The following is a 55578-nucleotide window of genomic DNA, read 5'->3' on the forward strand; positions in this document are numbered from 1 at the left end:
CTTTGGAAAGGGGGTCCAGGGGGAAGAACCTTTCTTCAGAAAGGTTTTCCCCCTGGTCGCCGAAGGCCATAGGCAAAATTGTTCAAACATCTTTTCTGTGGTCCCTGTCGGGGACCGTGGAAACCGGGAGCTTGATGCGCGGGGCGATTCAAGCTACATAGCTTCCTTTACGGACGGGTACGCGGGGTCTGGCGGTCTGAGGGGAGTCGCTTTGGGCTGCATGGTTTTGCGTATCCGCTAGTGCGTAGTCTCTGACTGCGAATTGTATCTTTTCCGGGAGAAGTATGACAACCGAATACGGCAAAAACAAACCTTCGGGCCAGGACATCCGCAAAGAACGCTTTGACGAGCTGCTGGACTTGGACGCCCGAATCCTCAGACTGCTGGTGCAACGCAGCCGTCTGCTCGGCAAGGAAGCCTCCTGGCGCAAGGCCAAGGGCAAGGCCCGCATTGACGCGGCTTTGGAAAAGGCTCTTTGGGCCGAGTGGGAGCAGGCCGGTCGCCAGGGCGATCTTCCCCCCCGCCTGCTTCGCCAACTCTTCAATCATGTGAATTTGTTCGGCCAGGACGACGTCAAGGGACGCCGCCGTGCGGACGCCTATATGCTGGCTCCCCGGCGCGAGCCTGTGGACGTGAACATGGTCGCTCCCCGCTGCCTGCGGCGGACGCGGCTGTGGCTGACCCTGGCCGCGGCTACGGGCAAGCCGCTCACCCTGTATCCCATTATTCTGAACGACCCCTTTATCGAATTGGTCAAGACCCTGAACCAGGCCGGTGGCAACGCCTCCTGGACCGGCGATGATCAGGCCGACGTGCAAAAGGGACCGGGGTTGGAGTTTGAGGGACGGCTGCTTTTCGCGGGCGACGATCCCTTGAATTTTTATCTGCTTCTGGGCCTGGCTCTGGGCGAAGCAGGCCGCATGAAGTTTTCCGGCGGCCCGGGACTCAAGCTTCTGGATCTCTCCACGGTCAATGCCGTGTTACCTCGTCTTGGGGCGCGGCTGGTGCCGCTCAACCCGCATGGCGACGGTCTGCCCGCGCGCTTGGAGTGTGGCGGGGAAATGGCCGCGAAAATTCGTCTGCCGGAGTCGGCCTCGCCGGAGCTGGCCATAGGACTGGCTTTTGCGGGATGGACCTACGAGCGGGGGTTGGTGCTGGACGTCTCCCAATGTCCGGAGGCACTGCCCGGGTTGACCGAGGTCGTGGAGGTGCTCACGGACGCGGGACTGGATGCTGCGTTGGACGGTGACGTTTTCAGCGTGAAGCATGGAACGCCTGTGATCCCGGAACAACCGGATCTGCCGCCGGACGAGGTGCTTTCCGCCTACCTTCTCGCCCTGCCGCTGTTTGCGGACGGCAAGGTCTCCCTGGACCGTTTTCCTGCGCAGCACTCCGTGACTGAAACCGTAAACGCGCTGGCCCGGTATGGTGCGGATTTGCAGCATGAGGACGGCCGGCTTGTTTCTTCGGCGTTAAAGCTGCCGGACACGAATGTTGATCTGGGAGATAACTCCGGGCTTGTGCCGCTGGCCCTGGTTTTGGCGTTACGCTCCCGTAGGGAACTGTTCGTGCCGATTCGCAACGATGCGGACATGGATACCGCGGTACAGTTCCTGAACCATCTCAACGCCAGTTATTCCATGCAGGAAGACGGGCTGCTCGTGGCTCCTTCGCAATTGCGTTGGGATGGCTCCTGGGCCAGTCCCTCACCGTATTTTTGTCTTGCCTCGGCATTGGTCTCGTTTCTGCGTCCGGGCATTGCCATTGAAAATCCCGGTATGCTCACCGCGCTTTGGCCGCAATTTTGGAACCTCTTCAATACTCTGCCCACGGGCCGCATGAAGCCCAAGGCACCGGAGCCTGAACATGACGCACCTAAGCGACGTAGAATCAAAATCGGCAAATGATCGTATCGCGGAATTGCGGGTCGAACTGAAAGCCCTGGAAACGGAAAAGGCGCAGCGCGCCGCGGAAGAAGCCAAGTATCGCGCCAAGGAAGATTCTGTGCAGCGGATATCCTTTGCCAAGGAAATCTTTGACCTGCACCAGGATCAATTGCGGCTGGAGGTGGAAGCGGAATTCGTACGCAAAAAGATCCGGCGGCTGGAACTTGGGTATGCCGAGGACGCTGTTCCCGAGACCGACACGCCGGACGGGTTTGTTTTTTAGGCCGGGCAGGCGATTGTGGATACGCCCCTTGAATGGATCAATGTCCGGGCTGTTCCCGATGCGGCGCCGGGTACACGCGTGGCGTTGTTTGGAGCCGGCAACGGCTCCAGGGAATTGTTGCGCCATTGGGCCGGAAAGGGCGGTTCTCCCGAGGTGGTGGCCGTGCTCGACAACAACCCCACCCTGCAAGGGCATAGGTTTCAGTCTCTGCCGATTATGGATCCCGCCCGCCTGCCGGAACTGGACGTTCAACTCGTGATTGTGACCACTGTTTCGGGCGCTGGTCCCGTTTCTGAGCAGCTTCAGACCATGGGGTTGCGCCAGGAGCGGGATTTCGTCCTGGTGGGCCGCTATCCAACGGCTGGCTGCATTGCGAATTTGCGGAGCGTGGTACGACTGCTCGACCAATATGGGAAATGGCCCGAACAATCGTTTTTGCATGTGGGACCAGGGGGATTTTTCGGACTGGAATGCGCTCTTCTGGCTCTCTCCCCGGAAAATGCCGAGCTTCGGGGTGTGGCCGTGGACGCCTATGCGTTCGACATGCACTGGCCGGACGTCACGCTTCTTGAAGATCGGTATGCGCAGGTGCGGGATCTGCTGCCGGAATTGGCCCGGGAACTGCACGTTTCTCCGAAGGCGGCCCTTGAGCGTTGGGACGCGTTGTTCACGCGGCAGGCCGGGCGCCTGCTGCTGGAATCGAACCAGCTGAAGTTTGCGTTTCCCCATCGGTTTTCCTGCCTGCCCGAGCCGGATGGTTCGCAGGATGTGGTTTGCTCGTTTGCGGTGCTCGAGCATGTGCGCGCCCCGGAACGGGCCGTGGCGGAAACACGGCGCATCCTCCGTCCTGGAGGCGTGGCCGTCATGCAAGTGACCACGCAGGACCACCGCTCTTTCGGTGTTGCCGGAGACCATACCCCCATCTCGTATCGGCGGCATTCCGAAGAAGAGTGGGAGACCATCACCGCGAACACGTTTTATCAAAACCGGCTGGCCCCGTTTCAATGGCGTGAATTGTTTGAGGCGCAGGGGTTCCGGATGCTGGAATACCGCGTCTTGAAGCAGTACGTTGCCCCGAAGCAGGAGTTGGATGAGCTGCATCCCGATTTTCGGGGCTGGTCCCGTGAGCAGCAACAGGAAATGGATTGCCTTATTGTGGCGGCCAGGGATTGAGCCGCTGTAACCTGTCAGACTATTGCAAGGACTGTCATGGGCGAGAACATCACCAGAAAAATCATCGGCGCGCACCGGCTTTCCGGGGAGATGACGCCGGGAAGCGAGATCGGGCTTCGCATTGATCAAACGCTGACCCAGGATGCCACCGGAACCATGGCCTGCCTGCAATTCGAGGCCGTGGGCCTGGATCGGGTGCAGACCGAGCTTTCCGTCAGCTATGTGGACCACAACACGCTGCAAATGGGTTTTCGCAACCCGGACGACCACCGCTATCTGCGGACCATGGCCGCGCGCTACGGCATTGTGTTTTCCCCGCCCGGCACCGGGATTTGCCACCAGCTGCACCTGGAGAATTTTGCCCGCCCCGGCAAGACCTTGATCGGATCGGATTCCCATACGCCCACGGCGGGCGGCGTGGGCAGTCTGGCCATGGGGGCTGGCGGGCTTTCCGTGGCGCTGGCCATGGCCGGAGAACCGTATACCATTTCCATGCCCAAGGTGGTGCGCGTGCAGCTCACCGGCCGTCTTTCGGGCTGGGCCGCGGGCAAGGACGTAATCCTTGAACTTCTGCGTCGGCTCACGGTCAAGGGCGGCGTGGGCAAGGTTTTTGAGTTCGCCGGACCCGGCGTGGCCTCGCTCACCGTGCCTGAACGCGCCACCATCACCAACATGGGCGCGGAACTGGGAGCCACCACCTCCATCTTCCCCTCGGACGAGCGAACCCGCGAATTCTTCCGCATCATGGGCCGCGAGGACGAATGGACGGAATTGGTGGCGGATGCGGACGCGGAATATGACGAGACCATTGAGATCAACCTTTCTGACCTGGAACCGTTGGTGGCGCAGCCCCACATGCCCGACAGGGTGGTACCCGTGCGCGAACTGGCCGGGCTGCCCGTGAGCCAGGTGGCCATCGGCTCCTGTACCAACTCGTCCTATGCGGACCTGAAGACCACGGTCCAGGTGCTCCAGGGCCGACGTCTGCCGCCGGAAACCGATTTGCTGGTTTCCCCGGGGTCCAAGCAGGTGCTCAAGATGCTGGCCGCGGAAGGGCTGGTGGAACCGCTGCTGGACGCGGGGGCGCGGCTTTTGGAATGTTCCTGCGGACCCTGCATCGGCATGGGCGGCTCTCCGGTGAGCCAGGGCGTGAGCGTGCGCACCTTTAACCGCAACTTTGAGGGCCGGTCCGGCACCAAGGACGCCCAGGTCTATCTGGCCAGCCCCCAGACCGCCGTGAATCTGGCCCTGGCCGGAAAGTTCACGGACCCGGCCGAGTGGGGCGCGGCTCCCGAGCGGGTGGAATTGCCGCAAACCGCGCCCAGCATCCGGCATCTGTTCATTTTCCCGCCGGAGAACGGTTCTGACGTGGAAATCCTGCGCGGACCGAACATCGTCCCCCTGGAAAAGTTCGATGCCCTGCCCGAGGTGATCGAGGCAGGCGTCAAGCTCAAGGTCGGCGACGACATCACCACGGACCACATCCTCCCGGCCGGAGCGCAGATCACGGCCCTGCGGTCCAATATCCCGGCCATCAGCCAGTACATCTTCAGCCGGGTGGATGAGCAGTTCGTTCCCCGCATCCTTGAGGCCGGAGGCGGCATAATCCTGGGCGGGGAGAACTACGGCCAGGGTTCCAGCCGCGAACATGCGGCCCTCGGTCCCCGTCATCTGGGCGTGCGCGCCGTGATCGTCAAATCCCTGGCCCGGATTCACCGCGCCAACCTCGTGAACTTCGGCATCCTGCCCTTGCTGCTGGTGCGGCCTGAGGATTACGACCGTCTGGAACAGGACAGCGAGTTGCGCATCCGAACCGCGGCGATTGCGCCCGGCGCAACGTTTGAGATCGAGGTTTCCGGCGCGGAAAGCGTGGACGTGACAAATGATTTGACGGAAAAGGAACTGAATATTATCAAGGCAGGCGGTCTTTTGAACTTTGTGCGCGAGGCCTCGCGCGCCTAGCTTTCCCAAGCTCAACCACAGGCATCAAGGACGCTTCCAATGCTCGACAAAATGCGGGAAAACGCCCAAAGCTGGGGCATTAAGATACTCTTCGGCATCATCATCCTTGCCTTTATCTTCGCCTTCGGCTCCCCTCAGGATTCCGGCGAAACCGTGGTGGCCTATGTGAACGGCGACCCCATCGGCGTGGACGATTTCCAGAAGAGTCTGCCGCGCACCGCGAACCAGAATCCGGACATCAAACGGTCCGTGCTGTTTCAAATGGTCAATGAACTGCTCTTCCAGCAGGTGGCCCGGGAAAACGGCATCACGGTTTCCGATGCGGAACTGGTCCGGCAGATCAACGCCAATCCCCAGTTTCAGACCAATGGCGCGTTCGACCTGGAACGCTATAAGACCATCATGGGGGGACACCCCGAAGACTTTGAACACCGTCAGCGGCTGAACCTGCTCATGGGCAAGGTCAACCGGTTCGCCGCGTTGCCCGCCATGCCCAGCCAGGAACAGGTGCGCGGTCTGTTCCTCTGGCAGAACGAACAGGCCGTGGTGGAGTACGGCGCGGTCAACCCCCTGAATTTTCTGAATCAGGTCGAGGCGCACGCCGACGAAATCAAGGCATATTACGAAAAGAACCAGGCGGCCTTTACGCAGCCCGCCAAGGCCGACTTCCAATACGTGACCTTTACTCCGGCGGCTCTGGCCCCGAATCAGACCGTCACGGAAGAGGAAATCCAGACGTATTACGATGAAGTGGGGCAGACCTTGATCAGCGAAAAACGCTATCAGTTCCGCCACTTGCTTCTGCCCATGGGACCGCAGCCCACGCAGGAGGACTTCAACGCCCTCCAGAAAAAAATGGAAGGCATCCAAAAGCGTTTGGAGCAGGGCGACGCGTTTCAGGATCTGGCCAAGGAATTCGCGCTTGCCGAAGATCCCGCACCCGGCCAAGCCATCTGGATGAAGCCCGCAGAAATGCCGCAGCCCGTAGCCAACGCCCTGACCGGGTTGGAAAACGGCGAAGTGAGTCAGCCCTTGGTCACCAAGGCCGGACTTCAGCTTGTGCAGCTGGTGGACAAAGAATTGCCCCGCCCCCTGACCCTGGAAGAGGCTCGTCCCATCATCCAAAAGCAGCTCGCCCAGGAAAAGGCCTCCAAGGTGCTTGGCGACAAGCTGGAGGAGACCATTTCCCAGATGAATCAGGGCGTGGAACTGGACCAGATTGCGGAAAATCTCAACCTTTCCATTGGTGAATCCGGCCCTCTGACCCGCGAGGAACTGGTGGCGGAATTCGGACTCAGCGATGAAGCCGCGGACACCCTCGTGACCCTCATGGACGGCACCACCACCAAGACGCCGCTGCGCCTCGGCAACGGCGGATATCTGGTGGCCCGCAAGACCGCGGAGCTGCCCGAGGTGGTCATGCCCATGGAACAGGTCAGTGAGCAGATTGCTGCGGACATCCGCCGTAAAAAGGCTGCGGAACTCGCCAAGGAAAAGGCCGAGGAAATTCTCGTGCAGGCCTCCAAGGGCCAGGAGCCGGACCTCGGGGTACTTTCCGTGTCCATGCATCGGAGTGAACCGTTCGTGCGCTCCGGTCAGCTTCAGGGCATTCAGGTGGATCCTGCGCTGACGAATGAGGCGTTTACAGTGCAGCCCGGAAACTGGTTGCCTTCCGTCTATACCTCGTCCGCGGGGTTCGTTGTGGCTCGTCTTGTGGAAAAGCTGCCTGCCTCTGAGGAGCTTTGGGAACAGCAGCGCGAAGGCTGGAAGGACGCGGCCCGTGAGATCTACCGGCGTGAAGTTTATCAGGCCATGGGCAATTCCCTGTTCGAACGGGCCAACAACCAAGGCGGCATCGAACTGATCCGTCCTGACCTGTTGAACTAAACGTCATCCAATCAGCAGAAAAAACAACAAGGGGAAGGGCCGCGGCTCTTCCTCTTTTTTTTTGAGCATGGTTCAGGGGGGGCGCCACCAGGCAACGCGTGACCCGGGAATGAACAATGGAGCGGCCAAGCTGTGACGTTCGGCTTTGACCATTGGCTTGTGCAACGTGAGGTCGCACCGCACCGGTTTGCCGCCAAAAAAAGCGCCCATGACGCAAAATCATGGGCGCTTTGGTGTATATGTCCGGACGGATCAGGAGCGCAGACGGCGATAGCCCAGCAGGCCGAACAGGCCGGTGCCGAACAGCCAGACCGCGCCGGGAATGGGGGTGGTCATGGTGGAGATGTTGTCCATGCCCACGAGGTCCGTGGAATTGACCCAGAAGGAGCCAACAAAGGACGTATCGGTTTCAAAGCCAAAGTAGATGGAATCACCGAGCGCCACGGATTCCGAAACCATGGAGCCGAGGTCCACGGTGTAGGTGCCGTTGGTCAGGCCAAGCGTCAGGGTGTAGCTCTCGCTGGAATCGAACCCCGTGAGGTAGAAGCCGACGGCCTTGTGTTCCCGGGCTGGGTCAAAGAAAATTTGGTAGCCACCAGGCCCGCCTGCGAGTTCATTCCAGTTGCTGTAGAAACGATCCCCGGTGGCCGCGAAGCCATTGACGTGCGCAGCCGTGCCGGTGTCAACATACCCAACGCCGACCATGTCGCCGACATTCAGGTCAAGCCAGGGCGATGCGCCGGCCGCGACCTGTCCGTGATCCACGTCAAAGGTCTCGGTCACGTTGTCGATATATTTGTTGAACAGGAATTGTTCCAAGGCAGGCGCGTCCACGCTGCCGATCCCGTAGGATGCGGTCACGTTGGCGGCCATGGCCGGTCCGGCACCGACGATCATAACCAGAAAAAGAATAACGCCCCATATGTTTTTCATGTCTTCCCCCTCTGTGCCTCTTGCCCTTGCTGTCACGGGGTGCGACAATGCACAGGCTTTTTTGACATGGTGACACTATACGTCGCCGCGTGGGAGTGCTCAATAGCTCCCGGGCAATTTGGGGGGGAATCCCGGGAGTCGGGAACCTCTCTGGAGTACAGGGCTTTTTGTATGGCTTGAGCGCTTTTTTTCGGACGGGGTGTTTTTTTTTCGGCGTACCCCAAGGAATGCACGGCAAATGCCGTGGGCGAGGGGGAGGAATTGGATGAGTGGACCAAAGGCCTCATATCGGTTTTTCCGCAACACGGAGTGCAAATATTTTCCGTGTCACAAAACCAGTTTCCCGGAACGATTCAATTGCTTGTTCTGCTTCTGCCCCTTGTATTTTATGGATGACTGCGGGGGGCGGTTCACCCGTCTGGAAAGCGGACACAAGGACTGCTCGCATTGCATGCTGCCGCATACCCCGGAAGGGTATGACTATGTGCTGAAAAAATTGCGGACCTGCTTTCAGCGTCCCTGCCGTCTGCGTTTTGACGATCAGGAGGAAACCGGCAAAAAGCAGGGCTGATTCCGGTTTTCTCCGGACTTTTCCAAAATGGTCACGTCCTGATAGTGGCCGGATCGGATACCGCGCCAGCTTCCCCGACGCACATCCGCCAGGCGCAAGCCTGCATGCCGCACCACATGGTGCACGAACGAAATATCGTAGCCGATCGCCTCTTCGGGGTCTTGCCTGTTTTGCAGTCGGCAGGGACCAACCCCATGCCGCAGATAGACGCCCACACTGGTTTCCCGATCAAGCCGGCGGGATTCGTCGTCGATGAGAAACCACGTGACATAGGCTCTGCCGCAATGGTCCAGCACCCGGGCGATTTGCTTCATATAGGCGATCATGTCCTCGGGCAGCATGTGGGTGAACACGGAGTTGAGCAAGACCAGATCGGCAGACCGGTCCTCGCAGGGAAAAACAAAGTCCCGGGCTGGTATGGACCCGGCCGGATTGTAGAGGGCGTTGTTCACGTGGACGGTTTGGAAGAGAAAATTGGGAAAGGCAGGGGTCAGGTTTTGTCGGCACCAATCCACGCCAAAGGGGTAGACATCGAATCCGAAATAGCGTGCATGGGGACTGAGGTACCCCGTGAGGGGAACCGCGGCCCGACCAGCGCCGCAGCCCACGTCCAAAATGCGCTCGCTGGGCAATAATCCGCACCAGTCAACAAGGCGGTGCAACAGATTGCGGCCGATACGAACAAAATCCCCGCCGCCGAATTGGATCGCAAGTTCCTGTGGCGGAATCAGGCCCAGGGAAACAGCGTCCAACGAACGTTCAAGATGTTCCTGCATGGCGATCATAGCTTCTCCGGCAAAAAAATCCTTTGCCGGAGGAAAAGCAAAAGCCATGCCCAACGAATCCGGGTCAGCCTGGAATCGTTTCGCTGTTTAAAAATACTTCCAGATAATAGTCCAGCTTGGATTCCAGGGGTTCGTCAAATTCAATGCCCACCTGAACGGAACCCTGATCAGTCCGCACCCAGATGACCCGCCCCGTCAAATCGTCCATGGGGCATGTTGCGCCGGTTCCGCCGGCCATGATGCGTACGGGCATGTCTTCACGAAATGCCTCAGCGGTTCGCGGATCCTTGCTGTTGATCCGCATGCCGCCACCGGAAATATCCTCCACGGCAAAATCATGCGGTCCGGTTCGTAAAGCCAGTTCACAAACAGCGCCCCGTCGGCATTCATACCGGACGTGCATTCGACGTTCCTCAAAACGTCGGGTTGCTTCCTGGGTCATGGTTTCCCTCCTGTGTGCAAGCGGCGGAAGCCTTTTCCGGCATCATCCATTCCAAAAACGAAGAAACGATCCGGAAATGGCTCCCCGTCCGGCCGGGTTGACGGCCTGCGGCGCCGTAGGGCGCACCACGCACTGACGCTCGGTCCATTGCTCTTGTCTCCGTTGCCCGGACCCCGCGTCATTGCGGTCCGGGACTCCATACGAAATCGGTCCGGCATGCCCCGTTTCCCATGCCGGACTGGATGCGAATCATTAAAAGATTTCTGCTTCGAACCAATACAGGTTGGTTCCCGCCTTGTTCCAGCTGTTTTCCGCAAGGCCAGCCTTGACGCAAACCTGGCGGAGGAACTGCTCCCGGTTCCAGCCCCATTCCACAGGCACCTGCGGCAAAAGCAAGCCGGAGTGCGGTCCGCGCTGCACGATCAAACCATGTCGGCCCACAACGATTTCATTCACGTCCCGGCAAGGTTCAATGGGGCTGAGCACGGAAATTTCCCATTCCAGCTCGTCAAATTCTTCCGGCTTCAGCGGGGGAAAGCGGGGATCGGAAAACGCGGCGGCACCGGCCATTTCCCACACAGAACGCCAGACTTCACCGGATCCCTGCACATTGCCGATACAGCCGCGCAGTTGGCCGTTTTTGGTCAGCGTGACGAAGACGCCGAAGGATTCGCGCAGTTTTGCCGTGGGCGGTTCGGGAGGTTCCATCTCCTGGCCGGTAAGCTGGGACGAGATGCCTTGCTTCACCAGATCCCGAAGGTAGGCTTTTTCTTCATCGGAAATTAAAAAAACGAATTGATGCGCCACGTTATTGCTCCTTTCATTCAACCTTGGGAGCGCATTTGGTCGGCGCGGGGAACCCCGAGCATGACCAGCGCCCCAAGGACGTACATCATGATTACCGTACTCATACCCATGCGCTGGCTTCCGGCCAACAGGGTGATCCAGCCCACAAGCAGCGGACCGGCAAAGGATGTGAGCTTGCCCGACAAGGCGAACAAACCGAACATCTGGGCACGAAGCTCTTCCGGGGCCACGCGGGCCAGCCAGGATCGGCTGGATGCCTGTACCGGGCCTACAAAGATACCAAGCAACAAACCGAAAATCCAGAAGAGCGCCTGGGACCGGGTCACCAGAATGACCAGCCCCGGGACGATCAATCCCACCAGGGAAAGCAAAATTGTTGCCCGCGCTCCCACTCGGTCGTCCAGCCAGGCAAAGACCACGGCTCCCAGGCCCGCAGTGATGTTCAGGCCGATGCCGAAATAGATTACTTCCTGGGTGCTGAGTCCGAATGTTCCCGCAGCATAGATCCCACCGAATGCGAACATGGTGGTGAGACCGTCGTTATACAACATGCGCGCCACAAGGAAGCGGACGATGTGTTTATGGGCACGGACGTTACGCAGGGATGCGCGGAATTGGGCAAATCCCGAGGCCATGCAGGACGTGAACGGTCGTCCGGAACCCGCGGTGTCCGGCGTCCAGAGAAACAAGGGGAGCGCAAAGACCAGATACCAGAGTGCGGAAAAAGGACCGATACTGCGGATGTGCTCGGCTCCGGTACGGGGCAGGGCAACCCAGGCCGGCTCCTGAATGAATCCGAACAAGGCCAGCAGCAGGCAGGTCAGCCCACCGACATAGCCCAACCCCCAGCCCCAGCCGGACCAACGGCCCATGCGTTGCGGCGAAACCAGGTCCGGCAGCATGGCATTGTAAAATATCATGGCAGCTTCCGCTCCGATGGTTCCGAGACAGACCAGTACCAGAGCGAACCAGACGCAATCCGGGGAAGGCCGGACAAACCAAAGGAGAGCCGTAGCCGAAACGCAAAGCAACGTGAATGCGGCCACCCAGGGTTTACGGCGGCCATGCTGGTCGGCCACGGGGCCAAGCAACGGACCGCCCAGCCCCACAGTCAAACCGGCAATGCCGAGCATGTTTCCCCAAAGCGCTGTGCCGGTTTCAGGATTCGCGGCAACAGCCCCCGCAAAGTACGCGGCAAACACAAAGGTCTGAATCGGAGTGAAAAATCCGTTGTTGGCCCAGTCGTACAAGGCCCAAGACCATAGTTCGCGCCGCACGCAACCTCCAGGAAAAAATACGTTCTCCCGCGTGGGTAGCGTAATTCGACACCAACGGCAATGCCCCTTGCCCCTTGCGCCGTGCCGGGAATACCGTGGAAATACGCGGTTGGTGCGGGTTCAGGGAAAGGACGGTAAAACGGCATGGAATAGTAACATATTGATATAGTTACATATATTAAAAAAGTGCCATGGGAACTTGGGCATGCCTAACGGGGACAGAGCAAAATGGAAGCTCCCTCAAAAAAATGAATTTTTTTGCGAAACAAGCAAGATTTTTCCAGGGCGGCAACCCGTAAAGGCCCGGATCAGACCAATTGGCCTCGGACCAGAGAAAACGCAATGCCCCACATCACAATGCAGACCATGCCGTCAAGGACACGCCAGGAGATGGGGCGGCGAAACAAGGGCGCAAGCTTGGCTCCTCCAGCGCTTAAGAGGCAAAACCACACCGCGGAAGCACTGATGGCTCCAATACCGAATGCCCAGCGTGCTTGTCCTTCGAACGTGCCACTCAGGGAACCGATCAGAACGACTGTGTCGAGCCAGGCCTGGGGATTGAGCAGGGTCACCACCGTGGTGATCAGCAATGCGCGGCGCAGACTCAGCCCCTGTTGGCGGTCCGCGTGGAGCGACCCGCCGCGGAGGGCGGAACGAAAGGAACCCAACCCATACCAGAAGACAAAGGCAGCTCCGGCCCATGTGGCCACGGAGGCGGCCACCGGATAGGAAGAAACCAGGCCGCCGGCCCCGCCCACACCAAGGCCGATCAGCAGCACATCAAACACAAAGCACAGAGCGGCCACGGAATAATGGTGCTCGCGGCGAACCGCCTGGCCCAGCAAGAACGCGTTCTGCGCGCCGATGGCCACGATCAGCCCGAGGCACATGCCAAATCCCTGAATCCAGGCACCCCACTGTGCCGATGTCATCAATTCCATCATATAACGTTTCCTTTGATTATCACGTATTCCGCCGGAAGCATGCCCTGCGAACTCATCCCGATGACCACTCTTTCATGCGGAGGCAAAGAGTTTACTGCTCTTTGCGAGGGGCAACCCTTTCTTGCAGAAAGGTCTTTCCCCTCGCGCTCCCCTTCCCAAAGACCGTTCATTACTCGCGGCTTGCGCCGCTCGGATTCTCCGCCAGGATTTACCGGGATTGGTTGAGCGGAGCAGTCCGTCCAACCCCTCCCAGCCGCGCCGGGCGCGGTCGGTAAATGGGAGTCCAGGGGGCCACGGGCCTCCTGGCCGCCGGAGGCAAAGAGTTTACTGCTCTTTGCGAGGGGCAACCCTTTCTTGCAGAAAGGTCTTTCCCCTCGCGCCCCCCTTCCCAAAGACCGTTCATTACTCGCGGCTTGCGCCGCTCGGATTTTGCGCCAGGATTGCCGGGATTGGTTGAACGGAGCAGTCCGTCCAACCCCTCCCGGCCGCGCCGGGCGCGGTCGGTAAATGGGAGTCCAGGGGGCCGCGGGCCTCCTGGACGCCGGAGGCAAAGAGTTGACTGCTTTTTGCGAGGGACAACCCTTTCTTGCAGAAAGGTCTTTCCCCTCGCGCTCCCCTTCCCAAAGACCGTTCATTACTCGCGGCTTGCGCCGCTCGGATTTTCCGCCAGGATTTACCGGGATTGGTTGAGCGGAACAGTCCGTCCAACCCCTCCCGGCCGCGCCGGGCGCGGGCGGTAAATGGGAGTCCAGGGGGCCACGGGCCTCCTGGCCGCCGGAGGCATGCCTTTCAATCCATGGATTAGAGAGCAATACGACCTGTTCGTGGAAAAGTAAAATTACTTCTTTTCAGACTCTATAATTTTTACTAATACTCCACCATGTTTGACTACAAATTAGTGGAAGCGCTGGCGCGGGTGTTGTCCGAGGGCGGGTTTGAGCGTGCGGCGCGGGCGCTGCATGTGACACAGTCGGCTGTTTCGCAACGGGTGCGCCTGCTGGAAGAGCGCATGGGCTGTCCGCTCTTGGTGCGCGGTACGCCACTGCGTCCCACGGAAACGGGTCAGGCGGTCTTGCGTCATTTTCGTCAGGTGCGTTTGCTGGAGGCGGATTTTGCGCGGTCCATGGAAGAGCGCGAGGTGGAATTTCAGTCCTTGCCGTTGGCTGTGAACGCGGACAGTTTGGATATTTGGCTTTTGGATGCGCTCGGGCCGTTGGTCCGGGAGCGTCGTATTCTCTTGGACTTGGTGATGGACGACCAGGAGCGGACGCATGAGCTGCTGGTGCAGGGCGAGGTAGCGGGCTGCTTATCCACGCGCACCCAGCCATTGCGTGGGACGCGATGTCGGCGTTTGGGCGTGATGCCGTATGTGTGCTGCGCGTCGCCGGAATTTGTGGAGGAGTGGTTTCCATCGGGCGGGCCGGACCGTGCATCTGCGAGGCGGGCGCCGGCCGTGCTTTTCAACCGCAAGGACGAACTGCACGATGCATTTTTAAGTGGCCGGACGGGCTGGACGCGATCCGAGTTGCCGTCGTACCCGAGGCATTACCTACCGTCTTCCATCAAGTTTGTGGACGCAGTGCGCCTGGGAATGGCCTATGGCATGATTCCGGCTCCGCAGGCCGCGCCGTATCTGGCGACAGGGGAGCTGGTGGATGTATCGTTCGGGCAGTCCCTGGCAGTGGAGATGTTTTGGCATCAGTGGGACTTGGAGAGCGGTTTGATGGATGCGGTGCGCAAGGCGTTGCAGCGGGCGGCGCTCCAGGTGCTGGTGGAAGGGTAGGGCAACATTACTGTACCAGGGGAAAGGACATGCGCTTGGAGCTGTGCTACGAATCCGTGGGGAGTCGCGGTGCTGCGTGTCTGCAGTTTTTGGGTGGCCGCGGCCTGTTTTTCTGGGTGAAATTCCGTTGAACAGTGCTGAAAAACAGGGGAATCCCCCATTGTCAGAAACGTTCGGCGTGGTATGCCTCCAGGGAACAATCGCCGTGGAGGTCGCCATGTGCAAGCTGATCCCATACTGCCCGTTTTACAAAGCCTATGCGAATGTAGAAGATCCGTTTGTTCAGGACGTTTTGGCCCGGTATTGCCATGCGGAGGGCGAGGGCTGCGCGCAACGTGAGGCCCAGGAAATGTACGGCACGTTTTTGGGCGTGAATCTGTGTCCCGGCGGTGAGGTCATCACGGGTTGACGGATCCTCTGCCCACGCGCTCCCCTTCCTGACGCCGCACCACAAGGCATCCGGCCATCATGTCATGCAGTCCCTGACGCCGTTTGGTGAAGAGAATCATCAAAAATCCCAGAAAGAAAAAGGCTGATGAAATGGTTTTGGCGAAGTAGCGCACTGTGGTGCGCAGCAGCCCGGCCCGTTTCCCTTCAAAGTCCACCACCTTGATGCCAAGCATGATTTTGCCGGGCGTGGCCTGGAGTCGCGAGCTTTCCATTCCCACATAATAAACACAGGTCAGGGGCAGCGGCAGCACGTTGGCGAAGAACACATTGAAGTCGGGATCGTCGAAGAGGCCAGGCGCGAGCAGCGCAGCCAGAAAGGTGAGAAAAAAGATGGCGGCCCCAATGAGCACGAAATCCACGATAAAAGCGCCCAGCCGTTGGGCCGGGGAGGCATAGCCCGCCGGAGGAATCCATTCGCCCTTTCCAGAGGAGAGCGGGGAGCTTTTTTGCGGTTGGTTTCGGCGTTGCGCAAAGCGGGGGCGTTTGTCAGGTTGGGTGGCGTCGGAATCGTGCCGAGGTTCCGCCTCCGGCGGATCGAACCGAAAGCCACCGATATTCGGCGGGACATCTCCAGGCGCTTGCGAGGGGTGTTCTTGAGCGCCCGTCTTGCGGTCGGGAGCTGGCTGCTTTTCTCGGCGCGGCATGTCCGGGGGGGCGGTTTTGGGCCTGTTCAAGGAAGCGCCGCACTGAAGGCAATAGGTGGCCTGTTCCGGCATTTCCGCTCGACACTTGGGACAAATCATGCTCACACCTCGATGCGCTGGGCCGAATGGGAGAACTTGGACCCGTGATACTTGAAGGAACGCACATGCTAGTCTGATGCATGAAAAAAGTCTATAGCATACGAACGATTGACTGCAATGGAAAAGGAAAATCCAATGCCTGCTCCTGTTTGGATTCTGCATATCGATATGGACGCGTTCTATGCCTCCGTGGAGCAGATGGACCAACCCGAGCTGCGGGGACGGCCCGTTGCCGTGGGGGGCATTGGCGGCCGGGGGGTGATCTCGGCGGCGTCGTATGAAATTCGTAAGTATGGAGTGCGTTCGGCCATGCCCGGGACCACGGCACGGCGGCTGTGTCCACAGGGGGTGTTTCTGCCGGTGCGCATGGAGCGGTACAAGGAAGTTTCGCGCCAAGTCATGCACGCGTTGGAGGAATTTTCTCCCCTGGTGGAACAGGCCAGCGTGGACGAAGCGTACATGGACGCCACCGGACTGGAGCGGCTTTTCGGACCGATTCCGGAGTTGTGCGAGACCATCCGCGCCCGGGTGCGCAAGGCCACCGGAGGGCTGACCTGTTCGGTGGGAGCGGCGCCGGTGCGGTTTTTGGCTAAAATCGCTTCGGACCAGAACAAGCCGGACGGAGTGTTTCTTATTTACCCCGAGGACGTGGATTCGTTTTTAAAGACCCTGCCCGTGGGCAAGATTCCCGGGGTGGGCAAGCGCGGGCGGGAAATCTTGCAGGAACTGGGCGTGCGCTACGCCGGGCAGATTCCGAATCGTCCTCGCGCGTTTTGGGAACAGCGGTTCGGCAAATGGGGCGGGGAGCTGTATGACCGGTGCCGGGGCATGGGATCCACGGAGGTGGTCCCGTATGCCGCGCCCAAGTCGTGCAGCGCGGAAAATACGTTTGAGCGCGATACCCTGGAGACCGCGACATTGCGGCGTTGGCTGCTGGCCCAGAGCGATCGCGTGGCATCGGACCTGCGGCGGCACGGCGTACGGGGCCGGACCGTGACCCTGAAAGCCAAGTTCGCGGACTTTCGGCAGGTCACGCGCAGCCGCAGCCTGGATCATCGCACGAGTGAAACCGACACGATTTATGGAACCGCCTTGGAATTGCTGGAGGAACTTTGTCCCAAAACACCCTTGCGGCTGATTGGCGTGGGCGTATCCAATTTTAGCCCCCGGTCCCGTCAGCTTTCCTTGCTGGAGCCGGAGGAAACAAGCCGTCCGGATCCGAAGAAGCAACACCTGGAGCAGACCGTGGACGCCATTCGTCGGCGGTTTGGTCCTGGAGCGGTTCGGCGGGCCGCGCTGCTGGAAAAACCATCGGACAAGTCGGAGCCTTCAAAGCATGGGGACGGGCAATCCTCAGGCGGCAACGGCCGGGACGGATCGTCCGGGCATTGACGTTGCAGCGTGTTGGGGCGGGTTGTCTCCTTGCCAAAGCCCCTTGGTCCCGCTTAGAAAGAGGAATGGTGCAGCGCCCGTTTTCCTGTGGGCGCGTGTTATGAATCATCGGTTTGGAGGATGGTATGGTTCTTTCCGAAAACGAAGCCAAGTTCAAGTTTTGTCCCCTGCTCAAGACCACGGAAGATAAAATGAAATTTTGTCAGGGATCCATGTGCATGATGTGGCGCCGGCACGACAAAGACAAGGACAAGGGCTGGTGCGGCCTGGCCGGAAAGCCCCTGAACGCGGCGGGCTGAGCAGCGTCGTATGGCCAAGCCGTTCCATTTTCCCCTCCAAAAGGTATTGGATTACCGCGAACAATTGGAGGATCGCGCACGCCTGGCCCTGGCCAAGGCCCATAAGGCGCATGAACAACAGCGCGGCGTGGTGGAGGATCTGAAGGAGCGCCTCACGCGGCACCAGCGCCGGGGAGCCGGGCAGGACGCGGACGCCAATGACATCTGGCTTTGGCAGCAATACAAGCAGGCGTTGGAGCAGGATTTGTCTTCGGCCCAGGGGCGGCTTTCCAAACTGGCCCTCAACTTGCAAAAATGTCGGCGTGAAGCCGTGCAAGCGTCAAAAGACCGAAAACTCCTGGACAAACTCAAACAACAACAGGCAGCCAGACACCGCGATGAAGAACAACGCAAAGAGGAAAAGGAAAACGATGAAATGGCAGCGCTTCGTTTCCGGCATAAAGATTTCTAGAGTCCTCAAAACCTTGGCGGTATTGGCCCTGTTCAAGCTCGTGCTCCTGGGCGTGCTCTGTCTGGACGGGCCGGATCCGGTCCCCTCGGCCGTGTCCACCGCCGCAGCGCCGCAATCCGAGGCTGCTCCGTCCGGGCCAAGTCTCGCCACCCAAGCCGTGAGCGCCGTGTCCCCGACGCAGGCCATGGCCCAGGAGGACGCGCCGGACGCGGCCACCGAGCAGGCTCCGCCCGAAGGCATGGACCCGGCGGACTGGGCCGTGCTCAAGCGCCGGGAAGAAGAATTGGCCGCCAAAGAACGCACCCTGCGGGAGCTGGAATCCAGCGTCCAGGCGGAAGTGGAAAAGCTGGAAGGTCTCAAAAGCCAGCTGGAAGCCTTGCTCAAAGACGTGAAAAACGTGGAAGACGAGCGGCTCCAGAAGCTCATCAAGGCCTATGCCAACATGAAGGCCAAACAGGCCGCGGCCGTGCTCGAAACCATGGATCAGGCTCTGGCTGTCAAGATTCTGGCGGGATTGCAGGGGCGGCAGGCCGGTGAAGTTCTCAGCTTCATTGAAACGCGCAAGGCCGCCGAACTTTCCGAGGCGCTCACCAATCTGCGCGTACCGTTTGAGCAGCCCTGATGTGCCGGATTTGCCTGACCCTGGCCTATGACGGAACCGATTATGCCGGTTGGCAGGTGCAGCCCGGACAACGCACGGTGCAGGGGGTGCTGGAACGCGCCCTCCGGCCGTTGATCGGAGTGGGCGAGGATGTCCGCGTCCACGCCTCGGGCCGGACGGACAGCGGGGTGCATGCCCTGGGTCAGGTGGCGCATGTGGACGTGCCGACCTCGCGCCGCGATCTCCCCTGGCAAAAAGCCCTGAACGCCACGCTCCCTCCGGACGTGCGCGTGGTGGCGGCCCGCGAGGTTCCCGCAACGTTTCATGCCCGGTTTTCCGCCATTTCCAAAACCTATGCCTATACCCTTTGGCTGGACCCGGACTATGTGCTGCCCCAGCGCCGCCGCCATGTCTGGCATTGCGGTCCCCTGGACCTGAATGCTCTGGACCGGGCCGCGGCATTTCTGCTGGGGGAGCAGGACTTTGCGGCCTTTCGCAACACCGGCACGGAAACCAGGTCCACGGTTCGCACCATGCACCGTGTATGGCGCTCATCGGGCGTGCATCCCGCGGAATGCGTGCTGCGTTTTCAGGCATCCGGCTTCCTCAAGCAGATGGTCCGCAACCTCACGGGCTGCCTTGTGGCCGTGGGCCGGGGTAAAGCCGAACCGGAAAACGTCCGATCCTACCTGAAGGAAGGGGACAGGAGCGCCGCGCCTGCCACGGCTCCGGCACAGGGGCTTTGTCTGGAGCGGGTGGAGTATCCGGATGTCCCGTTCCCGGATGGTAATGGTGACGAGCATCAAATGGGATCCAGCCGCGCCCCTGCCCGGGGCTGAACCGCAACGCACCACGCTTCGACCGGATCGTGGTCCTTCGGTCACGTCCGAGGTCTCCCAACGGTATTCCCAATCCCGCAATGAATTGACGCTCCGCAGAGAAGCGCCGGCCCTGGCGCAATCCCTGGAGGAGCGCATCCAGCGTCTGGCCCGCGCCGTGGAACACTTTGCCTGGCCGGAGAATTTTCCGGATCAAACCAGCGACCCTGCCAAGGCGCGAACCGTGCAAAACGGCATGGGCGCTCCATTGGTCTCGGCTTGGTTGCCCGACCGGGCCGCGCCCTATGACCGCTATTTTTCCAAAGGGTTTGACTGGCAGGCCAATGCCGCCGACACCTTGGGACTGGATCCCGGGGAGTATTCCTTTACCCTGGAGCATCAGGACGAGACCAGTGAATTGACCGTAACCCTGGACGCGGACATGACCATGCCCGATCTGCTGGACGCGGTGGCCCTGGCCGTGAACAACGACGACCGGAATGTGCAGGCCCGGCAGGTCAGCCAAACCAGTCCGGGATTGCACGCCCCCGGTCAGGTGGCCACGGGCCGGTCCCTGGCCGTTTCCGTGAACCCGGCCTACGGCGCGGAACTTCCCGTGCTGCGGGATACGTCCGGGCATTTGCTGGCCGCGCTGGATCTGCGGGAAAATCCGCGCATTCCGTCAGGCAACGCCCCCCCGGTCCCGGCGCGGTATTCATTGCAATCCCTGTCGCGCTACAGCCCTACGGCGTTTCAATCCACGGCCGTGGATCCGGGCGCGGCGCCGCCGTTGGAACCAGGCACCCACGCCTTTGCCTACACGCACGGCAGCGAGTCCGGCACCTTTTCCATGGATGTGCAGGCGGACGACACCTGGGAGGACGTGCTTCAACGGTTTGCGCGTACGGCCAATGCCTCGCAGAGCGGATTTATCGCGGCAACCGTGGAACGGGAACGGGTCTCCTCGGCCATGCCCGAAGGCGAGTGGGGCGATTTGCGCGGTTCCGGGCTGGCTCTGGAGATGGTGGCCACCGCGCCCAAACTCGGCCAGCGGCTGCAAATTGCAGGAGATGAGGACGCGGAAGACGATTCCGGTCAGGCCGCTGCCACGTTTTTGGATATCCTTGGGCTGAACGCCTCGGCCCGTCCCGGCACGGACGCCCGGCTCGCCGTGGACGGGCGGGAACGCGAACGCGCGCCCGGCGTGTTTGCCCTGGACCAGGGCCGTGTGCGCCTGGAAGAGACCGGATCCGTGGGCAGCGGGGAACTGCATGTGCAGGAAGCCTATGCGTCTATGGTGGAGCAGCTGCAGGACGTGACGCTTGCCTATAACGATTTGCGGGAATTTTTGTTGCGGGATGCCGAGCTGTTCCAACCCGGACTGGCCGCGACCTGGCGGGCGCCGCTTCAGGCCTTGGATAACAGCGCGCAGGCAATGAACCTGAACGGCACGGCCACGCCGCAACCGGATGTGAGCGGTTCAACGTCCGGATTGGAGCGGCTCGGTCTGCGGGAGTTCGGCACGGATAAGTTGCTCTGGTTTGATCATGACGCCTTTTTTACGGGCCTGGGATCCGATCCCAAGCAGGTACGGAGCCTGCTGTTGGATGCGGGGCAGGGGCTGCTTCCGGCCTGGGCCGACCTTGCCGCACGGACCGATCCCCGGTCTGCGTTGGCAGACCACGCCGAATCCCGCCCTGGTGCGGCATGGACCGTTACGGAACAATCCGGTTTGCCGGATCCTTTTCAGCCGGACCTCACCCCCCGTACCGAGGTGCAGTTGGAGCAACAGAGCACCCTGGTAAACCTCCTCGACGACATGGGGTCCGATCCGTTTGACCTGCCTTCCGGGAGAAAGATTGTTGACCGCTCGGGGTGAACACTGTTTCGTTGCTGGTGGATCAACGATGATCAATGGTGACCTTTTTTTGTGCACCACGAAATTTTGTACGGGAATATGTATAATCCGCTTGCCCGCATGATGCGATTGCGCTATTGCCGAAAGCAGGAGTGTTGACTTGTGTACGGGTGGCGTTTGGCAATGCAAAAGTGTCTCCCGGAAACAAGCGTTGTGTCCCATCTTTGTTTCAGGAGGCGATGATGAAGTCCATCTACGTGGGGAACATTCCGTTCCGAGCCACGGAGGACGAGGTGCGCGAGATGTTCGATCCGTTCGGCGACGTGCACGAGGTCAAATTTGTTATGGATCGCGAAACCGGCCGCTTCCGCGGATTTGGATTCGTGCGCATGGATGACGCCGCAGCCTTGGAGGCTATCGAAGCCCTGGACGGCAAACAATTGGGCGGAAGAGCCCTGCGCATCAACGAGGCACGGGAGCGTTCCCCCAGACCGCAACGCCAGCAAAGCTATTAACGCTTTTGAGTTGCAGTACACCCGTCAACAGCCCCCGCCTCGTCACGGGGGCTTGCTTTTTTCCTCCGCATACCGTTTGTCCCCCCCCAGCACTCGTGATGATCAATTGTGGCCATCGATGCTGGTGACCTTACCAGCGTGGCCGCCGCGGGCGAACCTCTGGCGGCAAGCGCGGTCCCATCGTCCACAGGCATAGGGCAAGTCAGCCTGTTTCCGTTGATCCTGGCCTTGCGGCCACAACCAGAGGCGTGACGTGCGGACAGGAAGCCGTAAACATTTTTCAATGGAAGCGAATTTTGCTTGTTTGAAAAAAGCTTGAATATGAGGAATGTTAAAAACAAACTAATACTTTTGTCGTAGATAAATTCATCCCTTTGACCGATTTTCATCCCTAAAGAATCTTCCTATATTGTCGATAATGATTATCATCAGGGTAGAGGTTTGCGACATCAATGGGATAGCAACCTGCTCTGACAGGAACATTCCAAAATGATAACATACCTTTTCAGTATGAAATCGTCTTTGGGGCAATACAAGGAGGCGGCCATGACCAACACTGGAACCACCATCTATCGCGGCTTGGGTGTCTTGGTGCTGGCGGCGCTTCTGCTCGCGATCATGGGAACCGGGGCAAGGGGCGCAATCATCACGCCGCAGTGGGGCATTGGCTCGACTGACGGCGCAGCTCTGGAAACCGCGTTCTTCAGCGGGTACACCGATGTGACCACGGAAACCTTTGCCGGGTTCACAGCCAACACGCAGGGTCCGCTGACCCTCACCGTGGGCGCACTCACCGGCGGCGGCTATATCGGGGACGACACCACGGCCCAGTCCGGGACCGGCGAGTACTCCGTGGGTTCGGACGTGAACTACTGGAGCAACGGCACCCCCGGGCAGACCGGCAACAAGAACGGCTACACCCTCAGCTTTGCGGACCCGGTCACAGCGTTTGGGTTCTACGCCCTGGACTTCCACGATGTGGGCGGCGAGGTGGAGCTGACTTTCAGCACCCTTGGCGGGGACACGACCCTGAATCTGTATGACCTGGTGGGTGAACAGTCCAACGGAAGCTTGATCTACTTCGCGTTTTCCAGCAGCGATCCCATCAGTTCCGTTGGCTTTGCCCGGGCCGGAGGCGATGGCTACGCCATCGACAACATCAGCACGGCAACGCCCATTCCCGGGGCTGTGTGGCTGCTGGGCGGCGGCCTGGTGGGACTGCTCGGACTGCGTCGACGCGGCGTGGTGTAAAGAGGCTCTGTGTTGATGCTGACGGCGGTCATCGGGAAGTCAACACGTTATATCCCCCAGGGCCGTGGAAAAACGGCAACAACGGCGGCGTTCCAATGCGGAGCGCCGCTTTTGCGTTGGGTATACGAGGGGAGCGGGCGGTCGGGTTGATCAGGACGGCAGAAACTGGACCCAGAGCTTGCGCGTCCTTGGTCCGTCAAATTCGCAAAAGAATACTTTCTGCCAGGTGCCGAGCTGGATTTCCCCGTTGTTCACGATGAGCAGTTGGTCCGGGCCGAAGGTGCTGGCCTTGATGTGCGCGTCGGAGTTGCCTTCGGCGTGGCGATAATCCCCGCTACGGGGCACCAGCCGCCGAAGATTCACTACAATATCGCGCACCACGTCCGGGTCCGCGCCTTCGTTGATGGTCACGGCGCCGGTGGTGTGGGGGCAGTGCACCAGCAGCGCCCCGTTTCGCCAGCCTTGTTCACGCACGAGCCGTTGCAGCTCGCCGCTCACGGGGAGGAGTTCCTCACGTTCCCGGGTCGTAATTTGCAGTGTTTCCATTCCGGCTCCTTGGTGTTTGGTGGCGTGAAGAGGCACAATCGCCGGAGGCGCAGGAGGCCTTGCGATACATGTGGCTGAATCCCGCGTCATAGAGTTTGGAGCGGGCGGTTTCCGCGTTTTCACCAGGCAGGATCAGAAAGACGGTCTGGCGGTCGAATCCATTCTCCCGGGCCGTGGCCGCCAATTGGTCCAGGCGGCAGCGCAGGGATTTTTCTCCGGGCCAGCCCACGCGGTGGCTCATGGCGCAGGGTGTGGATGGATCCAGGCCGCCCTGCAGCAGCTCTGCCTGCAATCCTTCGGGATCCCCGGCGGAAAGGTATACGGCCATGGCCGCGTGGTGGGCCGCCAGCAAGGGAAGTTGTTCCGCATCCGGCACCGGTGTGCGCCCGGCCCGGCGTGTGATGATCAAAGTCTGGGTCTGTTCCGGCACGGTAAAGGAATTGCCCATGACAGCGGCTGCGGCAAAAGCAGCGGTCACTCCGGGAACCACTTCGTACGCGATGCCGTCGCGGTCCAGCAGTTCCATTTGTTCCCGCGTGGCTCCATACAGGGAAGGATCCCCCGTGTGCAGGCGAACGGCCAGTCCGCCACGGGAAACGCATTGGTAGAGCAGGTCATGGGTGGAACCCAGATCCAGGGCCGAGGAGTCCACGACACGGGCATCGGGTCTTGCCTGCTCGACCAGGGATCGCGGCACCAGGGAACCGGCGTAGAGCACCAGATCGGCCCGGCGGATCAAGTCGCGGCCTTTTACGGTAATCAGATCCGGATCTCCGGGTCCGGCTCCCACGAAATACACTTTGTTCATGGCATGGCTCTCAAGGGTTGCGGATAATCAAGGGACATCATTTCCGGCTCAGGCCTTGTCCGCCCAGAGGATGAACACGGGGTTTTGCGCCTTGAAGCGCAGATCCCCGGCCAGTGGGTCGGCGGTGGAGGCCTGAAGTTGGGTGATGCCGTAGGGCCAGGCTTTGCGTTCCAAAAAATGTTTGGCCCGCAGCAGAGATTCCAGCAGGATGCAGTGGATAACCATGCGTCCATGTGGCTTGAGGCGGGCGCAGACAGCGTCGAGCAGGGATTCGCCATCCCCGGAGGCAGGGCCAAGCCCTCCGCCGAGAAACACGCGGTCCGGATCGGGCAGGGAATCAAGGCAGGCCGGGGCCGAGCCTCGGACCACTTCCACGGGCCAGGCACCGAATCGGCGGATGTTTTCCCGAATCATGCCGACCCGTCGCCGGTTGCGTTCCACGGCGAAAATCTGCCCGTTGCGCGCCAGGTGGCAGGCTTCGATAGCCACGGATCCGCATCCCGCGCCCAAATCCCAGACCGTGTGCTCCGGTGCCACGCCGAGCAGCCCTAGCCCGGCGCAACGCACGGCCTGTTTGGTGATCAGGCTGTTTTCATGCATGTAAAGAGAATCGGATGCCCCCAGGCGCAATTTCAGTTCCGGGGGATGGTCCCGTTGCAACAGCACGAGGTTCAGGGAGGAAAATTCCTCGTCCCAGGCCTGCTCCGGGGAAAAGGTGCGAACGCGCTCCTGGGGGGTGTTCAGGTCTTCCAGCACGGTCATGGTGTAGCCGTCGGCCCCCCGCCGGAGCAGGGCTTCGGCCACGGAAGCGGGACCGTGCGCATGGTCCGTGAATACGGCCACGTACCGGGCGCGGCACAGGGCCGAATACAGCGGCGACACGTCCTCCCTGCCGTGCAGGGACACGGTTTCGATTTCGTTGCATGGCAGATGCAGGCGGGACGCGGCCAATTGTACCGTGGTCACGTTGGGGTGCAGGCAAACGCGTTGCGGACCAAAGTGGTCCACCAGCAGGCGGCCGAATCCGAAAAACATGGGATCGCCGTCCGCGAGCACGGCCACGCGCTTGTGCGCGGCCCGTTCGATGCGCCGCAGCACGTCGCTTAGGGGAGCGGTGATCGGGATTTGCTTTTCCGGTTGGATCGGCCGTTCCGGGGTGGAAGCAAGAGCGCAGGCCGCGAGCAGGCGTTTTCCGCCCACCAGCACCTGGGCTTGTGCCAGGATGTTCCACTCGCGTTCCCCCAATTCCAGGGAACCCACGTGCATTCCGATGACGTGTATTTTGTTAGGCCGCAACATAAGAGGCTTGTAGCGCGAACGTGTCATGGTGGGAAGGGGTAGGGGAGACTTTTTCAGTCACCTGCGGGTTGGAGTTGAAAATCAGGCCGGAGCAGTCTGCTGCCGTCGAAATCAAAGACCGCGTACCCGACCCGAACGCCCGGAGCAAAGGATGCAGCGTGGCGGATGGCCCGGGCGGCCAGATCGTGGAGAAGCCGGTTCAGGGTCTGTGCGTTGGTCCGGGTTTGGAGCAGGCCCAGCACCTGCCGGGCAGTGTTGGCCTCGGCGCACTGGCGCACCAGGTCGTGCGGAGCGCCCGCCTGCCCGCACCAATGGGCCAGGGCGGAAAAGTCGATGTCCGCGCCGTGGGCGTGGGTGTTTTCAAAACCCTGGGCTTGTTTGACGAGCTTGCCAAAGAACAGCGACCAGTGAACGCGGGTCAATCCTTGTTCTTCGGCCGCACGCATGGCGTGAGCGAAAAAGTCTGCGGCCTGGATCATGCACCGTGCGGGCAGGTCGGGAAAGCACTCTGCGTAAAGGCGTTCGCTTTTGCGCCCGGTGGTGAAGACCACCCTGTCGCCGCCTTGCGCCGCCACAACGCGCAGCGCCTGGGTGACGGATGCGGCCCAGGCCGCATGGCTGAAGGGCCGGACAATGCCGTGGGTTCCCAGGATGGAGATGCCGTCCACAATGCCCAGGCGCGGATTCATGGTTTTGCGGGCCAGTTCGCGGCCTTGCGGCACTTCGATGCAGACTCGGGCCGTGCCGGACTGTCCGTGTACCGCTTCCCGCACCGCTGCACGAATCTGCCGTTGCGGACCGGGGTTGATGGCCGGTTCCCCCACATCCACGGCCAGGCCGGGCAGGGTTACCCGCCCCACACCCATGCCCCCCGCAAGGTCCACGTGCAGCGGGCCTGAACCGGGCTGCCAGGAAACCAGCGCATGGATTTCCGCGCCATGGGTCACGTCCGGGTCGTCGCCCGCATCCTTGCGCACCACGGCGCGGGCCGAGCTGTTTTCGATCCCGCAACGTTCCACGGCAATGCGCAGGCGTTTGGTCGGTTCCTCGCGGTCCGCAGGAAGCGGCACCTCCACATGATTCGGGGCATGCCCGTGCAGGAGCAGCAACAATGCGGCCTTGGCCGCGGCAGCAGCCGCGGTTCCCGTGGTGAACCCCTGACGTAGTTCGCTCATGCGGAGTCGCGCAGGGGGTCCGGGCCGGACAGCACTGGCACGTCGGCGGCCAGGGCCATGTTGCGGAGCATGTTTTTAAAGATCAGGGCGTGGAAGGGATACATGGCCCACCAATAGGCCTGGCCAGCCAAGCCGCGGGGCAGAAACCGCGCGCGCATTTCCAGATCCGTGACGGCCTGATCCCCGTTTCCGCGGGGTATGGGGCGCAGCTGAATGTCCAGAAGCGCCTCCCCGGGCAGTTTCATCTCCGCCAAAAGCAGCAGCCGCTCCGGGGCATGCACCTGAAGCACCCGCCAGAAATCCAATGCGTCGCCGGGCCGGATTTTCACGGGGTGCCGCCGTCCGCGCCGCAATCCCGGGCCGCCGATGAGTTTGTCCGCAAAGCCGCGCAAGGCCCAGAGGCGGTTGCCGAAATACCAGCCGTTTTCCCCGCCCAGCCGGGCCACCACAGGCCAGACCTGTTCCGGGGAACCGTCCAGGCGCACGGTGTAGTTGGAGGAAAGCACGGTTCCGCCGGCGAACTCTGCGTCATGGCACGCGGTCCATTCCGGGGCGCAGGCCTCGCCCGCGTCGTGGCAGCAGGTTTCCACCGCGTGCATGGCCACCTTGTTCAGTGCGCTGCGCAAGGCCTGCCGACAGGTGGTCCGGGCCATGGGTACGAGTTGTAAAATCCGTTCATCCTTGCAGATCACTTCGTTGCGCAGTCCTTCGATGAGTGGGCGGACCAAGGCTCGCGGCACCGGGGTCACGAGATTGACCCAATGGGTGGAGAGCCGGGGCGTAAGCACGGGAACCGGGAGAATGATCCGGCGGCGCAGGCCCGCTTCTTCGGCATAGATATGAAACAGCTCCCGATAGGTGAGCTGGTCCGGTCCACCAATGTCCAGGGTCAGGCCTGCGGTTTCGGGTTGGTCCAGGCAGCCTTCCAGGTAGCCGAGCACATCGGATATGGCGATGGGCTGACAGGGCGTGTCCACCCAGCGGGGCGTGATCATGATGGGCAGGCGATCCACCAGGTAGCGGATGATTTCAAAGGAAATGCTCCCCGATCCCAGGATCACGGCGGCGCGCAGGCAGGTGGTCTGCGGAGCGCCGCTTTGCAGGATGCGGCCCACCTCGGCCCGGGAGCGCAGGTGGTGGCTCAGGTCCGGGGAATCGTCCCCCAGCCCGCCGAGGTAGATGATGCGCGGCACGTCCGCGTCCGTGGCCGCGGCAAGAAAGTTGTTGGCCGCGGCCCGGTCCCGTTCCGCAAAGTCCCCTCCGGCGGAGGACATGGAATGGATCAGGTAATAGGCAGCGTCACAGCCTTGCAGGGCCGCATCCAGGGATTCGGGATCAAACACGTCGGCCCGTACCGGAACGCAACGTTCGTGCGAACTCCAGGATCGGGCGTACAGCTTGTCCAGGGAGCGGGCCGCAGCCCGTACCGTATGGCCGCTTTCCAGCAGCCGGGGAACCAGCCGTCCACCCACGTAGCCTGTGGCGCCAGTAACGAGAACCGTGGCCATGCCGCCTCCTTGGGTTGCGGTTGGGCGCGGGCCGTTTTCGGGACGTTATTCGTCCTTATTCGTCTTTGAGGGCGCGTCCCATGAGTCGGGTCACGGCCTCGCGCGGTTCCGCATCCTCATAAAGAATGCGGTGGACCTGTTCGGTGATGGGCAGTTCCACGCCCAGTTTTTGCGACAGTGCGTACAGGGATTTGGCGGTCTTCACGCCTTCGGCAACGGCCTTCATCTCCCCGATGATATCGTCCAGCTTGCGGCCCTGGCCCAGCTTAAGCCCCACCTGCCGGTTGCGGGAAAGGTCGCCCGTGCAGGTCAGCACCAGGTCGCCCATGCCGGAAAGCCCCATGAAGGTACGCTCTTGCGCGCCCATGGCCTCGCCCAGGCGGCTCATTTCCGCCAGCCCCCGGGTGATCAGCGCGGCGCGGGCGTCATGGCCGAATCCCAGCCCGTCGGACATGCCCGCGGCCAGGGCGATGACGTTTTTCACGGCTCCGCCCAATTCCACACCCCGGTAATCCGGCGTGGAGTAGACGCGGAAAAAGGGCGTGGAAAACAGCTCGCGCAGTTGCCGGGCCAGGTCCATGTCCGCGCAGCCCAGGGCCACGGACGTGGGCATATCCCGGCTGACCTCGGCCGCAAAGGAGGGACCGGAAAGGGAGGCGTAGCGGGGGGCTTTGTCCTCCAGGCTTTCGGCCACCACTTGGGACATGGGCGCCAGGGAGTCCAGTTCAATGCCCTTGCTGGCGCAGACCATGACCGGCCGTTTCGGGAAAAGATCGCGGAAATTTTCCAGGGTGGGGCGGATGAATTGGCTGGGAACCACCAGCAGATAGGCGTCCGCACCTTCCAGGGCCGTGGCCGGGTCGCTTTCAATGCCGAGCCGGTCCGAGAGCGGGATATCCGGCAGGAACACGTCGTTGACGCGCTGGTCGCGCATGCGGTCGGCCAGGTCGGGTTCGCGGACCCAAAGCGTTGTGGGCACGTTGTTGCGGGCGAGCATATCGGCCAGGGTGGTGCCCCAGGCTCCTGCGCCCAGGACGCTGACACGTTGCGAGGATTGTTGCTTGTTCATCCCGGGATGATACCCGGGCGCGGCATGGCGCGCAAGGGCTTGGCCCTGTTTTGGTCTCGCGGGGCGGGATTTCGCTGTTGCAGGGGAGGAGTTCGGTTGCATCGCGGACGGCAAGCAGGTATGGACACCTGCATGTCCAAACCGCAGTTTACCGAAACCGAACAACGGATTCTGGCCCTGGCCGGCGATGACCTTGATCGCGGCCCCGCTCCCTTCCGGGCTATTGCCGAGGCCGTCGGCGTGGACGAGGAAGAGGTGCTCGAGCTTGTCCGGCGGCTCAAGGATCAGGGCATTTTGCGTCGCTTCGGGGCCACGCTCCGGCACCAGAAGGCGGGCTACGGCCACAACGCCATGGTGGCCTGGATCGCCGGGGACCGCGATCCCGACGAATTGGGGCGGCTCTTCGCCTCCCGGCCCGAGATCAGCCATGTGTACCGCCGCCGCACCTATCCGGAATGGCCCTACGATTTTTACACCATGATGCATGGTGAACATCCCGGAGACTGCGCGAAACTGGCCGAGGAGCTGTCCCGCATCACGGGCATCACCGAATACACCATGGTCAACAGCATCAAGGAACTGAAGAAAAGTTCCATGCGCTATTTCAAATGGGAGAGACAGAGCAATGCCTGATTCCAAAAATTTATTTGAACGCGCCTGCCGTGTATTGCCCGGCGGCGTGAACAGCCCGGTGCGCGCCTGCCGCAGCGTGGGATGCGACCCCCTGTTCGTGACCAAGACCGCCGGATCCAAGATGTGGACCGCGGATGGCCAGGAACTGGTGGACTACATCATGAGCTGGGGACCGATGTTGCTGGGCCACGCCCATCCCGCCGTGGAAGAGGCCGCTGTGCGCGCTGTGCGGGCCGGTGCCAGCTTCGGTACGCCCTGCGAGGATGAAGTGCTGCTCGCCGAGCTGCTCTGCGAAATTCTGCCGTCCGTGGACATGGTGCGCATGGTCAACTCCGGCACCGAGGCCACCATGAGCGCCCTGCGTCTGGCCCGGGCCTACACGGGACGTGACAAGGTCATCAAATTCCACGGCGGCTACCATGGCCACAGCGACTGCTTCCTGGCCTCGGCCGGTTCGGGCATGGCCACCCTGTCCATCCCCGGCACCCCGGGCGTTCCCGAAACCTTTGTGGCCGGAACCCTGCTGGCTCATTATAATGATCTGGCCGGTGTGCGGCAGCTTTTTGAGGAAAACCCCGAGGAAGTGGCCGCGGTATTTGTGGAGCCGGTGGCGGGGAACATGGGCTGCGTGCTCCCGGGCGAAGGCTGGCTTTCGGGCCTGCGCGCCCTGTGCGACGAGTTCGGCGCGTTGCTGGTGTTTGACGAAGTCATCACCGGTTTCCGCGTGGATTTGGGCGGTGCGCAAAAACGGTTCGGCATCGACCCGGACCTGACCTGCCTGGGCAAGATCATCGGCGGGGGCTTCCCCGTGGGGTGCTACGGCGGCAAGCGGAAATTTATGGAACGCATCGCCCCGTGCGGCGATGTGTACCAGGCCGGAACCCTGTCCGGTAACCCCGTGGCCATGGCCGCGGGACTGGCCACCCTGCGCGAATTGCAGAAGCAGGATTACGCGGCCCTGGAAAAACGCACCCTGGAGCTGGCCACGGAATTGAAGTCCATTCTGGAATCCAAGGGATTGCCCGTGACCCTCAACCACGTGGCTTCCATCTTTACGCTGTTCCTCACCGAGGGACCGGTCACGGACTTCCCCAGCGCCTCCACAGCGGACGGTGAAACCTTCGCCAAATACTACGCCCAGATGCGCGCTGCCGGAGTGAACGTGGCTCCCAGCGGATTTGAGTGCAGTTTCACGTCCTTTGCCCACACGGACGAGGACTTTGAAAAAACGTTGGAAGCGGCCCGCGCGGTCAGCTTGTAACCATTCAGTAAGGGAGTGCCTTTGCGGGCCGGTGCCGAACGGCGTTTTCCCCCGGCCCGCAAAGGATTTTCCCCAAAGGGGCGGCAATGTTCACAGGATTGGTACAGGGCATGGGCAGTGTGGAAGCCGTGGACCCGCGTGGCGGGGAAACCCGGCTGCGCATCCGTGCGCTTTATGATCTGCGGGATATCGTCAAGGGCGAATCCATTGCTGTGAACGGTGCCTGTCTGACCGTTGAGACTTTCGGCGACCGCTGGTTCACGGCCTACGCCAGCCGCGAGACCATGGACCGGACCAACCTCGGCAAGCAGCGCGTGGGATCCCAGGTGAACCTGGAACGCGCCCTGGCCCTGGGCGACCGTTTGGGCGGTCACCTCGTGAGCGGGCATGTGGACTGCCTCGCGGAAGTGCAGAGCGTGAACCCGGTCGGCCAGTCCCGGCAATATCGACTGGGGTTTGCGCCGGACCTGGGTCCGCTCGTGGTGGCCAAAGGGTCCGTGGCCCTGGACGGCATCAGCCTGACCGTGAACGAATGCGGACCGGACTGGCTGACCGTGAACATCATCCCCGCCACCCAGCAGGAAACCACCATTGCCTCCTGGACCCCGGGCCGCCGGGTGAATATGGAAGTGGACATTCTGGGCCGCTACGTTCAGCGTATGCTTGGCGCCTATGTCGGCGGGGCTGGCGACTCCGACCGCAACACATCCGAAGGCAAGCTCACGGAATCGTTTCTTCGCGAACACGGTTTTTGATCCCTGCCGGCGCAGTGCGCCAGCGCGTTGATCTCAGCTTGCCGTGGTACCGCGGCCCTTGTCTCCTCCCACACGAATATCAGCCGCCACCACGCCCACCACGCCGCCCTCGCGGTCGCGCATGGGAATGGAAACCGTGATGCACGGCGCTCCCGATGTCTCGGAGGTATAAATATCCGACAGCGAGAGCGTGCCGCTTTGCATGGCCTCGGTATACCAGGGCCGGGCCGACCAATCCCTTCCAAAGGCTTTGGCGTCTTCGGGCGTGGCGCTGTCGGGTTGGGCGATGTTGCTGACGGTCTGCCTTCCCCGGGCGTCCGTGACGTACAACAGTTCCAGGGAGCCGTTTGAACGGACAGCCCGGCGCAGCGCGGCTTCCTGCCGCTCCCGTTGCAGAGAGAGAATGCCCGGATCCTGTGCAAGTCCCTGGACCACTTTTCTGGGACCGCCGCCGCCCACCATGTCAAATACGCTGTTGACCAGCCCCAGTTCCCGCACCTGTTCGGCCAGAGCCGATACCGCGTTGTCTGATCGCTGCATGACCTCGGTGGTATGGTCTGCAATGCGGCTCACCTCGCCGATGGTCCGGTTGATCTCTTCGCTGGTCTTGGCCTGCTGCTCCGCGGCCACGGCAATGGAGCGCACCTGTCGGGAACTGGCCCGGGACAACTCCACGATGCGGTCCAGGGTGGTTCGGGATTGACGCGCCTGCTCCACGGCGTCGGTCACCTGTTCGGTGGCCTGGCCCATTTCTCCGCTGGCCTGGGTTACGCCTTCCTGAATGGCCCGCACCGTATCGTGAACCTCACTGGTGGCGTCCATGGTTTTTTCGGCCAATTTGCGCACCTCATCCGCGACTACGGCGAATCCCCGACCGGATTCGCCTGCACGCGCCGCTTCAATGGCGGCATTGAGAGCCAGCAGGTTGGTCTGGTCCGCGATGTCGGAAATCAGGCTCATGACCCTGCGGATGGCATCGGCATGATCCCCCAGCGCGGCAATGTGTGTGGAAAGCTGCCGGGTATGGTCGGCCACGGATTCAATGTCCTGTTCGGTTCTATGCATTTCCCGGGCGCCGTCGTCGGCGCAGCTGCGGGTGTCTGCTGCGGCCTGGGACGCTTCCTCGGCGTTGCGGGCCACTTCGATCACGGTGCAGTTCATCTCTTCCATGGCCGAGGCCGTGGACGTAAGGCTGGAACGCTGGGATTCCGCGCCTTGGGAGGCCTGGGAAGAGGCATCCCGCACCTGTTCGGCCGCCTTTTGGATGTCGGTGAGGGCGCGCTCCAGGGCGTGGGCGCTGGAGCGCAGACCGGCTTCGCGTTGCAGGGTGGCTCTGTGCCGTTCGTCGTGGGTATCCTTGCGGGCCTGGGCCGTGGATCGCCGCTCGCTGTCCAGTTCCTGCTGCAGGGTCTGACGCTCCTGGATCAGCGTTTGGAGTTCCTGTTCCAGGTCACAAATTTGTGGAATCCGTTGTTCAAGGATGCCAAATTCGGGACTCCATACTGCGGGAGTTGCGTTTTCCTGGACGGAACGCAGGGCTTCATTCGCTGCTTTAGTCCATGAATCCAGCTCGTTGAGAAAGCGTGCCTCCCGGCCTGATTCGCGAATCGCCAGACCGGCCCCTGCCAGGCCAAGGGTCAGACACACCCCGCCGGACAGGAATATTGTCCAAGGGGGGATTGACAAAAATGTGGAGCCTATTCCGGGGATGAGAAGCGATATCCCGGCCAAAAGGAGCGGAAAGGCGGTTAGGAATGCGGCAAATGTGGATCTGCGAAATTTCAACGTGGACCTCCAGGCGTTATTGAACCCAGCGAAAGAAGCAAAATCCGGACCGAATGTGACCAGTAATATCCTTTTTCCTATTGAATACGAGTTGTTACGGCTGTTCCAGGAGACTGAAAATCCCCCCTTAACTTCGTGGGGGCTTTAGGGTATGCATGGGGGTTCCCGGCTGTCGGCGCATTTTGGGCGCTGATGCCGGGCAAATCGTTTGCGAGGAAACACAATGCCGCTTTGCACCATAGAAGAAGCAATTGAGGACATTCGCGCCGGACGCATGGTCATCATGGTGGATGACGAGGACCGCGAAAACGAGGGGGATCTTGTCTGCGCTGCGGAAAAGGTCACGCCCGAGATCATCAACTTTATGGCCAAGGAAGGCCGGGGGCTGATCTGTCTGGCCATGGCCCCGGAGCTGGTGGACCGGCTCAATCTTCCGCTCATGACCCAGTCCAACAAGTCCCAGTTCGGTACGAACTTCACCCTCTCCATTGAGGCGGCTGAAGGCGTGACCACGGGCATCAGCGCGTTTGACCGCGCCCACACCGTGCTCACGGCCGTGGACGACGGCGTGCAGCCCCAGGACATCGTGACCCCGGGCCACGTCTTTCCCTTGCGCGCCCGCGAGGGCGGCACCCTGGTGCGCGCCGGCCAGACCGAAGGCAGCGTGGACCTGGCCGGACTGGCTGGCATGAAGCCCGCGGGCGTGATCTGCGAAATCATGAATGACGACGGTTCCATGTCCCGCATGAACGATCTGGAGCCTTTTGCCGAAAAGCACGGTCTTAAAATTTGCGCGGTCAAGGATCTCATCGCCTACCGCATGCGTTTTGGCGGCGGCACCGTGAGCAAGACCGCCGAGGCGGACCTGCCCACCCGCTACGGCCATTTCCGCACCGTGGCCTTCCACTGCGAGGCCGACGGCAAAACACACATCGCCCTGGTCAAGGGGGACATCACCCCCGAGGATCCGGTGCTGGTTCGCGTGCATTCCGAGTGCCTCACCGGAGACGTGTTCGGCTCCATGCGCTGCGACTGCGGCAACCAGCTGGCCGATGCCATGTGCATGATCGAGCGCGAGGGCAAGGGCGTGGTGCTCTACATGCGTCAGGAGGGCCGGGGCATCGGCCTGGGCAACAAGATCCGCGCCTACCACTTGCAGGACGAAGGCCTGGACACCGTTGAGGCCAACCAGCGTCTGGGCTTTCCACCGGACATGCGCGACTACGGCACTGGTGCGCAAATCCTCGTGGCCCTTGGTGTTTCCAAGATGCGGCTCATGACCAACAACCCCAAGAAAATGGTTGGACTGGAAGGCTACGGCCTGGAAGTCGTGGAGCGCGTCCCCATTGAAACCGGCGCCTGCGCCTACAACATGGGCTATCTGCGCACCAAGAAGGACAAGATGGGCCACATGCTGCATCTTGACGAAAAAGCCGACGGCTGATGGGGCGTTAAAAAAAATACCAGACGGACGGTTGAACAATGGCGGGAAGCCGGATACCGAAATGAGCCGGACCACAGCGCGGACGCGACGCGCAGGCCGGTACGTTGCGGAAGTGTTGCCCGGATCGCTGTTTTTGAACCGTTTGTGAAACATTTCGGAGGATTCCATGCCGCATATTCAAACCATCGAAGGACGCCTGGAAGCCAAGGGCGTGAAAGTGGCCCTGGTGGCCGCCCGCTTTAATGACTTCATCGTGGACCGTCTCGTTTCCGGGGCCGTGGACTACCTGACCCGCCACGGCATGGACCGCGAGGACATGACCCTGGTGCGCCTGCCCGGTGCCTTTGAAATGCCCGTGGTGGTGCGCAAGCTGGCCCAGAGCGGCAAGTACGACGGCATCATCTGCCTCGGTGCCGTGATCCGCGGTTCCACTCCCCATTTTGATTTCGTGGCCAATGAATGCGCCAAGGGACTGGCCCAGGTGAGCCTGGAGACCAATTTGCCCGTGGGCTTCGGCGTGCTCACCTGCGACACCCTGGAGCAGGCCATCGAGCGTGCCGGTTCCAAGGCTGGCAACAAGGGCGTGGAAGCGGCTTCGGCCGTGCTTGAAACCATTCGCGTGATGGAGCAGTTGTAAACGAATGATGGACGACTTCAAGGCTCCGCGCAAAGGCGCGGGGAACAGACGCAAGAGCAACCGCCGCACCGGGCGGATGCTTGCGTTCCAGGTGCTCTTTGCCCAGAGTTTTACCGCATCCGAGGATGTTTCCGCCCTGGAACGGGACTTTGCCGAGAATCCGGCGGTCCTGGCCGTGGAAAATGAAAGCGTGAGCGAGTTCGCCCACGACCTGGTCCTGGGCGTGTATTGCCGGGCCAGGCAGTTGGACGAGATCGTGAACCGCTACTCCAAGCATTGGAAGCTGGAACGCATCGCCAAGGTGGAATTGACCATTCTGCGGTTGGCACTGTTTGAGATGCTGTTTACCGAACTGCCGTTGAAGGTGGCCATCAACGAGGCCATTGAGCTTTCCAAGGAGTTCGGGGACGGTAATTCCCGTAATTTCATCAATGGAATCCTGGACGCCGCGGCCCGCGCCGTGGAAAGCGGCGACCTGGGTCAGCACAAGACATTCTAGAAGGAAACGCGCATGCCCCTGGGAAAATACGAACCGGAAGCCGTGGAAAAGAAATGGCAGAAGACCTGGAGCGAAAACGGCTGCTTCGAAGTGCGGACCGAGCCTGACCGGGAAAAGTATTATGTCCTAGAAATGTTCCCCTACCCTTCGGGGAAGATTCACATGGGCCATGTGCGCAACTATTCCATCGGCGACGTGGTGGCCCGCTACAAGCGGATGCAGGGCTGCAACGTGCTGCATCCCATGGGCTGGGACGCCTTTGGCATGCCCGCGGAAAACGCGGCCATCAAGCACAACACCCACCCCGCCAAGTGGACCTATTCCAACATCGACGAGATGCGCGAGCAGCTCAAGCGGCTCGGATATTCCTATGATTGGAAGCGCGAGCTGGCCACCTGTCGTCCTGAATACTACCGCTGGGAACAGCTCTTTTTCCTCAAGTTCATGGAAAAAGGACTGCTCTACCGCAAGAACGCCATGCAGAACTGGTGCGACACCTGTCAGACCGTACTGGCCAACGAGCAGGTGGAGGACGGCAAATGCTGGCGTTGCGACAGCCCCGTAATCCAGAAAGAGCTGGAACAATGGTTCCTGCGCATCACGGACTACGCGGATGAGCTGCTGGAATGGTTGGACAAGATGAAGGAAAAGTGGCCCGATTCGGTCCTGACCATGCAGTCCAACTGGATCGGCAAGAGCTACGGCGCGGAACTGACCTTTGGCATCAAGGGCAGCGATGAGACCGTGGACGTGTTCACCACCCGGCCCGACACCCTGTTCGGCGCCACCTTCATGAGCCTGGCCGCCGAACATCCCCTGGTGGAAAAGCTCATCAGCGGCACGGATCGGGCCGACGAAGTGCGCGCCTTTGTGGAAAAATGCGTGAACATGGACAAGTTCCACCGCGCGGCTGACGATACGGAAAAAGAGGGCGTGTTCACGGGTGCCTACTGCATCAACCCGGTCACCGGCCAGGAAATGCCCATCTACGTGGCCAACTTCGTGCTCATGGGCTACGGCACCGGCGCGGTCATGGCTGTACCCGCTCACGACCAGCGCGACTTTGACTTTGCCCGCAAGTATGACCTGCCCATGCAGGTGGTCATCCGGCCCGAGGAGAGCGAACTGGAGCCGGAAACCATGACCGAGGCCTACACCGAACCGGGCGTGCTGGTGAACTCCGCGCCCTTTGACGGCCTGCCCAATGAGGAAGCCAAAAAGCGCATCGTGGAGCACCTGGACGAAAAAGGTCTGGGCCGCATGACCGTGAACTTCCGCCTGCGCGACTGGAACATTTCCCGACAGCGGTATTGGGGCGCGCCCATCCCTGTGATCCACTGCCCCGAGTGCGGCATGGTGCCCGTACCCGAGGACCAGCTCCCCGTGACGCTGCCCGAGGACGCGGCCCTGCGCGAGGACGGCAAGTCCCCGCTGCCCTTCCTGGAGGACTGGGTCAACGTACCCTGCCCCACGTGCGGCAAACCGGCCCGGCGCGAGACCGACACCCTGGACACCTTTGTGGAGTCCTCCTGGTACTTCCTGCGCTACACGGATGCGCGCATCGACACCGCTCCCTTCGATCCCGAAGCCGTGGACTATTGGATGCCCGTGGACCAATATATCGGCGGCATTGAGCACGCCATTTTGCACCTGCTCTACGCCCGCTTCTTCACCAAGGTGCTGCGGGACGAAGAGTTGATCACTGCCGACGAACCGTTCGAGCATCTGCTCACCCAGGGCATGGTGGTGCTGGACGGGGCCAAGATGTCCAAGTCCAAGGGCAATGTGGTGGACCCCGGTGCCATGATCGCCAAGTACGGCGCCGACGCCACCCGGCTCTTCATTCTTTTTGCGGCCCCGCCGGAAAAGGAACTGGAGTGGTCCGACCGTGGCATCGACGGTTCGTTCCGTTTCATCGGCCGCCTCTGGCGGCTGGCCGAGGAATTGGAAGGCGGCCTGATCTGCGTGCGGCCCTGCCACCCTGCGGAGGGTGACCTGTCCGAGGCGGTCAAGCGCATGCGCCGCAAGGAGCACGACACCGTGCGCCGCGTGACCCGAAGCATTGAAAACAGCTTCCAGTTCAATACCGCCATTGCCGCCATCATGGAGTTGGTCAACGAAATGTACCAGCTCAAGGATACGCTCAAAGCCGACGAACAGGGCCGTTGCTATCTCTCTTCCGCCCTGGCCACGGCCGTGACCCTGCTTTCGCCCATGGCTCCGCACGTGTGTGAGGAGATCTGGGAGGCCATCGGTCATCAGGGTGTGGTTTCCGAGCAGCCCTGGCCCGAGTATGACGAAGCCGCCCTGGTCACCGAGGAGGTCACGGTGGTGGCCCAGGTGAACGGCAAGGTGCGCGGCAAAATCACCGTTGCCCGGGATGCGGACGAAGAATCCGTCAAGGCCGCGTGCATGGCCGTGGAAAACGTGGCCCGGTATCTGGAAGACAAGACCGTGGTCAAGGTCGTGGTCGTGCCTGGCAAGCTCGTGAACATCGTGGTCCGATAGCCGCTCGGCAGCGGGGATTTTTCCCGGCCGCAGCGCATCCCGCCGCAAACCGCGCCTTGCCTGCCGAATAGCGCGGAAGGCTCGCCAAAGGACGATCTTGGCGGGCCGTGGCGGGAAGGCCTTGCCTGGAATCGATGGGAATGCGATATGCAGCGCAGCCTCTGGGCGGTGTGCCGCTTGGGGGTTCGAAGGGTTCTGCGGCCCGCCAACGTCTGGAGGTGGCATGTTTCGCAAGCAGTGGACGGCCCTGGTGCCGACGATCCTTCTTTTCGTATCCCTGGCGGGATGCGGCTACCATCTGGCTGCCAACGGTCCGGTCGCCCTGGACCAGGACCAGCGTTCCCTGTTCATGGAACGCGTGGATAACCCTACGTTGCAAACCTGGCTCGGTCCGCGTCTGCGCTCCGTGTTGCGCGACGAGCTGACGCGCCGGGGCTGGACCCGCTGGACCTCCCGCGCCCAGGCGGATCTGCTGGTGCGCGTGGTCATTGACCGCTATTCCCGCTCCTCCAAGGTGCGGGATGCGGATGACGACACCCTGCGCTATTCCGCCAGCATCACCATGCGTGTGGACATGGTCTCCCGGGCCACGGACACGGTGGTCTGGAGTTCGGGAACCATTGCCGAGAGCGAGAGTTATTTCGGCAATTCCACCACCGCGGCGGACATGGAGGTCACGGAGTTGGCCGTGCGCCGGGCCGTGGACCGACTCACCCAGGGGTATTGAGCCGTGGCCGGGCCGGACGTTCTTTTCCTGGTCTGCCCCGACGGTCAGCTCATGGCCCGTCGGATCGAGCAGCAGCTACAACAGACCCCGGACCATGAACGCAAGGTCTATTGGGGGGACGATGATCCGCCCCTGCCGGAATCCTTTTGGCAGGATCTGACCATCCAAAATTTATTTGCCACGCCCAAGGTCGTGGTGTTGCGACGCGCCCATTTGCTCAAGGCCGCGGATTGGGATCGCCTGGCCGATGCCCTGGCCGCCAAACCGTCCAGCGTGCTGCCGGTGTTTTGCCTGGAAGGGGAGTGGAAGAAAAAAGCGCCCGTGCCTGCGGCCCTGGCCCGCCGTCCACTCTGGAAGGCCGCTTCCAAGCGTGGCTGGGTGTGGGAGCAACCCGGGTTGAATCCTCGGACATTGGGTGATTTTGTGGGGCAATGGGCCGAAGAGCGGGGTCTCAAACTGGCGCGGGGCGCGCAACAGACGCTGGCCCAGGCCTTGCCGTGCGATGCGCGCGCGGCCACATTGGAGCTGGAGAAGATTGAACTGGCCGTGGGTGACGATACGATCGTCAAGCCGGAATTGGCCGCGCTCATCGCCACGGACCGGGAGATGGATTTTTTCGCCTTTACTGACGCCCTGAGTCAGGGGGGCGACCCCGTGGCCGTGTGGGAGCGGGTGTTGCGGGATCAGCGCAAGCAATCCAAGGAACAGATGCTTTTTCCTTTGCTCGGCTCTCTGGCGCGCGAGGCGCGTATCCTTGGCTTGATCCTGGCCGGGGAAGAACAGCGGGCCAAGGTCCATCCCTTTGTTGTCAAGAAAAAGACGCCCCTGGCGCAACGGCTCGGACCCCGTGGCGTGGCCGTGTTGTTCGACCTGTGCATGGCCGCGGAACAGGGCGTCAAGTCCGGGGAACGCCGTCCGGATCAGGCGCTGGAAAAGCTGGTGGCCGACCTGACCCGGCTCTATGGGCATTGATCCTCTTCTGTTTCTCCCCCCTCGCATACCGTTGACCCGCCCCTCGGGTCTGGGGCAAGATGGCCGACGCTGAAAATAGTTGCCCCGCGGAAAAGGAATCACATGGAAAAACCCCATTATCATGGACATCGCCGTCGGCTGCGGGAGCGGTTGGCCCGTGAACCGCGCTCCCTGGCGGATTACGAGGTCTTGGAATTGCTGTTGGCGCGCACCTTGCCCCGGCAGGACACCAAACCGCTGGCCAAGGAATTGTTGGCCCGCTTCGGCACCCTGCGCGGCGTGCTCTATGCCCCGGACGCCCAACTCGCTGAGATCAAGGGATTTGGAGACGCGCTGCTCTCCTCCTGGGCCTTGTACCGGGAGGTTTGGGCGCGCATGAACGAGCCGAGCGCCTCGCGTCGGGAGGTGCTTGACGATCCGGATCGGGTGGCTGAGGGAGCCAAGGCCCGTTTCGGCACCAAGGGCGTGGAGGAATTCTGGGTGGCTCTGGTGGATAACCGCAATCGGGTGCGGGCCTGGGAATGCGTGAGCAAGGGTACCGTGGACCAGACCCAGGTCTACCCGCGGGAAGTGCTGGCCCTGGCGTTGCGGCACGAGGCCTCGGGTATGATTCTCGTGCATAACCATCCGGGCGGGGATCCTTCACCTTCGGACGAGGACATTCGCATGACCATGCGGATCAAGAGGGTGGCCCAGGAAATGGGTGTGCGCCTGTTGGACCATCTTGTGGTGGCCGAAGAGCGGCATTTCAGCTTTCAGGCGCAAGGGTTGCTCTAAGCGGAACCCCAGGGCGGGAAACGAGGGAGGAAGCCGAATGCGAACGTATCAGGCGGATGTTGACGGGCGTGTGCAGGGGGTATGCTTTCGGGCTTGGACCCGGGAGGTGGCGCGGATGCTGGGTGTGCGGGGGTATGTTCGCAACCGTGCCGACGGCCGTGTGCGCGTGGTGGCCCAGGGTGACGAGCAGGCGCTGGAACGTCTGGCCCGGGAGTTGCGCCGCGGCGCTCCCCTGGCCCGCGTGAGCGAGGTGCGCGAGGAGTACATCGAATCCGAAGAAGTTTTTAAAAATTTTGAAGTGCGTTATTAAATCACCCCCTTGTCATTGAGCCAGGACGTCTTATCAGGGATAATACTGGAAATACATTCCCGCATAGGAAACACTCTCCCTGTTCCGTGCCGAACATACGACTGAGAATCAAAGGACGACCCTTGAGCAAGAAGAAAAAAACACCCATCAAGCCCAAACGCCTGCGCCGGGTCAAAAGCGGGAGCCGTCCCGCGCCCGTAGACGCCCGGGAAGAGGCGGAGCGCCTGTTCAGCGGGGGCGAAGACCAGGGCGGCATTCCGGTGCAGGATATCACCGGGGGGCTTACCGAGCAGGATGAACGGGACATACCCGAAGTTCTGCCCGTGCTTGCCGTGCGAGATATCGTGGTTTTCAACTACATGATCCTTCCGCTGTACGTGGGCCGGGAAAAATCCGTCAAGGCCGTGGACGCGGCGCTTTCCGGCAAGCGGCATATCCTTATCCTCACCCAGCGCGACGAGTCCGTGGAAGACCCCGAAACCGAGGAATTGTATGAAGTGGGCACTGTGGCCACGGTCATGCGCATGCTCAAAATGCCGGACGGCCGGCTGAAGATCCTGGTGCAGGGGCTGGCTCGCGCCGAGGTGCGACGCTTCACGGGCAATGAGGAATACCACGAGGCGGAGATTCGGATCCTGCGCGAACAGGAGACCGAAAACAACGCGGAAACCGAAGCGCTGATGCGGTCCTCCCGCGAACAGAGCGAGCGCATTTTGACCCTGCGCGGCATCACGCCCCAGGACATCATGGCCGTGCTGAACAACGTGCATGAGCCGGGCCGCCTGGCCGACCTCATCGCCTCGAACCTGCGCATTACCGTGCCTGAGGCCCAGGACATCCTGGAGTGCCGCGAGCCTGTGGAACGCCTGCGCATGGCCGCCACGCAGCTGAGCAAAGAAGTGGAAGTGGCGCAAATGCAGAATAAGATCCAGAACATGGCCAAAGAGGGCATGGACCGGGCGCAGCGCGACTTTTATCTTCGGGAACAGCTTAAGGCCATCAAGCGGGAGCTGGGCGACAGCGATTCCGAAGGCGAGGAAATGGAGCAGCTGGCCCGGGCCATTGAGCGGGCGGGCATGCCCAAAGACGTGCGCAAGGAAGTCTACAAGCAGCTCAAGCGGCTGGAAGGCATGCACGCGGAATCCTCGGAAGCCACGGTCATCCGGACCTATTTGGATTGGATGATCGAATTGCCGTGGAAAAAGATTTCCCGCGATCGGCTGGACATCAAGGAGGCTGCGCGCATCCTGGACGAGGATCACTACGACCTGACCAAGGTCAAGGACCGCATCCTTGAATATCTTTCCGTGCGCAAGCTCAATCCCAAAATGAAGGGACCGATTCTTTGTTTCGTGGGACCGCCGGGCGTGGGCAAAACCTCGCTGGGCCGTTCCATTGCCCGCTCCCTGGGGCGTAAATTCCATCGCATGTCCCTGGGCGGCATGCGGGACGAAGCCGAGATCCGTGGCCACCGCCGGACCTACATCGGATCCATGCCGGGCCGCATTGTCCAGGCGCTGAAGCTCTGCGGCAAGCGCAACCCCGTGATCATGCTCGATGAAATCGACAAGCTCGGCTCGGATTTTCGGGGTGACCCGTCCTCGGCATTGCTAGAGGTGCTGGACCCGGAACAGAACAACAGCTTTACGGACCATTATCTGAATGTGCCGTTCGATCTGTCCAAGGTGATGTTCATCTGCACGGCCAACGTGCTGGACACCATCCCCCAGCCGTTGCTGGACCGCATGGAAGTGATCCGCATCCCCGGGTATACCGAGCAGGAAAAGGTTACCATTGCGGAGCGGTACATCGTTCCCCGCCAGGCCAAGGACAACGGTCTGAAAGAAGGGGAGCTGGAACTCGGCGAGGGCGTGCTCTCCCGCATCATCCGCGAATACACCAGCGAGGCCGGGCTACGGAACCTGGAACGCGAGGTGGGATCCGTGTGTCGCAAGATGGCCCGCAAAAAGGCCGAGGACGAGGCCGGACCCTATGTCGTGAGCACGGAGAATCTGCACACCATCCTCGGGGTGCCGCGGTTCCTTGAGGATGAAACCGAGCCGGATCTGCCTCCGGGCGTGGCCCTTGGATTGGCCTGGACCCCGGTGGGCGGCGAAACCCTGCATGTGGAAGTGACCACCATGCCCGGCAAGGGCAAGCTGCTGCTCACGGGCAAGCTGGGCGACGTCATGAAGGAATCGGCCCAGGCCGCGCTTTCCTTTGCCCGCGCCCATGCCGGGGAGTACGGCATTGATCCGTCGTTTACCGAAAATCGGGACATCCACGTACACGTGCCTGCCGGCGCCACGCCCAAGGACGGACCGTCCGCCGGCGTGACCCTGGTGACGGCGCTCATTTCCGCGCTCACAGAAACCCCGGTGCGGCCCGATCTGGTCATGACCGGCGAGATTTCGTTGCGCGGCCGGGTGCTGCCCGTGGGCGGCATCAAGGAAAAGATCCTCGCGGCCGTGGCCAAGGGCATGAAGCACGCCCTGATTCCGGCCCAGAACAATAAAGACTTGCAGGATATTCCTGAGGAACTGCGCAAGCGCATCCAGATTGAACTGGTGGAACGCGTGGAGGAAATCTGGCCCAAGGCCAAATCCGTATCCTGATACTGCTGTTACTGCGGACCATTCACAGCCCCTGCACGGAGTTACTCGTGCGGGGGCTGTTTTTTTATTGCAATCGTCGCGTAATCGTCACGCGATCGTAACAGGCAAAAGTGCAGGGTACGTACCATCCCGTCGATCCGGGGGGATGTGCGTCAATACAGTTGTTAAAGAGGGTCCCGATGTCCTTAAAGAAAAAAATGATGATTTTGTGCATGGCCGCCGGGCTGCTTCCCTTGCTGCTCATGGGTACCTACAGCGTGAACACGGCGGCCGGAAGCCTGCGAATACAGGCCATGGACCAATTGCGATCCGTGCGGGACGGCAAGCGCATTGCAATGGAAACCCTGGTGGATAAGTGGACCGCCGAGGTCGGCATCTATGCCGAGGTCAAGGAGGTCTACAACGCCCTGGGCATGCTGCGCATGTATGACGACTACGAAGACCCGGAATTTCTCGAAGACCACGCCTATGTCAGCCCCAGCTTTGCCCCGTTCGTGGAAACGCTCGGCTTTGAGGATGCCTTGCTGGCGGAGGATTACGGAAGCGTCTTATTTTCCTATAATCAATCTCCGCTGCGGGGCGTGGATCTGAAGGGCGAATCCTTTCGGGGAACCAATCTCGGGCGTGCGTTTGCCCGGGCATTGCAGGGGGAAATCGCCTTTGCGGACGTGGAACCGCTGGCCGTGTTGGACCATCGGCCCGTGGCGTTTGTGGCCGCGCCCGTGCATAGCCACACCGGAGACGTGCAGGGCGTGGCGCTGCTGCAACTCCCCTTGCGTGAGCTGGGACGGGCCATGCGCACCAGAACGGGCATGGGGGAGACCGGGGAAACCTATCTTGTGGGTACGGATCGGCTGATGCGTTCGGACACGCGCAATGATCCGGCCGGGCATAGTGTGCAGCAGTCCTTTGCGGACCCGGAAAACGGGCGGGTGGAAACCGAACCTGTGCGTGCCGCGTTGGAAGGGGACTCCTGGGCCGGGGTGACGGAAAATTATGCTGGGGATTCCGTGATCGCGGCCTCTGCCCCGGTATCCTTTGGCGCGGAAACCTGGGTGCTGGTGGCGGAGATTCAGACCGCCGAGGCCTTTGCTCCGGTGCGAAATCTTCGGCTTGCCGCCTTTATTCTGGGCGTGGTCACGGTGGTGCTGCTTGCTATGCTGACCTGGCGCATCCTGCGGCGGCAATTGATCCATCCTATGAGCGTTATCGACGAATTTTTGTCCCGGGTGGCTTCGGGGGACTACTCGGCCCGGCTGGAGGGAAATTTCAGCGGAGAAATGAAGGACTTGTCCGGGCATATTCTGGCCATGTTCAAAGAGTTGAAAAAGCGACTCGGTTTCAGCGAAGGGATTTTGCGGGCCGTTACCGTGCCTTGTCTGGTGGTGGATGAGCACATGCAGGTTTCCTATGTGAATGATGCCTACCTCGACCTGGTGAACTATCGTGAGGAACGCAGGGACGTGGTGGGCAAGCCTGTGGAGCAGCTCTTGCTCACCCGGGACAAGAGCAAAAGCATGCTGCATCGCTGCGTGGAGGAAGGCCGCGCCATACTTGGCGTGGAGCGGCGCTGGTCCGACATGGACGGGGACGAATTGCGGGTGCGCCTGGACGTGGCCCCGCTGTATGATCTGGATGGACGAAATATCGGGGCCGTGGCCCTGGCTTCGGACCTCACGGACATTCGGGCCAAGGAAGAGCGCATTGAGGCGCAAAACAGGGCGCTCATGGAAATGACGCACAAGGCGGGCGAGGCCTCGCGCATCGTGTCCGATGGTTCGGAACGGCTGCTGGAACGCGTGTCCAGCGTGAGCCAGGGGGCAGCCTCCCAGTTCGAGCGTGTGGCACGGGCTTCCTCGGCCATGGAGCGGCTGCATTCCGGGTTGGTCTCGTCGGCGTCCATGGCAGAGGAGGCGGAGCGCCGTACCCAGGATTCCGTGCGTCACTCCCGGGAGGGCATGGCCGTCATGCAGGATTCAGCACAGGCCATCGAACAGGTACGGGAGCTGTCCAACCTGCTCAGCAGCGACATGTCCCGTCTGGGTGATCGGGTGGAAGGGGTAACCGAGATTTTGGAAGTCATCAACGACGTTGCCGACCAGACCAACCTGCTGGCTCTGAATGCGGCTATCGAGGCGGCCCGGGCGGGCGAGGCCGGGCGCGGATTCGCGGTGGTGGCCGACGAGGTGCGTAAACTTGCGGAAAAAACCATGCAGGCCACCGGTCGCGTTGAACAGGATATTGCCGCTATCCAGCAGGAATCGCGCCGCAATGTGGAACGGACAAAAGAGGCGGATATGGCCGTGGACAAGGCCGAAGCCCTGGTCAAGCGCACCTGGGAGGCGCTGGAAACCATAGCCGGGCTGTCCGAGGAAACAGCCAGACGCATTGCCGGCATTGCCGAAGCCACGCGGGAACAGACCGAGGAACATGGCGATGTGAACAAAAGCATTGCCGAACTCACGGACATTGCCGAGCGCATTGCCGGGGAAATGGATGATTCCTCCCGCGCCGTGAATGAATTGGCCGAGGCCGCACGCGGTCTGGGCGACCTCATTGCTTCGGTGCGCCGCTGAACGGTTCAGGTATTCGGCCGGGGAGGGGTTCTCCCCGGAGGGCCGAATCGCTGAAAAGTGGAACGAATTCAGGCGTTATTCCGGGGTCGGACACACGGAGCAGGCCAACTGATTACGGCCGGACTGCTTGGCTTGGTAGAGCATGGTATCCGCGTCCTTGAGCATGTCTTCCAGGCTTTCCCCCGGGGTGTCCGCAAGTCCGGCACTGGCAGTGTAGGCTACCTCTCCTTTTTCCGTGGGGACGGATGCCCCGGCAACCTCCTGCAGAAAGGCTTCCAGCCCGGGACGAACCTGCGCCGTGCTCACGCCAGGGAGCAGCAGGGCAAACTCTTCTCCACCATACCGGCAAACCAGCCCGTTGCGGCCGAACCGGTCCGAGAGCCGTAAGGCGAAATTCTTCAGCACCTGATCTCCCACGTTGTGGCCGTACTGGTCGTTGATGCGTTTAAAATGGTCCAGGTCGAGGATCACGGCCTGGAGCGGATAGCCGCGCTTCACGGCTTCGGCATGGGTGGTTCGGGCGCGGCGGATGAAATGGTAGCGGTTGGGCAGCCCGGTGAGGTAGTCGTTTTCCGCCATGCGTTTGATGGTATCCAGGTATTCCAAAATTTCCATGTTTTGCCGGATGCGGCAGTGGAATTCCTCCACCAGAAAGGGCTTGCGCAAAAAGTCGTTGGCCCCGGATTTGATGAAGCGGGCGGAGATGAGCGGGCTGTTCTCTGCGGAAAGGCCCACGATGGCCAGCCGCTGGCGGGGGCGGAAGGAACGCACCTCGCGTACCAGTTCCACGCCGCTCAGTCCCGGCATGCTGAAATCCGTGACCATCAAGCGGATGTCCGCGTGTTGCCGCAGCATGGTCAACGCCTGTTCCCCGTCCTCGGCCTCCAGAACCTGGTAAAGGTGGGTGCGCAGAAGATCCGAAACCAGTGTGCGCGCCGAAGCCGAGTCGTCCACCACGAGGATCTTTACCTCGCGGTTGCGGCGCAGCCGTTCCAGGGCCGCCAAAATTTCGTTCAGGCTGTCCGGTCCCTCCTTGAGCACGTAGTCCACCACGTTTTTGGACATAACCACATCGCGCACGCCTTCACTGAATTCCCCCGTGAACACGATGGACGGGATGCCCTGGCGCACGAAATAGTCCACCACCTCGCCCCTGGGCGAATCCGGCAGGTGCAGATCCAGCAGCGCCGCAAACAGTCCTTTTCCCTGGGCGTCGAGGAACGCTTTGGCTTCCTTATAGGACGTCACGCAATCCACACGGAATCCGCCTTCCTCCTCGAGCTTGCGGCGTACCACCGAGGCGAAGAACGGACTGTCTTCCACCATAAGAATATGTTTATCCGGCATGAGTTCCCCCCGTGATCAAATCGTTGAATGCTCAGTATACACAGGTTCGCGGAAAAAGGTCCATGCCAAAGAATCATGGCGTGAATCTTGGTGTTTCGCGGGGCGGACCGGTCGCTCCGGTTGACAAATCCACGGATTCAGTGGACACAACCGGAGTCAATTTGCATCGGAGGTTCTTATGCCCATATATGAGTTTCAATGCCGGGATTGCGGCAAAGAGTTTGAGGAAATCGTGCTCGGCGCGGACGAGACCGTAACCTGCCCGGAATGCGGGTCCACGGCCACACAGCAACTTATTTCCCGCTGCGGGTTCAAGACCGGCGGGGGAGCGCCCGCCTCTGACGGTGGCGAGGCCGCCGAATCCAAGCCCCAGTATCGCGGTATCGGCTCCAGTGCCGGTTGCGCCGGATGCAGCGGCGGCAACTGTTCCTCCTGCGGCTGATCCGGGCCGTTTCGAACTCACCAAACCCGTAAGGATTTTGTTTCATGCAGAGCATTGTCATCGCCACCAGGGGCAGCAAACTCGCCCTGTGGCAGGCGGAGCACGTCAGCAGTCTCCTGCGTCAGCGTCATGCCGGGCTGGAGGTCCAGCTCCTCAAGATCAAGACCAAAGGCGATAAGATTCTGGACGTTCCACTGGCCAAGGTGGGCGGCAAAGGATTGTTCGTCAAGGAGATTGAGGAAGCCCTTCTGGACGGCCGGGCCGACATCGCCGTGCATTCCATGAAGGATGTACCCACGCAACTGCCCGAGGGTTTGGTGGTGGACGTTATTCCCGAGCGGGAAGCCTTCACGGATACGTTGTGTTCCGTGCGCTACGACGGGCTGGACGAACTGCCTGAGGGCGCTGTGGTGGGAACCAGCAGCCTGCGCCGCCAATCCCAGATTCTGGCGATGCGCCCGGACCTGAAGGTGGAAACCCTGCGCGGCAATCTGGAAACCCGCATGGGCAAGCTCCTGGACGGTCAGTACGACGCCATTATTCTGGCCACGGCCGGTCTGGTGCGTTTGGAAGTGAGTGCGCCCAAGATGCAGGAGCTGGGACCGCCCCACTTCCTGCCCGCCGTGGCCCAAGGCGCTCTGGGCATTGAGTACCGCCGCGAGGATGCCGAGGTGCGCGAGGCTATCGCCTTCATGCACCACAAGGAGTCTTCCATCCATGTTTGGGCGGAGCGGGGATTTCTCACCGGCTTGGACGGCGGTTGCCAGGTTCCCATTGCGGCCTGGTCCGAACGGCTGGGCCAGGGCCGGGTGCGGCTCACTGGATTTGTGGCCGACGTGGACGGCACCAACCCCATCCGCATGGTGGAGGAGGGCGACGAGTCCGAAGCCTGGGACATCGGCACCCGTTTGGCGGATCGCGTTCTGGACGCGGGCGGCAAGGAGATTCTGGACCGCGTCTACGGACGGGACTGATCCGGCGCGTCGGGATCGTTTGCTCCGGCAAAGAAGGCACATGCAGCAATCCCGTGCAGAGCGATTCCCGGACCGGAACGCGGTGCGCGACCTGTAGCGCCCCCGGGGTAGGTCCGCATCGGCTCGGGAGCACTTGGCCGGGAGTATATGGCCGGGAGTATATGGCCTGAACTTTCGGAGCGTGGATGCCCTGCGTGGCCAGGTTTCGGAAGCTCGGTACGCCCCGGCCTATGGATCCGGAAAGCGGCCATGCGGATTGCTGCGTGCTTTCTGTCTCCCGCTGCGCGGTAGGTTTGGCTCTGCTCCGGTGTTCTGACTGTTTTTCCAGATTCTTTTTCCTTTCCACTGTTTTCCGGCCCTTCCAGCGGCAGATGCTTGCCTTGGGGGGCCGACTGTTGTGGTGCGCCGTTTGCTCGGGACATTGCCGCTTCTGCCTTGCCGGGCCGGGGTACGGGCGTCTGTCAAAAAATTTTTATACAAATTTTTCAGGCGAGATCAGCGGGTTGGGTAGGGTAAAATATCGTGTTGGCGAATATGCCTAAAGAAATCTGCGGCTCATCCGATACAGCATGCAGAGGTCGGCGGGGGAACCAAGGCCGGCCAAGGAGAACAAGGAGGTATCTTCATGGAACTGAACAGCGTATCCACCCCGGTACCCCAGACTCCGACGAACAGTGATCGGAGCGGGCAAGCCGACATGATGAAGGACATTCGCAAGGCCAGGTTGCAGCGTCAGGTCATGGCGGACCCGTCCCTCGCGTCCAAGCTGGTGTCTGTGGAGGCCACGGCCACGTATAATGCCAGCGGAAATCTGGTGCAGGCCGTGGGAGGGAACCTTGGTGATGTCTGAATCAAAGGTTCCTGGGACATGAACCGCCCGGTCGAGCGTTCGGCCGGGCGGTTTGCATTTTGCGGGGCTAGTCGCCTTCAGCGACGCCGGCCTCGTCGAACGTGGCCATGGTATTGAAGATGTCCGCTGCCGAGCGCAGCAGGAAGAGCGCCACGGCCGCACCAGTCCCCTCGCCGAGCCGGAAGCCAAGATCCAGCAGGGGATCCCCGCCGAGTCCGCGTACGGCCGCAGCATACCCTGGCTCCGCTGAACTATGGCTGAGTACGGCGTAATCCGCCACATGCGGACAAAATTTCCAGGCCGAAACATAGGCCGCCGTGGAGATGAACCCGTCTACAAGAATCATCTGTCGATTGGCTGCACCGCCCAGAATCAGCCCGGCCAGCACCGCCAGCTCGAATCCACCCAATGCCGCGAGCACGCGCAAGGGGTCACGGCTGGACACGGCGTCGGTATTGACGGCCAGGGCGCGCTGGATAGCGTCGATCTTTCGGGCCACGCCCTCGCTGCCCAGGCCGGTTCCCGGACCGGTGATGTCCTGCGGTTTAAGGCCGAGATGGGCGCAATACAGGGCCGTGGACGGGGTGGTGTTGGCAATGCCCATGTCCCCGGTGAGCAGGGTACGGATGCCGTCGGCCCTGGCCTGGTCCGCGAGTTGCGCGCCGAATAGCAGGGCGCGTTCGCAGGTGGTCTCGTCCATGGCCGGACCCTGCGTAAAATTATTCGTGCCGTCCCCAAGTTTGTACTGGATCAGGTCCGGATGCTGGTCAAAGAGCGGGCCGGCCACGCCCGCGTTGACCACGTACAGCTCCGCGCCCACGGTGCGGGCCAGCACGTTGATGCCTGCGCCTCCGTTCAGAAAATTGAGCACCATCTGCCGGGTCACTTCCTGAGGAAAGGCGCTGACTCCTTCCCGGGCCACGCCGTGGTCGCCCGCCACGGTGAAGATGCGGGCCGGATCAGCGGCCGGGGCTTCGCCCCCACGGGCCATGTACATCTTGAGAGCCAATTCCTCGAGGCGGCCGAGGCTGCCCTTGGGCTTGGTGAGGTTGTCGAGCCGGGCCTGACCTGGTTCGCGCAGGGCCGGGTCAGCCGGGGAAATGGAGTGCAAGAGTTGGCGCAAGGAATCCGTCATAACGTGTTCTCCTGATGTGTTGAATGGCCGAGGATGTACACCGGTGCGATACGGCTTGGCAATCCGGGAGACCGGATGTCGTGTCGGCGGGTGCGGGCTTGTCAGACCGTGGAAAACATGCAATTCGCTGGTGTGGCGTGTCCTGGATGGCGGAAGCCTGGAAGATGGTACTGGATTCGCCGGATTCAGAGCCGAATCGGAAAAAACGTAATGCAACAACCCATGACCGACAAACCGCTTTGCCTCATCCATGCCAATTGCCAGGGCGAACCACTGGCCGAATGCTTGCGCCGCGTACCCGGATTCGGCGATCTGTTTGAGGTGCGTCTGTATACCAACTATATTCGCGAACCAGTGCCGGAAGCGGACCTTTCGCGGTGCGCCGTGTTTTTGTATCAGCCCTTGCGGGATGAGGCGATCTGGGGAGAGCTGACCTCGGCCCGGTTGCTGGAACGCCTGCCGGCAGGTGCCGGGAGCGTGGCGATCCCAAGCATGTTTTTTCGGTTGTACTGGCCGTTTTGGCGGGGCGGCGGGGCGTTTGAATCCTCCCATGTCGTCCTGGACAGATTGCTGCGGGAAGGATTGCCAAAAACGGACTTGCTGCGCGTCTTTCTGCGGGGCCGTGTGCTGCCCGGCGCGGAAATCGAGCGGGTCACGAATCAGTCCCTGGCCCGGGAACGAGCCAAGGAACAGCTCACGCCCATCAAGTACGTGGACTGGGTCTGCGATCATTTTCGGGAGCGTCTGCTCCTGAACCAAGTCAACCATCCGGGGCATGAGCTGCTCTGCCATGTGGCCCGGGAGGTTTTGCGGCTGTTGGACGTGGCCGAACCGGACGGCGGTGTGGAACCGCTGGTGCCGGAGCTGCATCCGGAATTCCGCATGCCCGTGCATCCCGTGGTGGCCGCCCATTGGGGACTGGCCTTTGCGGATGAGAGCACGCGTTATCCCGTGTACGGTCGGAAGCTGACCTTTGCGGAGTATGCGGAGGAATACGTCAATGCCCGGCTGCTGGGTATTGACGACTTCATTACCTACCTGCGGGCCCGTGCAACGACGGCGGACCACTGACCAGCATTTCCGCCAGGGTCAGGTCCACCCGCGGCAGTTGCCGGATCTTGTTGCCCAAAAAGCCCATCTCCAATTGCGCCAGGTCGCGGTACAGCGGGGTGCGGTCCAGCACAAAAACATCCTCGCGGTCTTTGGTCAGTTCCTGGGTGCGGTAGCAGCCCGCAAATTGTATGCACGCCCCATTGGGTTTGACCAGCTTGTTGGGGACGCCGTGCATGCGGCAGATCATGAGCCGGTGGCGGTACATGCCGCAAAGTCCGTCGTCATTGAGCGGACACATGATTCTGGGGCGGTTCCCAGCGGCCAGGTCGTTGCGGGCGCGGGCCACGTATTCTTCGGCCCGTTGCAGATAGGTATCCTTGCGCTCCTGGGGCAGTTGGTTCATGCCCTGCCAGAGGTAGGCCCATTCGATGTAGGTATGATGTTGAAAGTAGCTGGTACAGCAGTTGTTTTCACAGTTTTCACAGCTTAGCCCCACGTGTTGGGCCGCTTCGTCATAGGCGCTGACCATGCGGTCGTAGAGAGCGGCGAGCTTGCGAAAGGCTGCCTTGGGAGTCAATTTGTTCATCGTGATGGCCTGATTTGGTGTTCGGCGTCCAGCCAGTGCAGGATCTGGCGCACGGTTTCTTCGGGCGCGGGGGTGTCTGTGGCGAATTCCACGTCCGAGGCGTGGCGATAGAGGGGCAGGCGTTCGGCGTGCAGCTCGGCCTTGGTTTTGCCGCCAATGGCCAGTCCCCGGTTGGGGGCCGCGTCCACGCGTGCGGCAAAGGTTTCCGGTTCCACGTGCAGATGGACCACCGGACCCAGGGAGCGGATGCGTTCCACGGCGCGGGAGCCGTAGACCACACTGCCTCCGGTGGAGACGATACAGCGCTGTATGCCCAGGTTGGCGACTTGATGTTCTTCCAATTCAAGAAATTTTTCCAGGCCCACGCTGTCCAGCAGATCCTGCAAGGGCATGGCGTAATACGCCTCCAGAAGCTGGTCCGTGTCCACATGTGCCCAGTTCAGTTCGTTGGCCAGCAGGCGTCCCACCGTGGACTTACCGGCTCCGGCAATGCCCACGAGGGTCACGCAGCGGGTTTCGATGTCGGTTTCAGGCACGTTGTCATACTCCGGGGCGCGGGATTCGGCCCGGCAAGGGGCGCGGTCCCGTGCGGACTTGGCAGGCCGTGGAGCGGGATGCCGGATGGATCATAAGGAATCGGGCCGCCTGCGCAGCATTGCGCCCGCTTCGGTCCCGGATTCCTTTTTCCCGCATCGCGCGTAATCGGAAACGGCCTGCGTAAAAGGATTGTTCAACACCCGGTTATTTTGGGGTCACCAGGCAGACCTTGTCTTCGCTGTCCCGTTCGGCAACGCGCACATCCACATGCTCGTCGCCGTGGGTGACCACATGTTTGCCCACATAATCTGCCTGGATGGGCAGCTCGCGCAGCCCGGCGCGGTCGATGAGCACCAGCAGTTCCACCCGCCGCGGGCGACCATAGTCCAGCACGGCCTCCAGGGCGGCACGGATGGTGCGGCCGGAGTAGAGCACGTCGTCCACGAGCAGTATGCTGGTGTTTTCGATGTCGAACGGGATCTCCGTGCGGTTGATGCTGGGCTGGATGTTCAGGGTGGTCCAGTCGTCACGGTAGAGGTTGATGTCCAGCTTGCCCAGGGGAATGTCGCGGCCCAGGGAGCGGTCCAGGCGTGCCTTGAGCCGCAGAGCCAGGTCCGCGCCGCGCCGCTGGATGCCCAGGAGTACCAGGCGTTCATCGTCGCCCCGTCGCTCGGAAACTTCGGAAGCCAGGCGTTCCAGGGTGCGTTCCATGTCCCTGGACGAGAGGATGGTGCCGCATTCTTCCATGATCACTTCCCCTTTTGCAGATGGAAAAAGGTTGTTTTGCGGTGCGGGAAGCAAAATGTCAAATCCGGGCCGCAGGGGGAGCCGGAATGCCGGACATCAGAGATTCGGAACCAGGCTCCGGCGCACGAATTGGACGGCCTCGGGGTCGAAGTCGCTGTCCATGTCCGGCCAGTAGACCTTGAGCTGCATCACGCCCAGCAGCAGCGCCACCAGGGTTTTTGCCGTGGGGTCCACGTCCACCTCGCGGATCACGCCCATGTTCATGGAGCGGGTCATGCATTCGGTGAAGAATTCGTGCATGCGTTCGATGACCGAGGTCATGGATTGCTTGGACGGGGAGAGCAGGGCGTAGGAACTGAGCACGATCTTGAGGTCGGCCAGGTTGTCCGAGGCAAAGCGGACATGGCCGTGCAGGATGCGCTCAATGGTGCCGTGGTCCCCGTCGCGGGCGGAGCGCAGGGTTTGCAGGAACTCGGAATATTTATCGTCCAGCTCCTGCAGGATTTGCAGGAGAATGGCTTCTTTATTTTCAAAGTGCCGGTAGATGGTGCCTTCGGAAATGCCGGCGCGTTTGGCCAGGGCCGCCGTGGTGGTGCCGTGATATCCGATTTCGGAGATCATGCTCCGGGCGATGTCCAGGATTCTGTCTTTGGTTTTCATTGCCGTTCGTCCTCGTTGTGAAGCGGGGTGAGTAAGCCCCCGCCGTGGTCGAGGCAAGGAGTAGCGCACAAGGCATGGCCGGTCAATATCCAGAGGGCGCGGTTTCGCGGCGAACGCTGTTCCGTTGAAGTCAACCGTTTCGGTCGTCATTGACAAAGCTGATACGAGTTCTTATTTTCCACTCTCAACAGCTATAAGGAGGATCACGAATGATCGAGATTACCGCGGCTGC

Annotated in this window: 55 protein-coding genes (1 of these 55 only partly in view); 34 read left to right on the forward strand and 21 right to left on the reverse strand. The window is 61.4% G+C overall.

Annotated elements, in window-relative coordinates; genetic code table 11:
- The first annotated feature begins 284 nt into the window (after positions 1-284).
- From B5D49_RS07945 to B5D49_RS07965, 5 genes are read left to right on the forward strand one after another with little or no spacing between them, the layout of a single operon-like run.
- A complete protein-coding gene (locus B5D49_RS07945; protein WP_078717161.1) occupies positions 285-1907 on the forward strand; it encodes a hypothetical protein in 1623 nt (540 codons plus the stop codon).
- Positions 1867-2169: a hypothetical protein gene (locus B5D49_RS07950; protein WP_144019308.1), complete on the forward strand. Its 303-nt coding sequence runs from the start codon at positions 1867-1869 to the stop codon at positions 2167-2169. Before B5D49_RS07945 ends, B5D49_RS07950 begins: the two co-directional genes overlap by 41 nt.
- Before the next feature lie 15 nt (positions 2170-2184).
- Positions 2185-3342: a methyltransferase domain-containing protein gene (locus B5D49_RS14740; protein WP_144019311.1), complete on the forward strand. Its 1158-nt coding sequence runs from the start codon at positions 2185-2187 to the stop codon at positions 3340-3342.
- 36 nt (positions 3343-3378) lie between these two features.
- Positions 3379-5304, forward strand: coding sequence for an aconitate hydratase (locus B5D49_RS07960; protein ID WP_078717163.1), 1926 nt, complete (start codon positions 3379-3381; stop codon positions 5302-5304).
- Positions 5305-5343: 39 nt separating this feature from the next.
- Positions 5344-7191 carry a SurA N-terminal domain-containing protein gene (locus tag B5D49_RS07965; RefSeq protein WP_078717164.1) on the forward strand — a complete coding sequence of 616 codons (1848 nt, stop codon included), beginning with the start codon at positions 5344-5346 and terminating at the stop codon, positions 7189-7191.
- A 252-nt stretch (positions 7192-7443) separates the two neighbouring features.
- On the opposite strand, the gene B5D49_RS07970 is transcribed toward B5D49_RS07965, so the two are convergent.
- Positions 7444-8124, reverse strand: a complete 681-nt coding sequence (locus B5D49_RS07970; RefSeq protein WP_078717165.1) for a hypothetical protein — start codon at positions 8122-8124, stop codon at positions 7444-7446.
- A 265-nt stretch (positions 8125-8389) separates the two neighbouring features.
- Here B5D49_RS07970 and B5D49_RS07975 point away from each other — a divergent pair, with 265 nt between their 5' ends.
- On the forward strand, positions 8390-8695 hold the full coding sequence (locus B5D49_RS07975) for a cysteine-rich small domain-containing protein (RefSeq protein WP_078717166.1): 306 nt from the start codon (positions 8390-8392) through the stop codon (positions 8693-8695).
- On the opposite strand, the gene B5D49_RS07980 is transcribed toward B5D49_RS07975, so the two are convergent.
- The 5 genes from B5D49_RS07980 to B5D49_RS08000 all read right to left on the reverse strand — a co-directional run bounded on the left by B5D49_RS07980 (position 8665) and on the right by B5D49_RS08000 (position 12950).
- A complete protein-coding gene (locus B5D49_RS07980) occupies positions 8665-9480 on the reverse strand; it encodes a class I SAM-dependent methyltransferase (protein ID WP_159447172.1) in 816 nt (271 codons plus the stop codon). The two genes, B5D49_RS07975 and B5D49_RS07980, sit on opposite strands and share 31 nt — an antisense overlap.
- A 64-nt stretch (positions 9481-9544) precedes the next feature.
- Positions 9545-9922: a PilZ domain-containing protein gene (locus tag B5D49_RS07985; protein ID WP_078717168.1), complete on the reverse strand. Its 378-nt coding sequence runs from the start codon at positions 9920-9922 to the stop codon at positions 9545-9547.
- Between the two features lie 252 nt (positions 9923-10174).
- Positions 10175-10729, reverse strand: coding sequence for an AmmeMemoRadiSam system protein A (gene amrA, locus B5D49_RS07990; RefSeq protein ID WP_078717169.1), 555 nt, complete (start codon positions 10727-10729; stop codon positions 10175-10177).
- A gap of 17 nt (positions 10730-10746) precedes the next feature.
- On the reverse strand, positions 10747-12006 hold the full coding sequence (locus tag B5D49_RS07995; protein WP_078717170.1) for an MFS transporter: 1260 nt from the start codon (positions 12004-12006) through the stop codon (positions 10747-10749).
- Between the two features lie 308 nt (positions 12007-12314).
- Positions 12315-12950: a LysE/ArgO family amino acid transporter gene (locus tag B5D49_RS08000; RefSeq protein ID WP_234990662.1), complete on the reverse strand. Its 636-nt coding sequence runs from the start codon at positions 12948-12950 to the stop codon at positions 12315-12317.
- Between the two features lie 880 nt (positions 12951-13830).
- Here B5D49_RS08000 and B5D49_RS08005 point away from each other — a divergent pair.
- Positions 13831-14733: a LysR family transcriptional regulator ArgP gene (locus B5D49_RS08005; RefSeq protein WP_078717171.1), complete on the forward strand. Its 903-nt coding sequence runs from the start codon at positions 13831-13833 to the stop codon at positions 14731-14733.
- 217 nt (positions 14734-14950) lie between these two features.
- Complete coding sequence (locus tag B5D49_RS08010) at positions 14951-15142, forward strand: hypothetical protein (protein ID WP_078717172.1); 192 nt, start codon at positions 14951-14953, stop codon at positions 15140-15142.
- Here B5D49_RS08010 and B5D49_RS08015 read toward each other — a convergent pair.
- On the reverse strand, positions 15132-15926 hold the full coding sequence (locus tag B5D49_RS08015; RefSeq protein WP_159447173.1) for an RDD family protein: 795 nt from the start codon (positions 15924-15926) through the stop codon (positions 15132-15134). The genes B5D49_RS08010 and B5D49_RS08015 overlap by 11 nt on opposite strands.
- 135 nt (positions 15927-16061) lie before the next feature.
- On the opposite strand from B5D49_RS08015, the gene dinB reads away from it, so the two are divergent.
- From dinB to B5D49_RS08045, 7 genes are all read left to right on the forward strand, one after another.
- Entirely contained in the window at positions 16062-17318 is a 1257-nt protein-coding gene (gene dinB, locus B5D49_RS08020) for a DNA polymerase IV (protein WP_234990663.1), read from the forward strand.
- Between the two features lie 125 nt (positions 17319-17443).
- On the forward strand, positions 17444-17617 hold the full coding sequence (locus B5D49_RS14950) for a hypothetical protein (RefSeq protein ID WP_200806779.1): 174 nt from the start codon (positions 17444-17446) through the stop codon (positions 17615-17617).
- Positions 17618-17627: 10 nt separating this feature from the next.
- Complete coding sequence (gene fliJ, locus B5D49_RS08025; protein WP_078717174.1) at positions 17628-18068, forward strand: flagellar export protein FliJ; 441 nt, start codon at positions 17628-17630, stop codon at positions 18066-18068.
- On the forward strand, positions 18028-18690 hold the full coding sequence (locus B5D49_RS08030) for a MotE family protein (RefSeq protein ID WP_078717175.1): 663 nt from the start codon (positions 18028-18030) through the stop codon (positions 18688-18690). The genes fliJ and B5D49_RS08030 overlap by 41 nt, the downstream gene beginning before the upstream one ends.
- Positions 18690-19508: a tRNA pseudouridine(38-40) synthase TruA gene (gene truA / locus B5D49_RS08035; RefSeq protein ID WP_078717176.1), complete on the forward strand. Its 819-nt coding sequence runs from the start codon at positions 18690-18692 to the stop codon at positions 19506-19508. Before B5D49_RS08030 ends, truA begins: the two co-directional genes overlap by 1 nt.
- A complete protein-coding gene (locus B5D49_RS08040) occupies positions 19459-21366 on the forward strand; it encodes a hypothetical protein (RefSeq protein WP_078717177.1) in 1908 nt (635 codons plus the stop codon). Before truA ends, B5D49_RS08040 begins: the two co-directional genes overlap by 50 nt.
- 218 nt (positions 21367-21584) lie before the next feature.
- On the forward strand, positions 21585-21860 hold the full coding sequence (locus tag B5D49_RS08045; RefSeq protein WP_078717178.1) for an RNA recognition motif domain-containing protein: 276 nt from the start codon (positions 21585-21587) through the stop codon (positions 21858-21860).
- On the opposite strand, the gene B5D49_RS08050 is transcribed toward B5D49_RS08045, so the two are convergent.
- Entirely contained in the window at positions 21857-22249 is a 393-nt protein-coding gene (locus B5D49_RS08050; protein ID WP_078717179.1) for a hypothetical protein, read from the reverse strand. The genes B5D49_RS08045 and B5D49_RS08050 overlap by 4 nt on opposite strands.
- 157 nt (positions 22250-22406) lie before the next feature.
- Here B5D49_RS08050 and B5D49_RS08055 point away from each other — a divergent pair, with 157 nt between their 5' ends.
- A complete protein-coding gene (locus B5D49_RS08055) occupies positions 22407-23111 on the forward strand; it encodes a hypothetical protein (protein ID WP_078717180.1) in 705 nt (234 codons plus the stop codon).
- A gap of 150 nt (positions 23112-23261) precedes the next feature.
- Here the strand turns inward: B5D49_RS08055 and B5D49_RS08060 are convergent, their stop codons facing one another.
- From B5D49_RS08060 to B5D49_RS08085, 6 genes are read right to left on the reverse strand one after another with little or no spacing between them, the layout of a single operon-like run.
- Positions 23262-23657 (reverse strand): secondary thiamine-phosphate synthase enzyme YjbQ, encoded by a 396-nt coding sequence (locus tag B5D49_RS08060; protein WP_078717181.1) that lies wholly within the window; start codon positions 23655-23657, stop codon positions 23262-23264.
- Positions 23623-24465, reverse strand: a complete 843-nt coding sequence (cobM, locus tag B5D49_RS08065) for a precorrin-4 C(11)-methyltransferase (RefSeq protein WP_078717182.1) — start codon at positions 24463-24465, stop codon at positions 23623-23625. The genes B5D49_RS08060 and cobM overlap by 35 nt, the downstream gene beginning before the upstream one ends.
- A gap of 48 nt (positions 24466-24513) precedes the next feature.
- The gene (gene cbiE, locus B5D49_RS08070) at positions 24514-25791 is read right to left on the reverse strand and encodes a precorrin-6y C5,15-methyltransferase (decarboxylating) subunit CbiE (protein ID WP_327083014.1); all 1278 of its coding nucleotides are present in this window, start codon (positions 25789-25791) and stop codon (positions 24514-24516) included.
- Between the two features lie 26 nt (positions 25792-25817).
- Positions 25818-26939: a cobalt-precorrin-5B (C(1))-methyltransferase CbiD gene (gene cbiD, locus B5D49_RS08075; protein ID WP_078717183.1), complete on the reverse strand. Its 1122-nt coding sequence runs from the start codon at positions 26937-26939 to the stop codon at positions 25818-25820.
- Positions 26936-28447: an SDR family oxidoreductase gene (locus tag B5D49_RS08080; protein WP_078717184.1), complete on the reverse strand. Its 1512-nt coding sequence runs from the start codon at positions 28445-28447 to the stop codon at positions 26936-26938. Before B5D49_RS08080 ends, cbiD begins: the two co-directional genes overlap by 4 nt.
- 55 nt (positions 28448-28502) lie before the next feature.
- A complete protein-coding gene (locus tag B5D49_RS08085) occupies positions 28503-29516 on the reverse strand; it encodes an NAD(P)H-dependent glycerol-3-phosphate dehydrogenase (protein WP_078717185.1) in 1014 nt (337 codons plus the stop codon).
- Between the two features lie 132 nt (positions 29517-29648).
- On the opposite strand from B5D49_RS08085, the gene ahbB reads away from it, so the two are divergent.
- The 3 genes from ahbB (at position 29649) to B5D49_RS08100 (ending at position 32165) form a co-directional block, all read left to right on the forward strand.
- The gene (gene ahbB / locus B5D49_RS08090) at positions 29649-30149 is read left to right on the forward strand and encodes a siroheme decarboxylase subunit beta (RefSeq protein WP_078717286.1); all 501 of its coding nucleotides are present in this window, start codon (positions 29649-29651) and stop codon (positions 30147-30149) included.
- Entirely contained in the window at positions 30142-31410 is a 1269-nt protein-coding gene (hemL, locus tag B5D49_RS08095; RefSeq protein ID WP_078717186.1) for a glutamate-1-semialdehyde 2,1-aminomutase, read from the forward strand. The genes ahbB and hemL overlap by 8 nt, the downstream gene beginning before the upstream one ends.
- Positions 31411-31496: 86 nt before the next feature.
- The gene (locus B5D49_RS08100) at positions 31497-32165 is read left to right on the forward strand and encodes a riboflavin synthase (protein WP_078717187.1); all 669 of its coding nucleotides are present in this window, start codon (positions 31497-31499) and stop codon (positions 32163-32165) included.
- Between the two features lie 33 nt (positions 32166-32198).
- Here B5D49_RS08100 and B5D49_RS08105 read toward each other — a convergent pair whose 3' ends face one another.
- Positions 32199-33812 (reverse strand): methyl-accepting chemotaxis protein, encoded by a 1614-nt coding sequence (locus tag B5D49_RS08105; RefSeq protein WP_078717188.1) that lies wholly within the window; start codon positions 33810-33812, stop codon positions 32199-32201.
- Positions 33813-34173: 361 nt separating this feature from the next.
- Here B5D49_RS08105 and B5D49_RS08115 point away from each other — a divergent pair, with 361 nt between their 5' ends.
- From B5D49_RS08115 to B5D49_RS08160, 10 genes are all read left to right on the forward strand, one after another.
- Positions 34174-35394, forward strand: a complete 1221-nt coding sequence (locus tag B5D49_RS08115) for a bifunctional 3,4-dihydroxy-2-butanone-4-phosphate synthase/GTP cyclohydrolase II (RefSeq protein WP_078717190.1) — start codon at positions 34174-34176, stop codon at positions 35392-35394.
- Between the two features lie 166 nt (positions 35395-35560).
- Entirely contained in the window at positions 35561-36031 is a 471-nt protein-coding gene (gene ribH, locus B5D49_RS08120; protein ID WP_078717191.1) for a 6,7-dimethyl-8-ribityllumazine synthase, read from the forward strand.
- Between the two features lie 4 nt (positions 36032-36035).
- Positions 36036-36530 (forward strand): transcription antitermination factor NusB, encoded by a 495-nt coding sequence (gene nusB / locus B5D49_RS08125; protein WP_144019317.1) that lies wholly within the window; start codon positions 36036-36038, stop codon positions 36528-36530.
- 12 nt (positions 36531-36542) lie between these two features.
- Positions 36543-39038: a leucine--tRNA ligase gene (leuS, locus tag B5D49_RS08130; protein WP_078717192.1), complete on the forward strand. Its 2496-nt coding sequence runs from the start codon at positions 36543-36545 to the stop codon at positions 39036-39038.
- A gap of 223 nt (positions 39039-39261) precedes the next feature.
- Complete coding sequence (gene lptE, locus B5D49_RS08135) at positions 39262-39765, forward strand: LPS assembly lipoprotein LptE (protein ID WP_078717193.1); 504 nt, start codon at positions 39262-39264, stop codon at positions 39763-39765.
- Between the two features lie 3 nt (positions 39766-39768).
- Positions 39769-40737, forward strand: coding sequence for a DNA polymerase III subunit delta (gene holA, locus B5D49_RS08140; RefSeq protein WP_234990665.1), 969 nt, complete (start codon positions 39769-39771; stop codon positions 40735-40737).
- A gap of 102 nt (positions 40738-40839) precedes the next feature.
- Positions 40840-41514 carry a RadC family protein gene (gene radC / locus B5D49_RS08145; protein ID WP_078717194.1) on the forward strand — a complete coding sequence of 225 codons (675 nt, stop codon included), beginning with the start codon at positions 40840-40842 and terminating at the stop codon, positions 41512-41514.
- Positions 41515-41551: 37 nt separating this feature from the next.
- Positions 41552-41824 (forward strand): acylphosphatase, encoded by a 273-nt coding sequence (locus B5D49_RS08150; RefSeq protein ID WP_078717195.1) that lies wholly within the window; start codon positions 41552-41554, stop codon positions 41822-41824.
- 260 nt (positions 41825-42084) lie between these two features.
- Entirely contained in the window at positions 42085-44439 is a 2355-nt protein-coding gene (gene lon, locus B5D49_RS08155; protein ID WP_407670528.1) for an endopeptidase La, read from the forward strand.
- A gap of 179 nt (positions 44440-44618) precedes the next feature.
- Positions 44619-47015, forward strand: coding sequence for a methyl-accepting chemotaxis protein (locus B5D49_RS08160; RefSeq protein WP_078717197.1), 2397 nt, complete (start codon positions 44619-44621; stop codon positions 47013-47015).
- Positions 47016-47090: 75 nt separating this feature from the next.
- Here the strand turns inward: B5D49_RS08160 and B5D49_RS08165 are convergent, their stop codons facing one another.
- On the reverse strand, positions 47091-48362 hold the full coding sequence (locus B5D49_RS08165; RefSeq protein ID WP_078717198.1) for a diguanylate cyclase domain-containing protein: 1272 nt from the start codon (positions 48360-48362) through the stop codon (positions 47091-47093).
- 178 nt (positions 48363-48540) lie between these two features.
- Here B5D49_RS08165 and B5D49_RS08170 point away from each other — a divergent pair, with 178 nt between their 5' ends.
- The 3 genes from B5D49_RS08170 (at position 48541) to B5D49_RS08185 (ending at position 50628) form a co-directional block, all read left to right on the forward strand.
- Positions 48541-48804 (forward strand): FmdB family zinc ribbon protein, encoded by a 264-nt coding sequence (locus tag B5D49_RS08170; RefSeq protein WP_078717199.1) that lies wholly within the window; start codon positions 48541-48543, stop codon positions 48802-48804.
- A 44-nt stretch (positions 48805-48848) separates the two neighbouring features.
- Complete coding sequence (gene hemC, locus B5D49_RS08175) at positions 48849-49778, forward strand: hydroxymethylbilane synthase (protein ID WP_078717200.1); 930 nt, start codon at positions 48849-48851, stop codon at positions 49776-49778.
- 625 nt (positions 49779-50403) lie between these two features.
- Positions 50404-50628, forward strand: a complete 225-nt coding sequence (locus tag B5D49_RS08185; RefSeq protein ID WP_078717202.1) for a hypothetical protein — start codon at positions 50404-50406, stop codon at positions 50626-50628.
- A gap of 67 nt (positions 50629-50695) precedes the next feature.
- On the opposite strand, the gene cobT is transcribed toward B5D49_RS08185, so the two are convergent.
- Positions 50696-51763 (reverse strand): nicotinate-nucleotide--dimethylbenzimidazole phosphoribosyltransferase, encoded by a 1068-nt coding sequence (gene cobT / locus B5D49_RS08190; protein ID WP_078717203.1) that lies wholly within the window; start codon positions 51761-51763, stop codon positions 50696-50698.
- A 210-nt stretch (positions 51764-51973) separates the two neighbouring features.
- On the opposite strand from cobT, the gene B5D49_RS08195 reads away from it, so the two are divergent.
- Positions 51974-52834 carry a WcbI family polysaccharide biosynthesis putative acetyltransferase gene (locus tag B5D49_RS08195; RefSeq protein ID WP_078717204.1) on the forward strand — a complete coding sequence of 287 codons (861 nt, stop codon included), beginning with the start codon at positions 51974-51976 and terminating at the stop codon, positions 52832-52834.
- On the opposite strand, the gene B5D49_RS08200 is transcribed toward B5D49_RS08195, so the two are convergent.
- From B5D49_RS08200 to B5D49_RS08215, 4 genes are all read right to left on the reverse strand, one after another.
- On the reverse strand, positions 52794-53402 hold the full coding sequence (locus B5D49_RS08200; protein ID WP_078717205.1) for a hypothetical protein: 609 nt from the start codon (positions 53400-53402) through the stop codon (positions 52794-52796). The genes B5D49_RS08195 and B5D49_RS08200 overlap by 41 nt on opposite strands.
- Positions 53399-53938, reverse strand: coding sequence for a homoserine kinase (thrB, locus tag B5D49_RS08205; protein ID WP_078717206.1), 540 nt, complete (start codon positions 53936-53938; stop codon positions 53399-53401). The genes B5D49_RS08200 and thrB overlap by 4 nt, the downstream gene beginning before the upstream one ends.
- 205 nt (positions 53939-54143) lie before the next feature.
- Positions 54144-54686, reverse strand: a complete 543-nt coding sequence (gene pyrR / locus B5D49_RS08210) for a bifunctional pyr operon transcriptional regulator/uracil phosphoribosyltransferase PyrR (RefSeq protein WP_078717207.1) — start codon at positions 54684-54686, stop codon at positions 54144-54146.
- A 96-nt stretch (positions 54687-54782) separates the two neighbouring features.
- Complete coding sequence (locus tag B5D49_RS08215) at positions 54783-55346, reverse strand: TetR/AcrR family transcriptional regulator (protein WP_159447174.1); 564 nt, start codon at positions 55344-55346, stop codon at positions 54783-54785.
- A 209-nt stretch (positions 55347-55555) separates the two neighbouring features.
- Between B5D49_RS08215 and B5D49_RS15040 the strand changes: the two genes are divergently transcribed.
- A protein-coding gene (locus B5D49_RS15040) for an IscA/HesB family protein (protein WP_078717209.1) crosses the window boundary here: on the forward strand, positions 55556-55578 show its start. The gene runs 295 nt beyond the window's last position; 23 of the gene's 318 nt are visible here — the first part of the coding sequence; its start codon is at positions 55556-55558; the stop codon falls past the right edge of the window.

The organism is Paucidesulfovibrio gracilis DSM 16080, from assembly GCF_900167125.1.
Classification (GTDB): domain Bacteria; phylum Desulfobacterota; class Desulfovibrionia; order Desulfovibrionales; family Desulfovibrionaceae; genus Paucidesulfovibrio; species Paucidesulfovibrio gracilis.

What these genes read in the sequence shown, in the direction of transcription:
- fliJ (WP_078717174.1), top strand. Translation starts at nt 17,628, where the DNA reads ATGGCCAAGCCGTTCCATTTTCCCCTCCAAAAGGTATTGGATTACCGC.
- B5D49_RS08055 (WP_078717180.1), top strand. Translation starts at nt 22,407, where the DNA reads ATGACCAACACTGGAACCACCATCTATCGCGGCTTGGGTGTCTTGGTG.
- dinB (WP_234990663.1), top strand. Translation starts at nt 16,062, where the DNA reads ATGCCTGCTCCTGTTTGGATTCTGCATATCGATATGGACGCGTTCTAT.
- cbiD (WP_078717183.1), bottom strand. Translation starts at nt 26,939, where the DNA reads ATGAGCGAACTACGTCAGGGGTTCACCACGGGAACCGCGGCTGCTGCC.
- B5D49_RS08115 (WP_078717190.1), top strand. Translation starts at nt 34,174, where the DNA reads ATGCCGCTTTGCACCATAGAAGAAGCAATTGAGGACATTCGCGCCGGA.
- B5D49_RS07960 (WP_078717163.1), top strand. Translation starts at nt 3,379, where the DNA reads ATGGGCGAGAACATCACCAGAAAAATCATCGGCGCGCACCGGCTTTCC.
- B5D49_RS08060 (WP_078717181.1), bottom strand. Translation starts at nt 23,657, where the DNA reads ATGGAAACACTGCAAATTACGACCCGGGAACGTGAGGAACTCCTCCCC.
- B5D49_RS07975 (WP_078717166.1), top strand. Translation starts at nt 8,390, where the DNA reads ATGAGTGGACCAAAGGCCTCATATCGGTTTTTCCGCAACACGGAGTGC.
- ahbB (WP_078717286.1), top strand. Translation starts at nt 29,649, where the DNA reads ATGTCCAAACCGCAGTTTACCGAAACCGAACAACGGATTCTGGCCCTG.
- B5D49_RS07985 (WP_078717168.1), bottom strand. Translation starts at nt 9,922, where the DNA reads ATGACCCAGGAAGCAACCCGACGTTTTGAGGAACGTCGAATGCACGTC.
- cbiE (WP_327083014.1), bottom strand. Translation starts at nt 25,791, where the DNA reads ATGACACGTTCGCGCTACAAGCCTCTTATGTTGCGGCCTAACAAAATA.
- B5D49_RS14950 (WP_200806779.1), top strand. Translation starts at nt 17,444, where the DNA reads ATGGTTCTTTCCGAAAACGAAGCCAAGTTCAAGTTTTGTCCCCTGCTC.
- B5D49_RS08045 (WP_078717178.1), top strand. Translation starts at nt 21,585, where the DNA reads ATGATGAAGTCCATCTACGTGGGGAACATTCCGTTCCGAGCCACGGAG.
- B5D49_RS08005 (WP_078717171.1), top strand. Translation starts at nt 13,831, where the DNA reads ATGTTTGACTACAAATTAGTGGAAGCGCTGGCGCGGGTGTTGTCCGAG.
- hemL (WP_078717186.1), top strand. Translation starts at nt 30,142, where the DNA reads ATGCCTGATTCCAAAAATTTATTTGAACGCGCCTGCCGTGTATTGCCC.
- B5D49_RS07970 (WP_078717165.1), bottom strand. Translation starts at nt 8,124, where the DNA reads ATGAAAAACATATGGGGCGTTATTCTTTTTCTGGTTATGATCGTCGGT.
- truA (WP_078717176.1), top strand. Translation starts at nt 18,690, where the DNA reads ATGTGCCGGATTTGCCTGACCCTGGCCTATGACGGAACCGATTATGCC.
- B5D49_RS07965 (WP_078717164.1), top strand. Translation starts at nt 5,344, where the DNA reads ATGCTCGACAAAATGCGGGAAAACGCCCAAAGCTGGGGCATTAAGATA.
- B5D49_RS08100 (WP_078717187.1), top strand. Translation starts at nt 31,497, where the DNA reads ATGTTCACAGGATTGGTACAGGGCATGGGCAGTGTGGAAGCCGTGGAC.
- lptE (WP_078717193.1), top strand. Translation starts at nt 39,262, where the DNA reads ATGTTTCGCAAGCAGTGGACGGCCCTGGTGCCGACGATCCTTCTTTTC.
- B5D49_RS08040 (WP_078717177.1), top strand. Translation starts at nt 19,459, where the DNA reads ATGGTGACGAGCATCAAATGGGATCCAGCCGCGCCCCTGCCCGGGGCT.
- B5D49_RS08050 (WP_078717179.1), bottom strand. Translation starts at nt 22,249, where the DNA reads ATGAAAATCGGTCAAAGGGATGAATTTATCTACGACAAAAGTATTAGT.
- B5D49_RS07945 (WP_078717161.1), top strand. Translation starts at nt 285, where the DNA reads ATGACAACCGAATACGGCAAAAACAAACCTTCGGGCCAGGACATCCGC.
- B5D49_RS08160 (WP_078717197.1), top strand. Translation starts at nt 44,619, where the DNA reads ATGTCCTTAAAGAAAAAAATGATGATTTTGTGCATGGCCGCCGGGCTG.
- B5D49_RS08085 (WP_078717185.1), bottom strand. Translation starts at nt 29,516, where the DNA reads ATGAACAAGCAACAATCCTCGCAACGTGTCAGCGTCCTGGGCGCAGGA.
- B5D49_RS08200 (WP_078717205.1), bottom strand. Translation starts at nt 53,402, where the DNA reads ATGAACAAATTGACTCCCAAGGCAGCCTTTCGCAAGCTCGCCGCTCTC.
- B5D49_RS08030 (WP_078717175.1), top strand. Translation starts at nt 18,028, where the DNA reads ATGAAATGGCAGCGCTTCGTTTCCGGCATAAAGATTTCTAGAGTCCTC.
- B5D49_RS07980 (WP_159447172.1), bottom strand. Translation starts at nt 9,480, where the DNA reads ATGATCGCCATGCAGGAACATCTTGAACGTTCGTTGGACGCTGTTTCC.
- cobM (WP_078717182.1), bottom strand. Translation starts at nt 24,465, where the DNA reads ATGAACAAAGTGTATTTCGTGGGAGCCGGACCCGGAGATCCGGATCTG.
- B5D49_RS08185 (WP_078717202.1), top strand. Translation starts at nt 50,404, where the DNA reads ATGGAACTGAACAGCGTATCCACCCCGGTACCCCAGACTCCGACGAAC.
- B5D49_RS08000 (WP_234990662.1), bottom strand. Translation starts at nt 12,950, where the DNA reads ATGATGGAATTGATGACATCGGCACAGTGGGGTGCCTGGATTCAGGGA.
- B5D49_RS08080 (WP_078717184.1), bottom strand. Translation starts at nt 28,447, where the DNA reads ATGGCCACGGTTCTCGTTACTGGCGCCACAGGCTACGTGGGTGGACGG.
- cobT (WP_078717203.1), bottom strand. Translation starts at nt 51,763, where the DNA reads ATGACGGATTCCTTGCGCCAACTCTTGCACTCCATTTCCCCGGCTGAC.
- hemC (WP_078717200.1), top strand. Translation starts at nt 48,849, where the DNA reads ATGCAGAGCATTGTCATCGCCACCAGGGGCAGCAAACTCGCCCTGTGG.
- B5D49_RS08010 (WP_078717172.1), top strand. Translation starts at nt 14,951, where the DNA reads ATGTGCAAGCTGATCCCATACTGCCCGTTTTACAAAGCCTATGCGAAT.
- B5D49_RS07950 (WP_144019308.1), top strand. Translation starts at nt 1,867, where the DNA reads ATGACGCACCTAAGCGACGTAGAATCAAAATCGGCAAATGATCGTATC.
- leuS (WP_078717192.1), top strand. Translation starts at nt 36,543, where the DNA reads ATGCCCCTGGGAAAATACGAACCGGAAGCCGTGGAAAAGAAATGGCAG.
- B5D49_RS08170 (WP_078717199.1), top strand. Translation starts at nt 48,541, where the DNA reads ATGCCCATATATGAGTTTCAATGCCGGGATTGCGGCAAAGAGTTTGAG.
- B5D49_RS08150 (WP_078717195.1), top strand. Translation starts at nt 41,552, where the DNA reads ATGCGAACGTATCAGGCGGATGTTGACGGGCGTGTGCAGGGGGTATGC.
- ribH (WP_078717191.1), top strand. Translation starts at nt 35,561, where the DNA reads ATGCCGCATATTCAAACCATCGAAGGACGCCTGGAAGCCAAGGGCGTG.
- B5D49_RS08015 (WP_159447173.1), bottom strand. Translation starts at nt 15,926, where the DNA reads ATGATTTGTCCCAAGTGTCGAGCGGAAATGCCGGAACAGGCCACCTAT.
- B5D49_RS08195 (WP_078717204.1), top strand. Translation starts at nt 51,974, where the DNA reads ATGCAACAACCCATGACCGACAAACCGCTTTGCCTCATCCATGCCAAT.
- B5D49_RS08165 (WP_078717198.1), bottom strand. Translation starts at nt 48,362, where the DNA reads ATGCCGGATAAACATATTCTTATGGTGGAAGACAGTCCGTTCTTCGCC.
- pyrR (WP_078717207.1), bottom strand. Translation starts at nt 54,686, where the DNA reads ATGGAAGAATGCGGCACCATCCTCTCGTCCAGGGACATGGAACGCACC.
- radC (WP_078717194.1), top strand. Translation starts at nt 40,840, where the DNA reads ATGGAAAAACCCCATTATCATGGACATCGCCGTCGGCTGCGGGAGCGG.
- nusB (WP_144019317.1), top strand. Translation starts at nt 36,036, where the DNA reads ATGATGGACGACTTCAAGGCTCCGCGCAAAGGCGCGGGGAACAGACGC.
- B5D49_RS08215 (WP_159447174.1), bottom strand. Translation starts at nt 55,346, where the DNA reads ATGAAAACCAAAGACAGAATCCTGGACATCGCCCGGAGCATGATCTCC.